The sequence below is a fragment of the Ramlibacter sp. AN1133 genome, from assembly GCF_037890035.1.
Taxonomy (GTDB): Bacteria; Pseudomonadota; Gammaproteobacteria; order Burkholderiales; family Burkholderiaceae_C; genus Ramlibacter.
The window spans coordinates 163,489-221,159 of the sequence record NZ_JBBKTQ010000010.1; the positions used below are offsets into that span (position 1 = coordinate 163,489).

The window sequence follows — 57,671 nt, forward strand, 5'->3', positions numbered from 1 at the left end:
CTCCGCCAGGCGTTGTGCCTGGTCCAGCACATCCTCCACTTCGGGGTGGAAGGCGGGCAGGTGCACGACGCCGATGCCGACGTCGACTTGCACGCGCACCGGCTCGCCGTCGCGCCCGGTCACCTCGATGGGGCGCCGCAGGCTGCGTGCCAGCCGCAGGCCGAGGCCGCGCAGCCAGCCGGGCGCGGGGATGGTCTCGACCAGCGCGACGAAGCAGCGGTCCCAGTAGCGGCCCACCGGGTTGACCACGCCCACCTGGCGCTGCAGCCGCGCCGCCACCGTCATCCACACCTCGTGCAGGCCGGCGGCGCCCACCTGCGTGGCGATGCGGTCGGCGTCGAACACCGTGACGGCCACCAGCGCGCCCTCGCGCCGGGTGCGGCGCCGGCGCTGCTGCGATTGCACCAGGCGGTGCACCAGCGCGGCGCTGCTGTGCACGCGCGTCACCGGGTCCACCGCGGGCACGCTGCCCGTCTCGCGCGTGCGCCACGCGTGCCGCTCGCGCCGCCACAGCATGCGGCCGGTGAGCGCGTTGCTCACCGTGGCGGCGAGCGCGACGCCGGCCTGCGCCAGCGGCGACCCGGCGCCCGGATGCATGGCGAGCGCGTACAGGCCCGCGAGGGCGGGCAGGGTGAGCATGCAGCCGGCGGCCATCGCCAGCGCCAGCCGGTCGCCGAGGATCCAGGCGCGGAACGTCAGCCAGCACGCGAGCGCGCTGCCCGCGAGCGACAGCGCCGCGGCCGCGGGCAGCTGCTGGTCTTCCGGCAGGCGCAGGATCGCGAGCGCCAGCAGCGGCAGCGCGAAGGCCGACAGGCGCAGCACGGCGGCCATCAGGCGGTCGCGTTCGCCGGCCGCGAGCCAGCCGTGGATCCAGAAGCTGGCGAGCGCCACGCACACGGGGCCGGCCAGCACCTGCAGCAACTGCAGGCGGGCGGGGCCCGGCTGGGCCGCGTGGCGCAGCACGCCGCTGAGCACGAGCACCAGCAGGAACACGCTCACGTGGTAGCCCACCACCCGCAGCTTGGCCACGCTGGGGCGGCCCGCCAGGTCGCCGGTGCGGGCGAGCGCCACCGCCCCGATCGCGCCCAGGGCCATGCACCACAGCATCAGCGTCAGCTTGTCCATCGCGGCTCCAGCCAGGAGGAGGGGCGATGTTCGCGCCGCGGCGCCGCCCGCGCCGTAGCAGAATGCGGCCTGAACCTTGTGACCTTTCCCCCATGACGCACCGGAGCGACCTGCTGCAAGCCTTCGACACCCTGCTGGCGCCGGAGCGCTTCAAGGACTACGGGCCCAACGGCCTGCAGGTGGAGGGGCGGGTGGAAGTGCGGCGCATGGTCTCCGGCGTTACGGCGAGCCGCGCGCTGATCGAGGCCGCCATCGCGCGCGAGGCCGACGCGATCTTCGTGCACCACGGCCTGTTCTGGCGCGGGCAGGACGGCCGCATCACCGGCTGGATGAAGCAGCGCCTCGCCCTGCTGCTGGCGTACGACATCAACCTGTTCGCCTACCATTTGCCGCTCGATGCGCACGCCGAGCTGGGCAACAACGCGCAGCTCGGACAGCAGCTCGGCCTGCGGGCCGACACGCGCTTCGGCGAGCAGGACCTGGGCTTCCTCGGCGAGCGCGCCGACGGCGCGGACTTCGCCGACAGCGAGGCCCTGGCGGTGAACGTGCGCAAGGCGCTGGGCCGGCCCGTGACCTGCGTGGCCGGCGCGAGCGGGCCGATCCGCCGCATCGGCTGGTGCACGGGTGGCGCGCAGTCGTACTTCGAGGCGGCGATCGCGGCCGGCGCGCAGGCCTTCCTCACCGGCGAGATCTCCGAGCCGCAGGCGCATTACGCGCGCGAATGCGGCGTGACCTTCATCGCCTGCGGCCACCACGCCACGGAGCGCTACGGCGCGCCGGCGGTGGCGGCGCACGTCGCGCAGCAGCTCGGGATCGAGCACGTGTTCGTCGACATCGAGAATCCGGCGTGAGCGCCGCACGGCCGCCCGAAGGCGCGGGCCCCCTCCGCTGGCGGAGGGGGGAGGCGCAGTCCACGAAGCGGCAAGCCTGGGGGAGGTTCCTGTGAAACCGGTTGCCATCACCATCGGCGATCCGGCGGGCATCGGGCCGGAGATCATCGCCAAGGCCTTCGCGGAGAGTCCCGGGCTCACCGCCGGCTGCTTCGTCGCCGGCGACCTCGCCTGCATGCGGCGCGGCGCCGCGGCCATCGCCCGCGGGCGGCCGCCGCTCGCCCTCGCCCTGATCGATTCCGTGGAGGAGGCGGCGCAGGTGCCGCCGCGCTGCATCCCCGTGCTGCAGGTCGGCGCTCCCGTCGAGCCGCTGCCGGCATGGGGCGAAATCAACGAGGCCGCCGGGCGCCTGGCGGCCCAGGCGGTGCTGTGGGCCGCGAGCGCGGCGCTGCGCGGCGAGGTGGCCGCCATCGTCACGGCGCCGCTGCACAAGGAAGCGCTCGCGGCCGCGGGCCTGCCCTACCCGGGCCACACCGAGCTGCTGCAGGCCGAGGCGGCGGCCCACGCGGGCGTGGCGCTGGACTGCATGCCCGTGCGCATGATGCTGGCCAACGACGAACTGCGCACCGTCCTCGTGAGCATCCACGTGGCGCTGCGCGAGGCGCTCGATGCCGTGACCTTCGCCAACGTGCGCGAGACGCTGCGCATCGCGGATGCCGCGCTCGCGTCCATGCTGGGGCGGCACCCCCGCATCGGCGTGGCCGGACTCAATCCGCATGCGGGCGAGGGCGGCCTGTTCGGCCGGGAGGAGATCGAGGTGATCGTCCCCGCGATCGTCGACGCGCGGGCGGCCGGCCTCGACGTGCACGGTCCGTTCGCGCCCGACACGGTGTTCATGCGCGCGCGCCGCGGCGAGTTCGACGTGGTGGTGGCGATGTACCACGACCAGGGGCTGATCCCGGTGAAGTACCTGGGGGTGGAGAAAGGCGTCAACGTGACGCTGGGCCTGCCGCTGGTGCGCACGAGCCCCGACCACGGCACGGCGTTCGATATCGCGGGCAGCGGCCGGGCGGACGCGTCGAGCCTGTGCGAGGCGATCCGGATGGCGAAGGAGCTGGCGGGAATTTCGTAGGCTGGTGGTGACGAAGGAACCCCAGCGAACGGCGAGCGAAGCGAAGCCGGGGTTCCCGGCGCGCGTTGCGCGCGGTCGCCGCCGGTCTACGCCCGCACTCTCAGGCTGTCGCGGATCTCCCGCAGCAGCAGCACGTCCTCCGGCGGCGGCGCCGGCTCCGCGGCGGGGGCGGGCCTGCCCTCGCCGGTATGCAGACGCCGCAGCCGGTTGATCTGCTTGACCATCAGGAAGATCACGAAGGCCAGGATCACGAAGTTCATGGCCACGGTGATGAAGTTGCCCCAGGCCAGCACCGGCACGCCCGCCTTCTTCAGCGCATCCAGCGTCATGGCGGTGCCGGCCGGCACGTCGCCGAGGACGATGAACATGTTGGAGAAATCCAGCTTGCCGAGGATGCGGCTGAGGAGGGGCATCACGACGTCGCCGACCAGCGAGTCGACGATCTTGCCGAAGGCGGCGCCGATGATCACGCCGACCGCCAGGTCGACCACGTTGCCCTTGATCGCGAACTCGCGGAATTCGTGCAGCAGCTTCATGCAGGCTCCTCTCGTTGGTCTTGGTGCCCGGGAGTATGCGTCAGCCCGCCTGCCGTCAGCCTGGTGCAAGTGTCGCGCCCCGGCGGACCCCTTGACACGCTCCGCTACAATCGCGGGTTGACCCTTAAACAGAGATCCTCGAGGACCCCATGAGCAACTCCACGGTGGACGCCAGCAAACGGACGTGGCTGATCGCGTCCGGCTGCGTCGGGGCGGTGGGCGCAGGTTTCACTGCGGTGCCCTTCGTCAGCAGCTTCCAGCCCTCCGAACGCGCCAAGGCTGCCGGCGCCCCCGTCGAAGTCGACATCTCGGCGCTCCAGCCGGGCCAGAAGATGACCGTGGAATGGCGCGGCAAGCCGGTGTGGATCCTGCGTCGCACCCCGGAGCAGATCGCCGGCCTGAAGAAGCTGGACGACCAGGTCGCCGACCCGAACTCGCAGCGCAACGCCTACCCGACGCCCGACTACGCGAAGAACGAAGGCCGCTCGATCAAGCCGGAGTACTTCGTCGCCGTGGGCATCTGCACGCACCTCGGCTGCTCGCCCACCGACAAGTTCCAGCCCGGCCCGCAGCCCTCGCTGCCGGACGACTGGCAGGGCGGCTTCCTGTGCCCCTGCCACGGCTCCACCTTCGACCTGGCCGGCCGCGTGTTCAAGAACAAGCCCGCGCCCGACAACCTCGAGGTGCCGCCGCACATGTACCTGTCGGACGCGCGCATCCTGATCGGCGAAGACAAGAAGAGTGCGTAGAGCCATGGCCGAATTCAAGGAAATCTCCCCCAACGCCAGCGTCGGCCAGAAGGTCAACAACTGGCTGTACAACCGCTTCCCGACCGCGTACGACGCGTACAAGGTCCACATGTCGGAGTACTACGCTCCGAAGAACTTCAACTTCTGGTACTTCTTCGGCTCGCTGGCGCTGCTGGTGCTGGTGATCCAGATCGTCACCGGCATCTTCCTCGTGATGCACTACAAGCCCGACGCGAACCTGGCGTTCGCCTCGGTGGAGTACATCATGCGCGACGTGCCGTGGGGCTGGCTGATCCGCTACATGCACTCCACGGGGGCCTCGGCGTTCTTCATCGTCGTGTACCTGCACATGTTCAAGGCGATGATCTACGGCAGCTACCGCAAGCCGCGCGAGCTGGTGTGGATCTTCGGCTGCTCGATCTTCCTGATGCTGATGGCCGAGGCCTTCTTCGGCTACCTGCTGCCCTGGGGCCAGATGTCCTACTGGGGCGCGCAGGTGATCGTGAACCTGTTCTCCGCCGTGCCCTTCGTCGGCCCCGACCTGGCGCTGATGATCCGCGGCGACTACGTGGTGAGCGACGCGACGCTGAACCGCTTCTTCAGCTTCCACGTGATCGCGATCCCGCTGGTGCTGCTGGGGCTGGTCGTGGCGCACCTGTTCTCGCTGCATGACGTGGGTTCCAACAACCCCGACGGCATCGACATCAAGGCCCCGGACTACCCGAAGGACGCGCAGGGCCACTCGGTGGACGGCATCCCCTTCCACCCGTACTACAGCGTGCACGACATGGTCGGCGTCGCCGTGTTCCTGATGGTGTTCAGCGCCATCATCTTCTTCGCGCCGGAACTGGGCGGCTATTTCCTGGAGTACAACAACTTCATCCCGGCCGACCCGCTGAAGACGCCGCTGCACATCGCGCCGGTCTGGTACTTCACGCCCTTCTATTCGATGCTGCGTGCCACCACCGACACGATGGTGAACGTGTTCTGCATCATCGTCGCCCTGGCCGCGATCTGGACCTTCCTCAAGAGCCGACTGTCCTTCATGGGCAAGGTGGTGGCCGTCGTGGCCGCCGTGATCGCGATCGTGCTGCTCAAGACCTTCGACGCGAAGTTCTGGGGCGTGGTCGTGATGGGCGGCGCCGTGATCATCCTGTTCTTCCTGCCCTGGCTGGACGCGAGCCCGGTGCGCTCGATCCGCTACCGCCCGCGCTGGAACTACTGGCTCTACGGCATCTTCGTGGTCCTGTTCGTGGTCCTCGGCTACCTCGGCATCCAGCCGCCGTCTCCCGTGGGCACCGCCATCGCGCAGTTCGGCACGGTCTACTACTTCGGCTTCTTCCTGCTGATGCCCTGGTGGAGCCGCATCGGCGAGTTCCGGCCTTTGCCCGAGCGCGTCACCTTCGCGCATTGAGAGGCCGAGCAGAGTCCCAACATGAAAAAACTGATCCTGACCCTGATGCTGGCGCTCGGCTGCATGGCCGGCGCGCAGGCCTCCGAAGGCGAGGTCGCCTGGGACAAGGCGCCCAGCCACACCAACGACCTGCCGGCGCTGCAGAACGGCGCCAAGCTGTTCGTCAACTACTGCCTGAACTGCCACTCGGCGGCCTTCATGCGGTTCAACCGCCTGCAGGACATCGGCCTCGCCGAGCAGCAGATCAAGGACAACCTGCTCTTCGTGACGGACAAGGTCGGCGACACCATGAAGTCGCCGCTGGACCCGAAGGAAGCCAAGGAATGGTTCGGCGCGGTGCCGCCGGACCTGACGCTGATCGCGCGTTCGCGCGCGGGCCACGGCGGCACGGGCGCGGACTACCTGTACACGTACATGCGCTCCTTCTACCGCGACGACACCCGGCCCACCGGCTGGAACAACCTGGTGTTCCCCAACGTCGGCATGCCGCACGTGCTGTGGGAACTGCAGGGCGACCGCGAGCCGCAGTTCGAGAAGACCGAGTCCCACGGCCACGAGGTCGAGGTGTTCAAGGGCTGGAAGCAGGTGACGCCGGGGCAGATGACCAGCCAGCAATACGACCAGGCGGTCGGTGACCTGGTGGGTTACCTGCAGTGGATGGCCGAGCCGGCGCAGAACCACCGCGTGCGCGTCGGTGCCTGGGTCATGCTGTTCCTGGCGGTGCTGCTGGTGGTGTTCTGGCGCCTCAATGCGGCGTTCTGGAAAGATATCAAGTAAGCGGACAGAACGCGGTGCGGCCGGGGGCCGCACGCGCGGACTTGTCGTAGAGTGGGCTGCTTCGCACCCACTCTTTTTGGTTTTTAGAGGACTTTCAAAATGATGGTGCTGTACTCGGGAACGACCTGCCCCTTCTCCCATCGCTGCCGCTTCGTGCTGTTCGAAAAGGGAATGGATTTCGAGATCCGTGACGTCGACCTGTACAACAAGCCGGAAGACATCAACGTGATGAACCCGTACGGCCAGGTGCCCATCCTGGTCGAGCGCGACCTCATCCTGTACGAGTCGAACATCATCAACGAGTACATCGACGAGCGCTTCCCGCATCCGCAGCTGATGCCCGGCGACCCGGTCGACCGCGCCCGCGTGCGCCTGTTCCTGCTCAATTTCGAGAAGGAACTGTTCGTGCACGTCTCCACGCTCGAGTCCCGCGCGGCCAAGAGCAACGAGAAGGCGCTGGAGAAGGCCCGTTCGCACATCCGCGACCGCCTCACGCAGCTCGCCCCGGTGTTCCTGAAGAACAAGTACATGCTGGGCGAGAACTTCTCGATGCTCGACGTGGCCATCGCGCCGCTGCTCTGGCGCCTGGACTACTACGGCATCGAGCTGTCGAAGAACGCGGCGCCGCTGCTCAAATATGCCGAGCGCATCTTCTCGCGCCCGGCGTACATCGAGGCGCTGACCCCCTCCGAAAAGGTGATGCGCAAGTAGCGCATACTTGGCCGGCTGCCGAAGTACTGCGCCCCTCGCATGAACGCACTGGAATCGACGTCCACCCGCCCGTACCTGATCCGGGCCCTTTACGAATGGTGCACCGACAACGGCTTCACGCCGTACGTGGCGGTGCTGGTCGACGACACGGTGCAGGTGCCGCGCGAGTACGTGAAGAACGGCGAGATCGTGCTGAACATCAGTTACGACGCCACCAGTTCGCTGAAACTGGGCAACGACTTCATCGAGTTCAAGGCCCGCTTCGCGGGCACCGCGCGCGAGATCATGGTGCCGGTGAACCGGGTGATCGCGATCTATGCGCGCGAGAACGGCCAGGGCATGGCCTTCCCGGTGCCGGTGCCAGGTGCGCCGGCCGAGGAGACCAAGCCCTCGCCGCTCACGAGCGTGCCGGCCGCCGCGGAAGGCGAAAGCAAGGTGGTGCAGCTGGTGCCCGAAGCCGGCGCGCCCACGCCCCCCGAGGAGCCGCCGCGTCCGCCAACCGGCCCGCGGCCGGCGCTGAAGCGGGTGAAATAGAAGGCGGACTTCCGGACGCAGAGGACGCGAAGGGTACGCAGAGGACGCAAAAGAAAACCTTTGAAGTTTTCTTGGTCTTTTTTGCGTCCTTTGCGTACCCTTCGCGTCCTCTGCGTCCGGATGTTTGGTATTTCGGCAGCCTAGAATCCCCCTCAGGCCGATTTAGCTCAGTCGGTAGAGCAACCGCCTTGTAAGCGGTAGGTCGTCCGTTCGATTCGGACAATCGGCACCATCCTCCGAGGCCGGTCTCCCGCGGCCGCTCCTTCGCTGCCACCTGCTTTTCCTGTAAGCAGGCATGTCCGTGCATGCGGGTCGTCACTTTGGGTTGTTGCACCGCACGACGTGGACGTGTAAGGTCGTCGTGCGCTGCCAATGACAATCGCCAAGACCCGTCTGGTGGGAACGCCGCGACAGCAGGACCGCGCCGCCGCCCTGATCGAAGCCGTCGCGAGCATGGACGGGGTCGTGCTCGAGCGCGACGACGCCTCCAGGCCGGCGGCCGCCGGCGCCGATCTCTACATCTTTGCCTGCGACCACCAGGACGGCAGCGATGGCACGCGCATCATCGAAGCCGTGCAAAGCCTGCGTCGCAGCGAACCGCTGGCCGCCATCCTGGTGGTCGGGAACGCGCCGAGCGAGCAGACGATCCTGCGGCTCCTGGCCTCCGGTGCCGACGACTACGTTGCCCTGGCGCACGATGCGGCGGAACTGCGCGCGCGCATCGCCTTCCTGCTCGGGCGCTTCTGTTCGGCGCGCCCCCTGGTGCGTGAACCGGGCGTGCTGTCAACGGTCGACTGCATCGGCTCGAGCGAACCCTTCCTGCGCCAGATCGGCATGCTGCCGACCTTTGCCGCCTGCGACTCCGGCGTGCTGATCACCGGCGAGACGGGCACCGGAAAGGAAGTGTGCGCGCAGGCGATCCACTACCTTTCGGCACGCGCCGCGCGTCCCTGGGTGGCGGTCAACTGCGGCGCGGTGCCCGCCGAGCTGATCGAGAGCGAACTCTTCGGCCATGTGCGCGGCTCGTTCACGAACGCGCACGTGGCCCGCCAGGGCCTGGTGCGCGAGGCGGAAGGCGGTACGCTGTTCCTCGACGACGTGGACTGCCTGCCGCTCATGGCCCAGCCCAAGCTGCTGCGCTTCCTGCAGGAAGGCGAGTACCGGCAGGTCGGCGCGAATGGCGTGCAGCACGCCGACGTGCGCGTGATTGCCGCCAGCAACCGGCACCTGCCGCAGATGGTGGCGCAGGGGACCTTCCGCCAGGACCTGTACTACCGCCTGAACGTGCTGTCGTTGCGCCTGCCGCCGCTGCGCGAACGGCGTGGCGACGTCGCCGCGCTGGCGCTGTTCTTCGTGCGCAAGCTGTCGCAGCGGATGAAGCGGGCCGAAGCCGGCCTGTCCCCCGGCGCGCTGCACAAGCTGCTCTCCTACGACTGGCCCGGCAATGTCCGTGAACTGAAGCACGTGATCGAACGCGCCCTCATCGTTTCCACGAGCCAGGTGCTGGGTGAAGCCGACATCGACCTGCCCGACGACACCGGTGCCGCCGCCGCCCAGGTCAGCCTGCGCACCGCCAAGGCGCAGGTCGTCGCCCAGTTCGAGCGCAGCTTCATCGAGCAACTGCTCACGGTGCATGGCGGCAACGTCACCCATGCCGCGCAGTCGGCGGGCAAGAACCGGCGCGCCTTCTTCGCGCTGATGCGCAAGTACCGCATCGAGGCGGCGCGCTTCCGGGAGTCGCAGCCGCAGGCTGGCTGAGCGCGACCCGCCTGGCGCCGGCCGCTTTCACACGGCGACCAGCTCCCCGTCCGCGCCCTGGCCGAAGCAGGCTATCCCCAGGTCCGCCAGCACACCGGCGTCGACGGCGGCTTCCTCCACCGACGGATAGACCACGCGCACCGTGCGCACCGGCCGGCCCCGGCCGTCCTGCCCCTGGGCTTGCAATTCGTGCAGCGATTGCAGCTCGCCCAGCGACAGGCCTGCGCTGGTGGCGAACTCCACCAGGGCCTTCTTCTCGTCGCGGGCGACGAAGTTCAGGTGCTCGTGCGGCGCAGCGAGCCAGCGGCGGTTCCAGTCGGCCGCCACGGCGCGGTGCCAGTCCGTTTCGCCCGCGGGCGCCGCCTTGGCCAGGCGCAGCTGGTCGTCCGTCACGGCAGCGGCCCAGTCCGGCTCGCTGACGGCATCCAGCGCGCGCGTGAGCAGCCAGCGGCCCTCCAGCTCGCTGCGAGCGTCCCAGGCGGCCAGGAAGGCAGCGGCGGCCGGCCCGTAGACGGCCTGCACTTCGGCGTCGTCGGTGAGCCACGCGTGGCGCAGCCGCGCGAGCGGCGGCGAAGGGATGAAGGAGGCGCTGTCATCCGGCTCGCGCGCGATCTCGGCCAATCCGGCCGGCAGCGAGGGCAGCAGCGCGGCGAGCAGCGCCTGCGCCTGCGCGAGCCACTTGCGCGCATCCGCCGAGGCACCCGCCGCATCGGCGCCGGTCGACGGCCGATCCCACTGGCAGCGCAGCACCAGCCGCTGCGCGTGGCGGGCGGCGATCACCGGCAGCAGCACGCCTTCCTTGCTGACCTCGACCGAAAGGAAGTGGTCGAGCCCCTTCAAGGAACCGGCCAGCGCCTGGGCCAGCGCGTCGGCGCCGCTGCCTTGGCGGCCGGCGGGTCCGCCGAGCGACCACGCGCCCAAGTCGCTGCCGCCGGCGGCGATCAGCGCGCCGCCCACCACCGGCAGCGGCGTGGCGACGGGGCATTCGACCAGCAGCCGCAACGCCTGCGGCAGCGGCGCGGCGGCAGGACGGACAGCATCAGGAGCGGCAGGTTTCATCGGCAGGACCCGGCAGGGCATCGGCAGGCATCAGCGACACATCGTAGACCGTCGGCCACGCATCGGCGGCCGATCACCGCCGCACCGGCGCGGTATGCGCGGAGAACACCAGCGAACCGTCGACCCCGTAATGGGCGACGTGGATCCCGCCGCGCGCGCGGCCCAGCAGCGGCGCGACGAGGGCATCGGCTTCCATCTGCGCCAGCGCGCGTTGCGCATCGGCCGGGGTGGAAAAGACGTAGACGATGCCGTTGAGGTCCTCGCTGGCCGGCGCGGTGGGCGAGCGGCGCAGGCCGCGGCGCGGCGCGGTGGTGCGCGCGTAGTCCTGCGCCTGGGCGATGCTGAAGGCGCCGGCGCCGGTCTTGTCCTCCACCGCATAGCGGCCGCGCGGCAGCGTGCCGTGGCCGGCCGCCACGTCCACCAGGTCGTCGGCGGTGCGGCGGCCGGAGGTGCCGAATTCCGGGAAGTCGAAGGTCGGGCTGACGGGCTCGCCGGCCGCATCCACCACGCGGGTGACGCTCGAGCCCTCGGCCGCCCACAGCCGCTGGCGGAACGCCGTGAACAGCTCCCCGCGCGTGCGGTTGTCGGGCGCGGCCTCGAGGATCTGGTGCAGCACCTCCATGCGCCGCCGCCCGCTGCGGATGGCGGCGACGAACTGCGCCACCTCCTCGCGCAGCGTGCTGCGGAAGGTGCTCAATGCGGCGTCGGTCATGCCGCCGGCCGTACTCGGCAACCCGCTCACCGCGCGCAGCGCCGACGGCGCGCGCTCCATGCGCTGCGCCACGTCCTCGACGAAGTCGCCCCACACCAGCAGCAGGCCGGCATCGGCCTCGTTCATCGCGCCGCTCTCCACCAGGCCGCGCAGGTGGTTGCGAAACGGCGTGCCGCGCAGCGCGGTGCGCGCATCGGCCAGCGCCGCGCCGCGCAGGCGGCCGGCGGTGACGTCGGCCTGCAGGCGCGCCAGGCGGTCCTGCTCGGCGCGCCAGACGATCTCGGCATCGGCGCGCAGGTCCTCGTGCGAGCGCCAGCCGGCGCGGCCCTGCGTGATCCTGCCGTCGGGGCCCACGGTCAGGTGCGGCAGGTCGACCGCCCCTTCCGGCGGGCGCTGGATCCGGAACACGCGGCCGTTGCGCTCGTGCAGCACGTAGCCGGCGTTGCGCAGCTCGCGCTGCACGCTCGCGGCGCCGGCACTGCGGCCTTCGAAGCGCTCCAGCGTCGCGCGCTGCGCGGCCGTCAGCTCCGCCGCCACCTCGCCCGGCGTGACGGTGGCGTAGAACTGCGGCGGCGTGGGCGTGTCCAGCCGCAGCGCGCGCAGGTCGATGCCCTCCGGCCGGGCCAGCGCCGTCTCCAGCTCGCGGATGCGGCGGTTCAGGTCGAACAGCGCCTCGTCGGCGCTCAGCCACTCCGCCTCGGCCAGCGCATCGCCGCTGCGCGCGCGCCCTTCCACCCGCGCCAGGATGCGGCGCTGGGCGTCGGCTTCCACGATCAGCGACTCGCGCGCGATGCGCACCCGCTCCGCAGCGGCCATGCCGCGCCAGGCTTCGTCGGTGACGCCGGCCACCTCCGCCATGCGGGCGCGCATCACCGGGTCGCCATGCCATTGCAGCAGGTGCTCGATCTCCTCGCGCACCGCGGACGGCGGCGAGCCGCGCCGCACGTAGACGTGCGGCTCGCCGCCTTCGAAGCTCACCACCGCATGGGCGCGCCGGTCGGTGGCGCGGCGCAGGAATTCGGCTTCGTCGACCTCGGTGATGCGGGAGGCAAAGCGGCTGGCATCGGCCTCGCCCACGTCGAGCGCGGCGCGCACCATGTGCATGCGGCGCATCACCGATTCCAGTGCCGCGGCATCGGCCGCGACCAGGCCGCGCACGCCGCGCAGCGCCGCCTGCGCGCCGTCGATGTCGCCGGCGCGCGCCAGGCGGTTGGCCGCGGCGATCGCCTCCAGCGTCTCGGTGCTCAGGCGGTCGGCGTTGGCGATGCCGGCCTGCTGCAGCAGGCGGCCGAGTTCCTGCGCTTCGCTCGCGCCCAGGCTGCCGACCACGCGCCGGATCGCCAGCCCGATCGCGCCGCCGATCAGGCCGCCGCCGGCGCCGAAGGCGGCGCCGCGCGCGATGGCCGCCAGCAGCGCGGCGAAGGCCGAGGCCACGCCGCGGTTCCAGGTGCTCTCGTCGATGGCGGTCTGGAACAGCTCGCCGCTGGCGCCGCCGATGGCACCGTCGATGATGCTTTCGGCCACCACCGCCCCGGCCCCGCCGGTGGCCGCGCGCACCGAGTTGCCGCTGGCCATCCGCACCGCCTGCGCGGCCGGCCGGCCCAGCGCCGCGCCGTGCACGATGCGCGCCGCCAGCGCCGCGCTCGCCACCGCCACCGCGCCTTCCACCGCGCCGGTGGAAACATCGGTGAGCACGTCGGCGGTGGAGGACTCGCCGCGGATCGCATAGCCGGTGACGCCGGCCGCCGCCGCGCCGGCAAAGCCGGCCAGCGCCCCGATCGCCACCGGCCCCAGCGTGCCGCCGCTGGCCACCGTGACCACGATGGCGCCGGCCACCGCCGCGGCCATCATCGCCGCGCTGGAGGCGAACGAGCGGTTGCCGGGCGCGAACACGTCGATCGCGTTCATCGCGCGGTAGTACAGGTCGGCCAGCTGCGCCAGTTCGGCCTGGCTGACGCCGCCCTCGCGGATGCGCTCGTACAGCAACCGGAACTCGGCGACCGCCTGGTCGACGGTGGTGCCTTCCCAGGCCCAGGCGTCCCGGATCCGCGAGCCCTCGGTGCGCAGCGAACCCACGCGGTCCTCCAGCCGGTAGTGCATGAAGTCCGCTTCCGAGGTGGGCGTCTGCGGCGCGCCCGCGCCGGCCAGGGCGATCTCGCCGAAGGCGGCATTGCGCAGCGCCTCGTCCATCGCCGGATCGTCGATGGCGTCGACGGCGGATTGCAGCGCTTCGTAGCGGTCGGCGCAGCGCAGGTCCTCGGGCGTGAAGCTTTCGTCGGGATGCTCGGTGCGCCGCCGCGACACCACCAGGCCGCGCCGCAGTTCGGCCTGGGCCGCCGGATCGTTGTTGACCAGCTGGATGTACGCGCGCGGATCGGCGATCACGAACGTGACGCGCCCGCCCCGGACCGTCAGTTGCAGCGCGTCCTGGCGCAGCAGCGCATCGGCCTCGCCGGCCAGCGCACGGCGCAGCTCGCCGGCCTGCACCATCTCCACCGCCGTCCCGCGCGCCAGCCGGGCGATCAGCGCGGTCATGCGCGGATGCGCGGCCAGCCGCGTGCGCCTGTCCTCGGGCATGCGCGCGAGCGCGGTCCACACCGCCACCCGGTCCTCGGCGGCCCAGCGCTGCTCGATGTCGTAGGCCGTGAGCAGCGCCTGCATGTCGCGGCCCACGTCGGTGTCCGCCAGTTCGGGGTTGTCCTCGTAGATCGCCGCGCACAGCACCTCCAGCTGCGCCGGCGCCGGGTGGATGCCGAGGACCTGCGTGATCTTGGACTGGTACCAGACGGAGTTGGTGACCTCCAGCCGGTTGGCCGCCGGAATGCTGCGCATCCACGCCAGCAGCTCGGCGAACGTCCCCACGCGGTTGACCGTCAGCGCGGCGATGCGATGGGCCGGCACGCCGAGCGCGCCCAGCGTTTCGGCGCCGCTTTCCGGCGAGGCGAAGTACAGCGCCTGCACCAGCCCGGCGTCGTGCAGCTGCCGCTCCAGCGCCGTGACTTCCGCATTGCGTGCGGCCAGGTCTTCGGGAGAGAGGCTGGCCGGCGGCAGGTCCACGCGCGCCCGCGCCCGGGTGATGAGCGCGCCCGCGCGGCCGGCGGCGTGCCTGAGCATGGTGGGCGAGATGTCGCCACGGCCGTCGGCGGCAGCGCGCAGGGCACGCTGGAGCGCGACCGCGTCGTCGGTTTCGGCCACGATGCTGCGCAGCGTGTCGGCCGCGCTGCCCAGGTCGGGCCAGCTGCGGCCGTTGAGCATCGGCAGCAGCAGCGCGCGCTGGGCCGCGTTCAGGTCGGCGACGGCCAGGTAGGCATCGCGCGGGCGTTCCTCGCGTTCGGCCAGTTCGATGCGCGAGAAGGCGTAGCGCACGCGCATCGTGGCGATGGCATCGCCCGGTGCGGCGGCGCTGGTCACGGGCCGGGCGGCGCGCGCGCGTTCGGCCTTGGTCAGCAGCAGCTGGGTCGCGCGGTACTGTTCGTCGGCACTGAGCGCGGCGGCCAGCGCCGCGGTCACCTCGGGCCAGGTGGCGCGCGCGGGGGCCGGCGCCGCGGCTGCCGGCCCCGGTGCTGCCGACGCTTCGGTGGACGCAGGAGGTGCGGCCGGGCCCGCGGCGGGCAGCGGCAAGGATGCGCCGGCCACGTCTTCCTCGACCATGCGCAGCACGTCGGCGTCGGGCCAGCGATCGAGGGCGTCGAAGATGCCGCGCTCGTCGTCCCAGACGGTGCCGGTGTGGGTCTGGATCAACTCCGCCAGCGTGAGCTGCGCGCCCAGGTAGGCGCGGGCCGCGCCCCAGGTACTGCCGGTCAGCTTGTCGCGCAGGTCGCGGAAGAAGTTGGCGCCGTAGTCGGCGCGCAGGCGCGCCATGCGCTCGGGCGGCGTGGCGTTCTCGCGCAGGATGGCGAGCACCAGGTTGGGGTCGAAGGGGAGCAGCACGCTCGGGAACAGCGCGCGGCGCAGCTCCGCGGCGCCGCGCGGCGGATCGTCGTACAGCCAGCCACCGTCGCTGCTGCCGGCCAGGTGCAGTGGCGTGCCCAGGGGCTGGCGCGCGGCGGCCTCGGCCTCGGCTTCCAGCGCCGCGCGGCCGCTGGGCCGGACGCCGCCCGCACCGCGGCGCGCCTGCGCGACGTGCGCCAGTTCATGCACCAGCACGGAAGCGGGCGGCTGCGGATCGCGGAACTGCAGCGTGTCCAGGTTGGCGGCGGCGCGCGCGCTGCTGCGGCCGCCGGGGGCCGCCACGCCGAAGTCCATGCGCACGCCGCGCGTCAGGCCGGCGCCGAACATCCGTTCCAGTTGCGAGGACGGCGGCTGTGCGGCCGGCAAGCCGGTGGCGACACCGGGCGTGCCGGTGGCGGCGAAGCCGTGCTGCGCCGCCTGGTTGCCGGCGCTGGCTGGCGCCGCGGTCGATGCATGCCGAAGAGCGGAAGCAGGGCCCGCCGGCCGCGACGCCCGCGCGGCGGCCGCGCGCGGCGCAGCGCCGGCCGATTGCTTGCCGCCTTCAGCCATGGAGGCCTCCGCGCCCGCGATCGCGTGGCTGCGTGCCTAGGCTGGCAGGCTTCCAGGCCCCGGCGCAGGCCCGTTTCTCTGCCGCCCAGGCTCCTAGCCGACAGATCGGTTGCATCAGGCCCATGAGATCGTTCCGCGCGGCCCCGGATCTACAGCGACCGCTGCTCGCGCGGCGAGCGGAACTCGAGGCCGGTGACGGGCAGGCCCGTGAGCTGCTCGATGATCCGCATGTAGAGCCGGGTCTTGAACTCGTGGAACACCTCGAACTGGGTGCCGACGGTATGCGTGGCGTCGATGACCTTCACCGAGCGCGGGTCCACGATCATCATGTCCGGCTGCAGGTCGCCGATGGAGCGCGAGAACATGGCGACGTAGTCGTCGGCCGCGCGCCGCAGCATGGCCGGAGCCTGGGCCGCTTCGGCCTTGGCCTGCAGGCGGGCCGACGCGTCCCAGGGATCGCCCGCGATCGTCGCGTCGGAGAGCTCGGCGGCCGGCATCCGGAGCGCATTGCGCAGGCGGATCAGCCGGTCGACCAGCTCGTTGCGCAGGGTGGAGTTTTCCGGCCGGTCGATGAAATCGCGGGTGGCCTCGTCGAGGCTGGGTGGGTCGGCGGCGCGCTCCGGAATGGCCTCCGCGTAGCCCCGTATGTTCATCTTGTGGCCGCTGACCAGCCGGCCGGGGATCTCGCCGCGGTTGATCGAGCGCCTGAAGTGCTCCTTGACCAGGGCCTCGTGGACGTTCGGGTCGCCGCCCGCCTTCAGGTTCGCCTGGTCGATGGTCAGGTCTGTGTTGCCGGCAGCCCGGCGAACCACGGTGGCGCCCTGTTTCGTCACGCCGCCTTCCGGCGCGAAGACCTCGCCCTTGGGCATCGAGCGGGTGCGCGTCGGCGTCGGGGGCGGCGCCGGCACCGGCGCCGACGGGACGTAGATGCGTTTCGGCGTGCGTGTCTCGGGCGGGCCGGCGCGCTCGCTCAGGAAGATCGGCGGCTCACCCGGCACCTCCGCGACCAGGGTGTGCTGCCCGGCGGCGTCGACCACGTCGGTGACGACGGCGTTCTTCGCCTCCAGCGCCTGCGCCACGACCTCGGTGGCGCCCGGCGCATAGGAGTATTGCGTCTCGCCTGCCGGGGTGAGTTCCGCGGCGGCCGGGACGCCGAAGGATTCGGCGAGCAGCTCCGAGCTGGTCGCGGCGCTCTGCAACGCCGGATCCTGCAGCGTCTCGCGCAGTTTCGCGGCGTCGAACAGCGGATCGGCCTTGACCTGCGCCAGCACCTGGGCCAGCGAGCTCTCGAGTGCCGCGGCCTGCGCCTGCAACTGCTGCTGGAGCGCCGGATCCGCGGCCTGTTCCGCGCGCATCTGCTCGTAGATCCGGGCGGCCAGGCGGGTCTTCGCCGTCTCCACCGACGCCAGCCGCTCGCCGAACTTCCCGTGCAGCATCTCGAGGACGGCGAGGCCGGAATGCGGCTTGGGCCTCACCGCCGGCGGGCGGTGCGTCGCCACCAGGGCGCCGTACATGATCAGGCCGTCGACCGACAGGTCGCCGATCTCCTTGGCGCTCGGCCAGCGCTGCTGCGAGATCGCGAAGTGGAGCACGCCGTGCACCTGCAGCAGGGCGAAGGAGCTGACGTGGGTTGCCACGCCGGCGTACTCCTCGAGCCCGCGCGAGACCATCGCCGAGCGAACCGCCGCTCCGCTGACCCGCAACATGCCGAACAGGCCGACGTTCATCGCCAGGTCGAAGAGGAAGGAGTCCTTGGACGGCTGGCCGAGTGCGGCATTCATCACCCGGCTCGTGCCGGTGAAGACCAGCGACTCGAGCGCGACCTGGGCGGACACGTTGAGCAGCGACGCGCCTTCCCCCGCCGAGACCAGCCCGCCCGCCGCGGAAGCCGCCATCGACGCGACCTTGAGGACGGTGAACTGGATCAGGATCTGCAGGACCAGGCCGGGCAGCAGGTTGGCGCTGGCGATGAACCCCGGCAGGTTGTGGAAGAACTGCTCGATGTCCGGGTCTTCGCGGTTGCGCCTGGCCAGCGCGGCGAGCGTCTCGACGTCCTCCGCGAGGGCCGCCGTCTTCATCGCCTCGCAGCGGGTGCGAAGACGGCCCAGGCTGGCGTAGGTGGCCATGACATGGGGCGCGACGTGCCCGATCGGCGAGACGCCGAGCGACACCTCCTCGTGCCCGCGGATCGCCCGGTCCCAGAGCCGGATGCCTTCCAGGCTGTAGGCGATCAGCTGGGCGTCACGGCGGCGGCGCTGGTCGCGCGCCTCGTCGTCCGCCGGCGTGCCGCTCGGCGGATCGCCCGCCTCCTGGCGCAGCGCCGCCATCTTCGCCTGGGTCCACCGGACCCAGGCCACCATGCCGGCCACGCTCTGCCCAAGGTAAGTGAAATGCCGTCCGTGTTCGGGAACGCTGCCCAGGTAGAGCTGCACGAGGGCGTCGGGCAGGGCTGCGGACCGGGCCTCGGCGATCGACAGCAGCCTCGGCCCCTCCGGCATGAGTGCCTGGTCCAGTGCCGTGATCCAGTCATGGCGGACGCCGCCGATGATCTGGAGGTAGTGCAGGGTGAGCGGATCGCCGTCCGCGGCCGCCCCCGGCGCCGGCAGCATGCGATCGAACTTGCCCATGGCCTCGCCGAACCGGCTGACGATGGCCGACGCGGCACCCAGCTGGCGCGCGTCGTCTTCCAGGTCGATCTCCTGGCCCTGCTTCAGCGCGAACCGCGCCTCGAGGTCCGTCTCCGCCTGCACGAGAGCCGGCCCGATCTCGATGTCGGCCTCGTAGCGCTCGCGCAGCCGCGCCAGCATCAGCCGCACGCGGGCAAGGCCTGGGCCGACGTCCGCGACGTCCAGGGGTTTCAGCACCTCGGGCTGAGCCATGAGGTCGACCTCCTGCCCCGCCTGCGCCAGCGTCTGCTGCGCCGCCTCATGGCCGCGCGCGCGCGCGAGGGCGTCCTCGACCCGCACCAGCGCCCGCAGCCGCTGCCAGCCCCACTGCAGTGGATCGGAAATGGCGGCCAGGAGGGTGCGGCCCGCTTCGTTGCCGGCGAGTTCGTCCAGCTTTTCCAGGCGGATTTCGTGGACGATCCGGGTCGACATGACCCGGCGTTCCGCGGCCCCGACGTCGGGGTTCGCCGCGAGCAGGTTGAACACATCGGTGACCAGGACGATCTCGCCGGCGTCGATCAGTCCCAGCAGCCTGTCGCCGAACTCCGCCGAGTGGTCGAGGCGCTCGTACCACTTCCCGCTGATCGCCATGTACTCGTCGTACAGCTGCCCGGCGCGCGTGCGCACCGGCGGGTCCGGGGAGGCCATGACCTGGACACCGGCCGCCTGCAACCGCGGCGCGCTGCCGGTCGCCACCGCGTGGTCCGCGTCCCGCTCGGCCTCGGCCGTCCCGGCGGCCGGCGGCGCATTCGAGGCGGCACGGCGCTGCTGGATGCCGTGGGCGACTTCGTGGGACAGCAGCCGCCGGCCGGCGGCGGTGCCCGGTTCGAAGGCCCCCCTGGCGAAGAACAGGTCGCGGCCGACGGCAAACGCCTGGGTGCCGAGTGCCGCGGTCGCGGCGACCGCCCCCGGACCGGTGTGCACCCTCAGGTCGTCGACGGGGCCGAAGCCGGGCGGCAGCTGTGCGCGGGCGGCCCCCTCCAGCGGCGCCCCGGGATCGGAGCGCGCCGCGGCGATGCTGCGCTGGACGGCCTGGTTCCCGAGCCGCGACAGCCCCGGCTTCGGAGTGGCGCCCGCCTCGTGCACGGCCTGCGGCGCGGCCGCCCCCGCACTCGCCGCGCCGGCCGGCACCGGCACGTGGTAACGCGCCGGCGCGGGGGCGGTCCAGCGCCTCACCGGGCGGCCTCCATCAGCGCGCCTCCAGCAGCGGCGCGTACTCGCGCAATTGCGCGCGGTCCAGCGCCCGCCCGCGCTTGGCCTGCTGGCGGGCCACGGCCTGCAACAGGTGGCGCATGGACAGCGGCGCCGCATCGGCTGCCGCCGCATAGGCCGCATCGAGCACCACGTTACGGATGTCGCCGCCGGCCAGCGCGAACTGGCGCGCCAGGAAGGCGAAGTCGATGTCGGCGGCCTGCGGCAGCGCCGCGGGCAGCATGCCGCGCCACAAGCGCTCGCGGCCTCCGGCATCGGGCAGCGGGAAGTCGATCACGAACTGCATGCGGCGCGAGAACGCCTCGTCGAGGTTGCTGGCCAGGTTGGTGGCGACGATGACAACGCCGTCGTGGTCCTCCATCTTCTGCAGCAGGTAGGCGATCTCCACGTTGGCGTGGCGGTCGTGCGCGTCCTTCACCTCGGAGCGCTTGCCCAGCAGCGCGTCGGCCTCGTCGATGAACAGGATGGCGTTGGCGCGCCGCGCGGCATCGAAGGCTCGGTCCAGGTTCTTCTCGGTCTCGCCGATGTACTTGGACACCACGGCGGCCAGCTCCAGCCGGTGCAGGTCCATGCCCACGGACAGCGCGATCAGGCCCGCGGCCATGGTCTTGCCGGTGCCGGAGACGCCGGCCAGCATCACGTTGATGGCGCGCCCGCCGTTCAGCCGCCGCGCCAGCCCCCAGTCGTCGAGCACTCGGGGGCGCAGCTCGATCGCGCGCAGCACCTCGCGCAGCCGCGCGGCCACCGGCGCCGGCAGCACGAGATCGTCCCAGCGCAGCGTGGAATCGACGGCGCGCGTGACGCCGCCCGTGTCTTCGGTGGACAAGGCGCGCGCCGCCGCCAGGCAGGCAGCCGGCAACTCGTTCGCGGCGCCGTCGCGCAGCAGCTCCAGGGCGCGGCGCGCGGCACGGCGGATGCGCACCGGCCCGAGCACGAAGCGATCGGCCAGCGCCTGCCCATCGAGCGGCGCACCGGATTCGAAATCCGCGAGTTCGCTGTGCCACACCGCGGCGCGCTCGGCGCCGTTCAACTCCGGCACGGCGAGCTCGAACACGCCGTCGGCCGCGTCGTCGTCATCCTCCGACAGCGCCGCTTCGCGCAGGCCCAGGGCGGCCACCGCCTCGCGCCAGCGCCCGGGGCCGGTCGCATACAGGCAGGGCAGTGCCGCGCCCAGGCGGCGCAGCGCGGCCAGCAGCGGCTCGTTCAGGCGGCCGTCGGCTTCGGCCAGCGCATCCAGCGGCGTCACCAGCACCGCCTGCCCGGTCACGCGCGCCTGCAACTGCAGTGCGCTCACCGCCTCGGCCGGCGCGGCCAGCGTGCGCAGCGCGCGCAGGTCGAGCTGCAACAGGTGGCAGCCGGCCTGCTCCAGCACGCGGTGGGCGACGTACTGCGCGTCGTCGGCCGTGGCGGCGCTCACCACCGCCACCAGCGCGCGCCGCGCGGCGAGGCTGGCGTCGATGGCGAAGGCCAGCCGCATCGCGCGCGGGCGCAGGCTGCTAGGCACGCCCGGATCGTCGACGCCGCAGCCGCCACCATCGCTGCGCCAGGCGGAGAACACCGCCGGCGGCAGGCGCGCGTCGGACCAGGCCAGTCCCAGCAGCCAGTCGGCAAGCGGCGGCGCCAGGCGCCAGCCGCACTGCGCGCGCGGCAGGTCGCCGGCGCCTGCCGGCAACAGCAGGCCGGCGGCGGCCAGCAGCGCATCGGGCGCGAAGGCGGCCCGCAAGGCCAGGCGCTGGTCTGCGGCCACTGCGTCGCCGGCGCTGCGGTCCGGGGCCAGCAGGCGCATCGCCAGTTCCGCGGTCAGGTGGCGGCGCGCGAGGTCGTTGTTCAGGTAGGCGTAGATCGTTTCGTAGCGCGCCTGCAGCTCGGGGGCGAGCGCCAGCAGCAGCACGTCCTGTTCGAGCGGCGCCAGCCCCAGCACCTCGCACAGCGCCTGCCAGCGCGGCGCCACCGCCGCCAGTTGCGGTGCGCCGCCGGCCAGGTCGGCAGCGAGGTCCGCACCGGTCCATGCGGCCGCTGGCGATTCGGCGGATGACGCGGCGCGGCGGCTCGCCAGCAGCGCATCGACCTGCGCATCGGACACATAGAGGCCGCGCAGTTCGTCCAGCGACAGCTCGTAGCGGGCCCGCAGGCGCAGGGTCTCGCGTTCGAGCAGCCGGTCCAGCCGCGCCAGCGCGGGCGCGAAGCCGGCCTCGGCGGCCGGCAGTTCGGCGCGGCGCGGTGCGTTCATGCCTCGTCTCCCAGCACGATGCGGCAGCCCGGCAGGTCCAGCGTGCCGCGCGTGATGCCGGCCAGACGCAGCAGGGCGTCGAGCGGCGCGGGGCGCAGGCGCACCGTGGCCGTGGTCGTGGCAAACGTGGCCGGCGCGTCGAGGCTGCCGAGGACGACCACCGCGCGCATCGACAAGGCCTGCGCGCGCAGGTAGCCGGCGGACGAACCCGCGAGTCCCGGCAGGCGGTCGGCCAGTGCAGTGAGCAGCATGCCTGCCGCCGCGCGCAGGCTGCGCTGGCCGGTTGCCTGCAGCGCGCGGCGCAAGGCACGTCGGCCCGCCCGATCGGTGCGCAGTTGCCGGCGCCGCGCCGGGTCGAGTGCCAGCAGGCGCAGCAGGAGGGGGTCGTCCAGCAGCGCGGTGCCGGCCGGACGCAGTGCCCGCGCGGCGACCAGGAAGGCAAGCAGGCGCGCGTCGTGGGCGGCTTCTTCCGCGCCTGCCTGCGCGCCCAGCACCGCCTGCCAGCGCCGCGGCCAGGCCAGCCAGGCCGCCACGCGCAACAGCAGCAACAGGCCGCCATGGGGCGTGACGCAGCTCAGGGCGACGGCGTCGGTGTCCGGCCCTGCCGCGGGCGCACCGGCGGCAGCAGCCGCCGCTGACTGCAGGCGCACGAGCGCCTGGGCCACGGTGCGTTGCGCGTCGTCGCTGGCCTGCCAGCAGGGCCCGACCTGCGCCACCGCGCAGGCCTGCTGCCACCAGTCGGCCCAGTCCGTCGGTTCCAGGGGGGAAGGGGGGAGCCGCAGCGCGCGCGCCGCGGCCAGCAGCCGGCGCAGCGCGGCGAACGCCCGCAGCGCCTGCGCGGGCGCAACGCCCCTGTCCCCGCGTTCCACGGCGACCACGGCAAGCAGTTCGGCCACCGGGTCGTCGGCCAGGCCCTGCACCTGCTCCCACAGCAAGGCCAGCGTCGGGGCGGCACCGGCTTCGCACAGCGCCCAGGCCTCGTGCACGCGGCGCGCATCGGCGGGGCCCAGGATCGCCAGCACCTGGGCCACAGTGGTCGCGGTCAGGCGCGCGAGCGCCTGCGGCGCCAGCGCGCCGGCCTCGACGAACGAGGTGCGCAAGGCCGCCGACACCGGCAGCGGCCGCAGCCCGTCGAATTCGTCGAACCACCACTGGCGCGCGGCGCTGCCCTCGGCCAGCGCGATCCAGAACTGCGCCAGGTAGTCGGCACGATCGTCGAAGCGACGCACGCGGCCGGTCGCCAGCGCGCGGCCATAGGCGCCGACGAAGGCGCGGGCGACTTCGGCGGCCAGCAGGTCGTCGTCGATCGCCCGGGCCGGGCAGGCGAGCGCGCATTCGACGGCCAGGGTGTCGATGAAGCACAGCGAGTTGTCACGCCCGTGATCGACCGGCGCCAGCGCGCGCGCGATGCCGGCCGGCACCGCGGCGGCCAGCCGCTGCTTCAGGTCGGCGGCGCGCACCGGCGCGGCGGTGGCGCGCAACTCGATCTGCAGGCGGTCGATGTCGAGCATGGGGACTCGCTGCGTCGGGCGGCCTACTTCCCGCGCTTGGGCCGGCCCGTGCCGCCCTGCGCCGGCGGCGGGGACGCGGGTGGCTGCGGCGAAGACTGCGCGCTGCGCACCTGCGCCAGCTCGGCGCGCAAGCCCTCGACCTCGCCGCGGAGCGCCTTCACCGCTTCGATGAGCCAGGGAATGAGGCCTTCGTACTCCACCGCCATCCCCTGGCCGGAGCGCGCCACCAGCTGCGGCAGTACCTGCGCCACCTCCTGCGCGATGACGCCGAAATGCTGGGCCCGGCCCGCCTCGCCTGACCGGTCGCCGGGTGCGCCGGGACGCCAGCGGAAGCTCACGCCCCGCAGGCGCGCGACGGTGGCGAGCGGATCGGCGAGCGGCCGGATGTCCTCCTTCAGCGTCTCGTCGGAGGTGGTGTGCTCGGAGGAGCGCCAGATGCCGCGGCACTCCAGGTCCATGAAGCGGCCGTCGCCGCGGTTGTACAGGTGCACCGCATCGACCGCGGCGTTCAGGCTCCCGATCTGCACGTCGCGCCCGCCCGGCTGGCGCCCACCGGTGGAGGCATCACCACCCAGGTACGCCATCTCGCCGCCGGCGCCGTCGACGCGCAGGAAGTTGCCTGCCACGTGCAGCGCTTCCAGCGGCGCCGTGCCCACGCCCAGGTGGCCGTTGACGATGACGTCGCCCACCACGTGCAGCTTGGCGCCCGGCGTGCCGGTGCCGATGCCCACGCGGCCGCCGGCGCGCGCCAGCTCGGTCACCTCGGTGGCGGCATCGCCGCCGCGGATGCGGAAGTGCGAGCGCCAGGCGGACTCGCGCGCCTCGGCATTGCTGTACACCTCGAAGCGCGGCGTGCCGCCGTTGTCGTCCAGCTCGATGGTCATCACCTTGCGGGCCGGATCGGGGAACACCCAGGCGCTGCCGTCGGCGCTGTGGTGCGCGTTGTAGGTGATCGAGCTCCAGTTGGTGTCGCCGCTCAGGTACAGCCGGCGCTGGCGGATGCCGTCCGGGCTGTCCACGTGCAGGCGGTTGGTGGGCACGGCGGTGCCGATGCCCACGCGCCCGCCGGCCTGCAGGAACAGGCGGGCATCGGCCACGTCGGTCTGCGCGAAGTTCAGGTGCTTGCCGGCGCCATCGCGCAGCAGGTTCACGTGCCAGCGCCTTGTGCCCTCGCGGTCCTCGAAGCTGGCGAGCTCGTCCCAGCGCTCGCGGGCCTCGGCGTCGCTCGTCTTCGGCGCCTGCGCGCGCACCGACAGCGGATTGCGCGGATCGGCCGTGCCGATGCCCACGCGCTGGGTGGCGGTGATGTTGACCACCGCGCTCCAGTCGCTGCCCACGCGGTTGGCGATGCGGAAACCGTCCGGGGGCGTCACGCCGGCCTGCAGCAGCCAGGGGGTGGTTTCATTGAAGCGGATCGAAGGCTGCGCGCCCGACACGCGGATCGCGCCGTCCTCGCTGCCCCAGTCGCCCTTGACCTCGAGCGCCGCCTTGGGATCGCCGGTGTTCACGCCGACCTGCCCTTCGGCAGCGCCGGCGGCATTGCCGCTGCGCACCACCAGCCGCGGCGCCAGGGAAGGCTCCTTCTCGCCCTTTTCGGCATCGGGCGGCGACTCGGGGCCGACCACCAGCTTGTGCGCGTCCTGGCCCTTGGCGCCGATGGCGATGCGCAGCTCGCGCGGCGCCTTGGGGTCGCCCTCCAGCGGCTCGGCCGCGGCCTCGCAGCAGGTCTTGCCGGCGGGGACGATGACATCGCCCTGGCGCGCGAGGTACATCGGCACCTGCTGGTCCTGCCCGTCGGCATCGCGCAGCTGCAGCCGCGAGCCGGCCAGCTTCACGTCGCCCAGCGCGCGCAGGTTGCCTTCGACCCACGCCAGGTCCTTGCGCGCGTCGGCGGCCAGCGGGCCGTTGAGGAGGCAGGTGAAGCGGTGGCGGGCCATCGGCGAATCGAAGCGCGAGGCGAGCACGATGTTGCCGTCGGCACCCAGCACGCGCTCGGCGATCACGCCGACGTAGCGGCGCAGCGCGCGCGTGCAGTCCGCGAGCCGGTCGGCCGCCACCCGGTCGCGGTCGGCGAAGTAGCCCAGGTCGTCCTCGCGCGCCACCCAGCGCACGTAGCCTACCGGCACCAGCCAGCGCGCGCGGACGGGAAAGGTCTGCTGCGGCACCGACTCGTCGGGCAGCGGCTGCATGGCCGGATCGAAATGGCGCAGCGCCTGGTCGGGTGCGACGCTGTCGGTGCCGACCAGCACGTTGCCGCGCCGCGCCGCTCCGGCGGCAAAGTCGCCGACCACGAACTCGAAGCGCTCCAGCACCCGCGCGTTCTGGTCGGCCGGCTCGCAGTTCTCGAAGCCGCGCGCCGGCGGCTTCGCCGTCTCCTCGCGGTAGTTGAGCCACACGCGCACCGCGCGACCGGCCGGCGGCTTGCCCTGTGCATCGGGCTCGTCGGCCAGCGGCGAATAGGCGAAGGCGGCGAACAGCGTCTCCGGCAGCCGCGTGGGCCGGGTGACGACGATCGCGCGGCCATGGCCGTCCCAGGCCACGCCGGGCGTGAGGATCACCTCGCGCCGGCCCTGCGGGCCCGGTGCTGGCCGCTCGGTCAGGGTGAGCCCCGCGGCGATGCCCCAGCTGTGCGCGCCGAGCGCATGGCGGGCGTCGGCCGCCCGCAGGTAATCGACGATCGCGGCCAGATCGTCGGCGGCGAGGTACTGGCCCTCGAAGAATCGCGGCCGCTGGTCCTGGGCGCCCATCAGAGCCTCCTGTCGTTCACCGCGGCTTCACTGCTGCCGGCGCAGCGCATCGATCTGGCTGCGGTGTTCGGCCAGCTGCTGCTTCATCGAGGCCAGTTCGGCCTGCAGGTCGGCGTTCGGCACCGACACGCCGGGCGTGCCCGCCATGCCGCGGCCGGCCAGCGTGGCGAAGATGTCCACCAGGCTGCCGTCGGAGGCGGCCGTCGCCAGTTGCGCCCAGCCGGGCGCTTCCGGCGCGGCGCCGGCGCGCAGCAGGTCGAAGCGGCCCATCAGGTCGAGCACCAGGTTGTCGGCTTCGAAGGCGCTGTCCAGGTCGTCGATGCGGGTGCGGGCCTTGATCTCCTCGCCGAACGCCGCCGGAGTTGCTGCGGCCACGGGAGCCTCCGCCGTGGGAGCCGGCGCCGGGGCCGTGCGCGGCGCGCCGGACCTGGCCTTGGCCTTGCCCTGGCCGCTGAAGGCGAGTCCGAGCACGATGATCAGCACCAGCAGGCCGTTGTTGCGCTTGCCCTCGCCGCAGCACATCCTGGCGATGTCTTCCTGCATCCCCTGCCACGGCAGCCAGGACAGCCAGTAGCCCACCGTCTGCCAGTTGATGAGGAGCTTGCGTTCGCGCCAGTTGCAGATGTCGGTCACCTTGCAGTCGCCCGGCTCCACCGTCAGCACCGCCAGCGGCACGCAGTTCAGCGGCGCCGGCTGCGGGCACGCCGGCAGGAGCGCCGAGCACAGGCACTCCGCCACCAGGTTCATCCAGGCGCGGTCGAGCGCGGCCAGCCGGCTGCTGACCTCGATCATGTTGAGCTTCTTGCGCGCGGCGTTTTCCGCGTTCAGCTTGTCGAACGCGCTGGCCGGGGTCGCCAGCACGCGCGCTTCGTCGACCAGCCGGGTGATCTCGGCCAGCGCCTTGCAGCGGTGGATCGCGAAGTCGGCGGCGAACTCGCGCAACGCCTCCGCGTAGTCGAGATAGGCTTCGAGCGCGTTGTCGGCGTCGTACTTGAGCCCCTCGCGCCAGGTCGCGCGCATCTCGAGCGCGCGCACCACGCAGCACAGCAGCCGCTCCAGCAGGGGCCCGAAGCGGCTGCGATTGGCGAACAGCCACGCGAACATCAGGTCCTGCCGGCTGTTCATCGACAGCCTGTTGTCGCGCAGGTCCATGCCCGCCAGCTCCCGGACCGGCGGCAGTCGGTAGGCGATGAAGCGGTGGCCTTCGCACACCTGCGTGGGCTCGCACTGCGGATCGCTGCGGCGCTTGCGCGACGACGCGGAGGAAGAGGCCTGGCCCGCCTGGCCGCCGCAGCAGCCGGCCGCGCCGGTGCTGCCGCGCGCGCTGCTGCCGCCTGCGCCGCAACTGCAGCCGGCCGCGCTGCCCCCGCAGCCGCATCCGCCGCCGCAAGCGCACGTGTCGCCGGCGCCCGTCATCGCGGTGATGCCGCGCGTGGGCCGCTCGTCGTAGCAGACGGCCAGCACCCATTCCTCGGTGCCGCCGCGGCATTCGCGCGGCAGGGCCTGGTAGGGCGGATCGCAGACCGGCTCGGCCTGCGGCCGGCAGTCGGAGATCAGCGTGCACAGGTCGACGGCCTGGTCGTTGCACAGCACGATGTCGTCGCCGCAGGGCGACAGCGCGTAGCCGCTGCGCACGATCACCCCGCCCGAGGCGCAGGGATCGCAGACCACCTCCAGCCCGCAGGCCACCCCCCAGCCCTGGAGGTAGCGGTTGTGGAGCCGGTTCTTGTCGATCACGTAGCGTTGCAGGCGGTTCAGGTCCTCGTCGCTCAGGAGCTGGCCGGGGAAGAAGCGTGGCCGGCACAGGCACTGCAGGCCGCCGCAGGCGGCGCAGGCGGGACGCTCGTCGGCGCAGGGATCGGTGCGGCGCGCGGCCGGCGCTTGCGGTTCGCGCTCGCCAAAGAGGCCGGTGAAGACGGGGCGGCGGTCGCTCAGGGTCGATTGGGGCATGCGGATCTCCGGCAGGTGCAGGCAGGCAGGTAGTGCGCGGGCAGGGGGGTGGTCACACCGAGAGCGCGTCGCGCATGGCCGCGAACAGCACCTCGCACAGCTTCAGGCGGCGGTTCAGGTCGTCCACGTCGGCATACGGTCCGTTCTGGCCGCGGTCCTTCACGATGGCGGCGGCGAGCGTCGCGCTGATGCCGGGCACGGTGGCGAGCTCGGCCACCTTCGCCTTGTTCAGGTCGGTGCGCTTGCCGGTGGGGCCCACGCCCAGGTCGGGCAGGTCGCGGTTGATCCAGGTCCAGCTCGTGAACACGCCACCCTGGATGCCGTGGTCGAAGCCGTGCGGGCGATCGCCCGAGGGCAGCTCGGCGCGCGCGTACTCCACGTCCACCGCGCGGCAGCGTTCGTCGATGACGAAGTCGCCGTGCAGTTCCACGCGCAGGCTGGCCGCGTCGACCAGCAGCTTGCGGGCCGCCTGCGAGGGCACGAAGGCCCAGACGTCCGAATACGAGGTGGGCACCGGCTTGAGGATCCCGGGGCCCGCCCGTTCCGCCGGCAGCACGATGCCGCTGAGGGGGCATTCGCACACGCGGCCCAATTCGTCGGTCATGAGCCCGCGCACCTGGTCGACCAGCGTGGGGTATCGCTGCCGGCGCGTCTCGGGGACCAGCACGCGCAGCACCTGCGGCGACAGGAACTGCGAGCCGTGGTCGGCGAAGAACACCGGCGCGGTGAAGCGCACCCACAGTGCGGGCATGCGGCTGCCGGCCAGGTCGATCTCGTCCAGTTGCGCGGTGGCCTGGTTGTGGCGCCAGCCGATCTCGCGCAGTTGCACCAGGTCCTTTTCCAGGCCGACGCCGTCCTTGCCGTCGATGCCGTCGATGCCCTTGGGAATCACCAGGACCAGCTTCTTGTTGCGGTTGGGCGCGGGCTGGTCCACCAGCGTGGCCGACCCCGCCGCGGGCGGAGCGACGAAGCTCACCGCCACCGCATCGATGCCGAAGCCGTCGACGCCGCTGGTGCCGTTGGCCCCCTTGGGAATCACCAGCACCAGCTTCTTGTTGCGGCTGGGCGCGGGCTGGTCGACCAGCGTGGCCGAACCCGCCGCCGGCGGATCGACGAAGCTCGCCGCCACCGCGTCGATGCCGAAGCCGTCGAGACCGTCTTCGCCGCCGGGGATGCCCAGCGTCAGTTCGCGCGTGACCGTATCGAGGTTCGCGGTGCCCGCGCTGCCGGCCGGCAGCCAGTTGACGATCACGCGGTCGATGCCCGGGCCGGTGGGGCCGGCAGGGCCGCCGGGGCCGGCCGGTCCCGGCACGCCGCCCTTGAGCTGCAGGCACTGCAGCCAGGATTGCAGCGTGGCGGTGCTGGCCAGCAGCCGGCGGCCGCTGCGGTTGTCGATGCGCGCGCGGCCCTGTGCCAGGTCGTCGACGGCGACCGGCAGGTCGAGCAAGGGCATGCCGGGCCGGTAGTTGGCGATGGTCGCCAGGTGCAGACAATCGGGTTCGCTGCAGCCGGGGCAGGCTTCGAGCTGCTTGCACAGGTGGTCGGCGCAATCGCCTTCGGCCAGCGCGCCCGTGTGCACATGGGCGGCGCGGCCTTCATCGGCCAGCACCACGGCCAGGTTGGGCCCGTTGCCGGCCAGCCGGGCGGCGGCCACGTCGACCTGCAGGGTGCTGCCGGACACGCGCAGCAGCGCCGCCTGCACGTAGAACACGCCGCCCGCATCGAGCAGCGCGTGCAGCCAGGTGCTGCCGTCGGCGGCGGACAGCAGGCCGATGGCCAGCGGCGGATGGTCGAAATCCACCTGCGCGGCCACGCTGCCGGCGGTGGGGTCGATCAGGTAGGCGCGCTGGTCGTCGGCGCTGGCGGCGGCCAGCAGGCCTTTCGCGGGGCTGCCCACGACACCCGCTGCGAGCGCATTCGGCGTGGTGGTGGCGGCCAGCACGGTGGGCGCGATCGCACTGGCCGCGGGCGTGGCGGGCAGCACGTAGCGGCGGATCTGCCGCTGGCCGGCCGCCGGCGGGCCGAGCGCATGGGCGGCGCCGTTGGCCGGCTCCACGCGCAGCTCGCCCAGGCCGGTGGCGAGCAGGTGGGCGGCCGGTGCGGTGCCGTCGGCGATGCCGCGCGTGGCATCGGTGGCCCAGAAGTACAGCTTGCCGTTGGCGCCGTTGTAGGCATACAGCCGGTCGTTGCTGGCGGCCAGCGTGACGGCGGCGGTGGCCGGCGCGTCGGGCACGTTCCAGTTGGCGGCGTTGCCGCTGCGGGGCGTGACCTCGGTCAGGTCGTCGCCGCGGAACACGCGCAGGCGGCCGGTGGTGGCGCTGCCTTCCGGCGCCTGCGCGACGAACACCCACTTGCCGTTGGCCGACACCGCCAGCGCGCGCGCCGGCGCCTGCAGGCCCGCCAGCTTGAGCGCGCGCCGCTGCGGGTCGAGCAGCAGCACGCGGCTGGCGTCGCCCGGGTCGACCAGCGCGACCCGCCCGCCCTCGGCGCTGGCCACGAAGCCGGTGGCCGCGTGGCGGTTGCTGGCGCTGAGCGCGCCCCGTGCGGCGGCCGCCAGCAGTTGCGCGTCCGGCAGCGGGGGATCCACCTGCAGGTGGAAGGCGAAGGACTCGAGGATGTGGTTGGGGGCGCACTGCGTGTCGTCGCAGCCGCACTCGTCGTACAGCAGTGGCACTTCGTCGGTCGGGCATTCGCGGTAGGCCAGGCACAGCGCCAGCGTGTGCAGGCGGCCGTCATGGGTGCCGCGCAGCAGCTCGCGGTGGCGGCCGAGGTCGACGATCTCCGGCGCGGTGACCAGGATCTCGTGCCCGCAGCAGTCCAGCGCCGAGCCCGGCTCCACCACCAGGAAGCGGCTGCGGCAATCGGGCGATTCGTGCTGGTGCGCCTTGAGCCCGCAGACCACGCCGGCGCCGTGCAGCCGCAGGTTGTGGTGGCGCTGCTTGTCGCCGTGATAGCGCGACTCGGTCTGGAACTCGCCGGCGCCCATCATCTTGCCGGTGAAGTAGTGGTTGCGGACAAAGGCATCGAGCCCGCATTGCGGGCAGGCGCCGTCCAGCGCGCCCGGCGCGCCGTGCCCTGCGCCACCCGGTGCAGCCTGTTCGCCGCGGCATCCTGTGCAGCCCATGATGGTTCCTTCCTCGTTCCTGTCCGTTCCTCACGCCAGCCGCGTGGTCAGGCCCACGCTGGCCCGTCCCACGGTGGGGAGCGCCTCGCGCCGCCCGCCGGCGCCCGTGAGCACCGTGCCCTGGCCCAGCCGCGCCTCCTCCAGCCGCACGCCACTGGGCGTGCGTGCGATCACGCTGTCCAGCCCCACCATGGCCTGGATGCCCACGCGCATGCGCGGCTCCACCCAGCGCAGGTCGACCTCCACCTGCGCCGGCACCTCGCGCGCCAGCAGCGACTGCAGGGCGCGTTTCTCGGCCGCGGCCTCGCGCACCCGCGCCGGCACGAACACGCTGATGCGGTGCGCGGCCACCAGCAGCGGATCGCGCTGCGGGTCGGGCGTTGCCATCAGCCGCGAGGCGCCGACCCGCGCATTGCCGCTGGGGGGAAGCTCCGCGCCCGACAACTGAGCGCGGTCGACGATGCGGCGGCCCCACAGCACGCTGTCGTCGCCCAGGCGGCCGCGGCCGGCGACCAGCCAGCGCCGCAGCTTGAAGTGCTCCAGCAGCAGCGCGGGCGGCGCTGCCGGCGTGCAGGGCGGGGGCAGCGCGCAGTTCAGCGGCAGCGGCGCGCAACGGCGACGGCCGCGGTCGTCGGGGCAGGCGGCCAGCGCGTGGTCGAAACCGAGCAGCAGCAACAACTGGCGCTGCAGCCCCTCGGGCGTGCCGCGCAGCGGATAGAGCGCCGAGGCCTGCGCCAGCAGCCGCCGCCGCAGCGGCAGCGGCCAGTCGCGCGCCAGCGTCACGCCGATCCAGTCGGCCAGCCAGCCGAGGAAATCCGGCGTGGTGTCGCGCGCATCGAGCGGCGCCGAGGCCGAACGCGGATCGAACTGCTCAGTCAGGCGGTCGAGCCGGCGCTCGATCGAGCGCAGCGTGGTGTCGTACAGCGCGGTGAACCGGTCGGTGAAGTCGGCGGCCGCGGGATCGGCGCCGAACACCGCGGGCAGGTAGCGGCGCAGCGGGATGCGCGGATATTCGACCACCACCGATTCCAGCTGCGGCGTACTGCGGCCGTCGGAGCTGAACTCCAGCGCCAGCCACAGCCAGCGGCCCGGCGGGCTGGTGACGAGCGCGTCCCAGCGGCCGCCGGCAAAGGCACTGGCCTCGACCGGCGCGCTCCACTCCGGTCCCGGGGGCGGCAGTTCGTCGTCGCGCAGTTCCACCTGCGCGGTATAGGTGCGCAGGACGATGCGACAGCCGGCGGGCAGGTGGCCGCACAGCTCGACGCGATGCCAGGTGCAGCCGTCGATCGCGGCGTCGAGTGCGCCGCTGCGGTACGCGCCGCGGCGGCGGTAGCTCTCGGCCACGCGCGCGGGCGGCGGCAGGCGGCGGCCGCGCGGGTCGAAGTGCTGCACGCTCGCGGCCTCCGATTCGCTGCCCGCACAGTGCAGTGCGAGTGCGCCGCCCATGTCCACCTGCACGCGCGGCGCCTGCCAGTGGCCGGGCGCGTCCTCGGGCAGCACTTCGGCGACGGGCTGGGCCGAGAAGGGCTCGGCCCAGCGCAGCGCCTGCGGCTGCAGTGCGACCGGGGGCTGGCCGGGCGCGGTGGGCAGGGGCTGCCATTGCCAGACGCCGGCGGCATCGAGCACCAGGTCCTGCGCCTGCGCGGCCAGGGCCAGCAATGCGCTGCAGCCGTCGAAGGCGAGCGCCCAGGCCGGCGCGTCCAGGCGCAACGTGCGCAGCCAGCGGCGGCCTGCATCGAAGAGGTCGATGCAGGCGCCGGTGGCATCGGCCACCGCCAGCCGGCCGCGCGCATCGAAGGCCAGGGCCACCGGCCGCCAGGGCCCGCGCCCCTGGCGCGCGACGGCCGGCAACTGCAGCGTGCCGCGCGGCACCGGGCCGTGCAGCGCGAAGCGCAGCACCCGCGCATGGCCGCTGTCGGCGATCAGCAGTTCGTCGCCGCACACCGCCAGCGCCTGCGCCTGCGCAAGCTCCGTGGGCGGCACGCGGCGCTGATCGGCCGCAGTGCCCGGAATGCCGGCCGCGGCCGGGTCCAGGCAGCTGCCAGCCTGCGGCGGCGCCACGGTGTGCGTGAAGCAGGGCAGCCGCACGAACGCGCAGCGGCAGGGATCGAAGCGCAGCACGGCGCCGGTGGCGGGGTCGAGCAGCAGCACCTGCCCGTCCGCGGTCAACGCCACGTTGCGCGGCGGCACGCGGCCGCCGAAGCTGCCCGATGGCTCGGTGAGCCGGCGCGCGGCCTCGGGCGCGGGGGCGAGCACCAGCTGGCGCGATGCCGCGTCGATGCGCAGGGCGTCCAGTTGCGCGGCCTGCCAGCCGCGGGCAGGCGCCGGGCCGATCCACCCGGCCAGCAGCCACGAGGTGGGATCGTGCGGCGGCGCCGGCACCGGCAGCAGACGCAGCGGCGCGTTCATGGGCCCGCTCCGCTGCCGCCCGCGTCCAGCTCGCCGGCTTCCTCGCGCGTGAAGGGCGTGACGTCGATCGCGGTCAGTTCGACCAGCGCATGGGGCGCGAAGGCGGCGATGTCGACGTCGCGGCATTCGGGCCGCGCGTCGCCTTCGACCGTGAGCACCAGGCGCGGCACGCTGTCCACGCCGGTGGCACTGAACACGCGCTGCACCAGCTTGGAGTAGCGGATGGCGCCGCCGAAGGGCCAGCCATCGCCGCCGTCGCCGCCGGTGAGCGGATGCAGCCAGCGGCCGACCGCTGCCGCCACCGCATCGCGCAGTGCCGAAGGATCGGCGCCGTCGTCGGCCACCACGTCGATGGCCACCGCCACGCGGACGTAGCGCGGGCCGGTGACCGCGACCTCGGTGGTCAGCAGGCGCACGCGATCGAGGCTGGCGCAGACGTTGCGCAGCAGCGCCTCGCCGGGCACCGGCGCGGGACCTGGGGCATCCGGCACCACGATGACCGTCAGCGCGCCGGGCACCTGCACGCCCGGATAGGCCGGGTGCACCAGCGGCAGCGCCCGGGCACGCGCCACCTCGCCCGCGGCCATCGCAAAGTGCTCGAAGTCCTCCGCCGTGACGGCGCGCGTGCGGGCGCGCAAGGCGCGGCGGGCGCGCTTGCGCGCCTCGTCCAGCCGCTCCTCGTCGCGGCCGCCGCTGGCGGCGAACAGGTTGCCCGTCTTGCCGCCGTCGATGCCGGCCAGCGGCGTGAGCAGCGTCTTGATCGCGCCGGCCGCCACGTTGCCGCGCACCCCGCCGCCGAAGCGGTAACTGCGCGCGACCACGTTGGCATCGGGATTGGCGGCGTTGGCCACCGGGATGGCGCCGTTCTCGCCGTCGCCCGCGCTGAGTTCGCCGCTGGTGGCGTTGAGCGCCAGCGTCTCGTCCTCGCGGCCGGCGCCGAGCAGGTCGTCCTCCACCTGCCAGGGCCGGAAGCCGGTGCCGTCGTCGATCTCCACCAGCAGGGCCTCGCGCAGCACCGGCGTGTTGGCGAACTGCCAGCGCTGGTTGCGCCGGCCGGTCGACCCGCCCAGCACCTCGTCGACCACCGTCTCGGCCTGCTCCGCGTCCACCGTGTTGGTACGCAGGGCCAGCAGCCGCGGCGCCCGCGCGTACTGGGTGCGCGCCAGCCGCGCGCGCAGCCAGAACAACGGCGGCCGCGGTGCACCGGTGGCGGGGTCGGCTCCGGGCTCCCAGGTGCCGACGAAGGCGCGCGCCAGCTTCAGCTGCTCGCCCAGCCGCAGCACCACGCGGCCGCTGCGGGTGAAGGCGAGCGTGTCGTCGAAGCGCACGTCCAGCGCCACCCAGCGCGCGCCGTCGAAGCCTTCCCAGGTGATCTGCGCCGGCGCCAGCGCGCGGCTGGCAGGCCCGCAAGGGGTGCTGCGCGCCTCGCCGCCGTGGGGCGCGGTCCAGAACGTGAGGTCGAGGGTGAGCGCGGGGAATTGATCCGGGGTGGGCCAGGTGGCCGGCATCGCCCAGCCCAGCGTGAGCGCGGCGTCGTCGCGCGGGTCGTCGCCGAAGGGCGTGAAGCCGGCGCTGGCGGCGCTGTTCTCGGGGGTGGCGTCGCGGTATTGCGCGCCGTCGTAGGCCTGCACGCTGCGCAGCTCGGTGGCCGCCACCGTCAACGCGCGCAGGGTCTCGAACACCACCGGCTTGCCGTCGGCGCCGGTGGCGCTGACCTGCGTGCGCGGCGGCACGATGGCGCTGGCGGCGGTGCCGGCGGCCAGCGCGAAGCCCACCTGCGCCAGCGCCGGCTGCGCGGCCTGCAGCTCCACGCCGAGCAATTCGAGGAACTTGACGTAGTGGAGTTCGGGCACCCGCTGCATCCGGTACAGCATCATTTCCGACAGCCAGGCGAACACCTGCGTCAGCGTCACGCCCGGGTCGCTGTCGTTCAGGTCGTTCCAGGCCGGATTCCATTCCGGCGTGTAGCGGGCGACCCGCGTGCGGATCTCGTCGACGATGTCGGCGTAACGCCGGTCGTCGAGTTGGGGCAACGCGTCGCGCAGCGGCATCTCAGCGCCCCTCGCTGATGTGGAAGGGATAGACCAGGTTGCCGACCGCGTTGGTGGCGCGCACCCGGTAGTTGATGCGCACCAGCAGCAGGTTCGGCGCGCCGTCGCTGCTGTCGGCGTGCACGTCGAGCAGGTCGATGCGCGGCTCGTAGCGGTTCAGCGCCTGCCGCACGTGATGGGCGACCAGCGCCAGCGTGCGTGCATCGTTCGGCTCGAACACCAGCTCGTGGATGCCGCAGCCGTAGTCCGGCATCATCACGCGCTCCCCGGGTGCGGTGGACAGCACGAGCAGGATCGCCTCCTCGATCTTGCGCTCGTGCCGCGAGCTTGCGATGCGCCCGTCGGGCGCCACCTGCAGCGGGAAGCGCCAGCCGGCGCCGAGGAAGGCGCGCGGGTCGGAGGGAGGGGAGGTGGTGCTCATGAGGGGCGCTCGTGGTGGGGGGCCTGGCGGGGATCAGTTCAGGGTGATGCGGCTGCCGTCGTTGCGCACGTAGCTGACGCGCTGTGCCTCGAGCTCGCCATCGAGCACGATGCGGGCACTCCCTCCGGGGCGCAGGCGGATGCTGCCGTCGTCGGCCAGCAGCACAGAGGACACCGGCGCGCCGTTGGCATCGCACTTGACGATCTCCACCTCCTGCCGGCCACTGCTCGCGCGCACCTCCAGCCAGCCGGCGGCAGCGAGCGCGGCGTTCTTCAGCACGAAGCGCGCGCTTTCGCATTCCTGCGCCGACTCCGGCTGCATGGCCACGGCGAAGCGCTGCGTGTCGGCCAGCGCGCTGAAGGTGACCCAGCCGGTGGGCGCGCCCAGCGCGCGCTGGCGCTGTCCCTGGTGCTCCAGCAGTGCGAACGGGCGCAGCCGGTAGCGCGGGTTGCCGCCCTGCGACTTGGCGAAGCGCGCGGCGCCGGCCTGGTCCTTCAGGCCGATGGCGATCCAGGTGCCCTGCCAGGGCGGGTCGGCCTCGGCCTGGAAGGCAAGCGGCAGCGGCTGCAGCGCGTCCAGCGCATCGAGCGTGCCGGGCGCGGGCTCCCAGCGGCCCGGCTTCTCGTTCCACAGTTCCTCGCCACCGCCGGCTTCGCGGTACACGAAGGCGCCGACGCTGCGCGCCATGTCCTGCGTCACGGCTTGCCCATCGAGCGTGAAGGCCGGCAGCCGCAATTCGATCGGCTGCTCCAGCGGCCAGGGGCCGGCCGCCGGTTCGAGTTGCAGTGCAGGCAGGGTGAGCATGTGCGCCTCAGAGCAGGTTGCCCACGCCAGGGGTGTAGAGCGGGCTGATGATCGCGGTGGCCTTGACCACGCCGGCGAAGTTGGCGATCGGCGCGTTGCAGTTGAAGATGCCGGCCGACAGGTTGAAGATGCCCGCGGTGACGCTGGCGGTGCTGCAGGTGAGGCTGGCGGCGCCACCCGCCGTGACGCTCGCCGCGCCCCCGGCCGTCACACTGACCGCGCCGCCGCTGGTGACGCTGACCGCGCCGCCGCTCGTCACGCTGACGCTGCCGGCGGTGTTGACGCTCACCGGCGCGCTGGTGGAAAGACTCACGCCGCTGGCCGAGATGTCGACGCTGGTGCCCGCCACCGACACGCTGATCGAGGGCTGCGGCTGCTGGTTCAGGACGATCGTGACGGCGCCGGCCTTGATCTCGATCTTGGCGCCGCCGGGCGCGTCGTCGAGCACGATCTCGTTCTGCGACGACTTGATCTGCACCTTGCCGGTGGCCTGCTCCTCGTCCATCAGCAGCTTGCGGCCGCTGGTCGCCACCAGCTCCACCTTCTTCTGGCCGGACTTGTCGTCCATGACCAGCTTGTGGCCGCCGTCGGTCTTCAGCACCACGCGGCGGTCGCCCTCCTTGTCCTCGAAGCGCAGCTGGTGCCCGCCGGGGGTGACGATCACGCGGTTGTGCGCCTGCGTCTCGGGCGAGGTGTGCTCGCCGTTCCACAGGAAGCCCACCACGTACGGGCGCGAGAAGTGGCCGTCGCCGAAGCAGACCAGCACTTCGTCGCCCTCCTCGGGCATGAACAGCGCGCCGCGGCTCTTGCCGGACATCGGCGAGGCGATGTAGGCCCAGGGCGACAGCAGCCCTTCCTGCATGTCGCGGTACTCCACCTGCACGCGGCCCTGGCCCGCATCGACCTTCTTGACGAAAGCCGTGACCATCCCCTGCGTAATGCTCATCCCGCACTCCCCCTGCGCGCTTCGCGTCGCGCGACGAACTTGGTCCGGTAGCCCTGGTCGTTGATCGTGTGCGTGGTCTTGGTGACGAAGTACAGGCCCGAGAAACGCTCGCCGAAGCCTTCGACCTGCACCCGCTGGCCGGCGCGCAGGTCGGGCAGGCCGACGGTGTTGCCGGTGGCCTCGACCATCTGGCGCAGCCGCTCGGACAGCAGGTCCGCGGCGCGGCGGCGCGCCTGCTGGGCGTCGAACTGCGGCTCGTTGACGACGATCTCCTCGCGCTCGCGGCAGCGGTCCGGCACCACGCCGGGCGGGCCGCTGAACATCACCTGCGCCAGGTCGCGGTTGACGGTGACGAGCGAATCGTCCCAGCGCACGCTCGGGGCCAGGCGCTCGTTGGTTTCACGGTTGCGGCTGCGGATCTGCGCCGAGGCGACCTGGTTGGCCATCGACAGCTTGGGGGCGAAGTCGATCAGGCCCTCGCCCCAGCGCAGCTCGTACAGCGCCTCGGCCACCCCGGCGCTGCGGCCGGCGGGCGGGCCGAAGCGCAGCACCTCCTGCACGCCGGAGCCGCTGCGCTCCTGGTCCACGTAGACCACGTAGCCGTGGCGGCGCGCCTGCTGCAGCAGGAAATCGATGTCGTACTGGTTGTCCTGCGCCAGGTAGGTGAGCGCGGGTTCGCGCCCCATGGCGGCGCTGTCGATGCGGATCGGGAGCGGGAAGCGGCATCCTTCGATGCGCCGCTCGCCGATGTCCTGCGCGATGCGACTGATCTTGGTCTGCCCCTCCGCCACCCGGCTGTTGGGCCAGTGGTCGCGGTGCTTCTTCGCGCGCAGGCGGTGCAGCACATTGAGCAGCCGCACGTTCAGGGTGGCCGCGCCGCCGGCCGGGAAGTTCGGCTCCAGGCTGGTGCTGCTGCCCTTGCACAGCGTGTGCAGGGTGCTGCCGTAGCCGACCTTCAGCTCGAAGTCGGCGCCGCCGGGCAGGAACAGCTTCTGCACGTCGCTGTCGCCGGCCACGCTGCGCTCGGCGCCGGTGTACTTGAAGGCGAAGGCGTCGTCGTCCCAGTTGCCCACCGTGAGGTCGAAGTTGTCGATCTCGTCGATCGAGTCGTTGTAGGTGACCTGGGTGACGTCGCGCAGCACGGTGGGCGCGAGGCTGCGCCCCGAGACCAGGATCTCGAAGCGCGGGACATAGAAGTCCTCGAAGCGGACGGCGGCCTGGGGAAGGGTCTGGGCGGGCATGGCGGGACTCGGGGCCGGGCCTAGGCGATCTTCGGCACGCGCAACACCGCGCCCGGCGTGAGCCGGCGCGGGTCGTCGATGCCGTTGGCGTCCGCCACGTGGCGCCACTCGGACACGTGGTCGTAATAGCGATGCGCCACGGTGGCGAGCTGGTCGCCCTGGCGCAGCACGTGCACATGGCTGCGGTCGGGCGAGTTGCGGTTCAACTCGGGGATCTGGTCGCTCAGCTTGCGGTACTCGCGCAGCAGCACGGTGAGGGTGGCGCGCAGCGGCACGCCGTCGGGGGAGAACAGCGTGAACTTCTGCTTGATGCTTTCCAGCAGGCAGGGGAATCCGTTGCGCCGCTGGCCGCCGATGGCGGCGCCGATGGCGCCCAGGGCCGTCTCGGCCGCCGCCGCCCCGACCGGGCCCGCCACCGCGCCCGCGGCCGAGGCCACCGCGCCCGCCACGGCACCCGCTGCAGCGCCCGCCGCGGCCCCGGCGGCGCCGGCCGCACCGCCGACGGAGCTGCCCGGGAAGCTCGCCGCCCACATGAAGGTCAGAGGCGGCGGCGCGTGGCGCTCGGGTTCGATCTTGATCAGCTGGTAGATCTTGTCGGTCAGCGTGGTCACGCTGACTGCCCCCGCGCCCATGCCCTGGTCGGTGGTGTCGAAGAACAGGTCGAGCGAGAGCTTCTCCGCCTGCCCGCGCACGTATTGCTGCACCGGCGCGTCCAGCCCGGGCAGCGTGATTTCACCCAGCGTGGCCTGCTTGTCGAGCGTGAATTCGGTCGGGTTGTACTGGACCGGGATGGTCTCGGTGCCGCTGCGCCGGTGCACGAGGAAATAGGCTTTGCGAACCTGCATCAGGGGCCTCCATCGTCGTCGCAGCATTCGCAACCGGCACCGCCGGACAGCCGCGTGTCGCGCCGCCGGGCCTGGGTGGCCTCGTGCTGCGCGGCCAGGGCCGCCTGCACCGCTTCGACGATGCGTTCGAGCAGCGCCGGCGTCAGCAGGGACTCGCCGTCCACCACCCGCATCGACACCGCGGCTTCGCGGATGCGTACATCGGCCATGGTCGCTGCGTCCTTTCGCTACAAGTTGCCAGCCGCGCTGATCGCGCCGCCCGCGGCACCGGCCAGGCCGCCGGCCGCGCCCACCGCCGCCGAGGCGATGCCGCTGGCGGCCCCCACGAAGGGCACCTGGAAGATCCCCTCGTGCGCGATCTCCAGGCTCTCGATGGCCACGCTGCTTTGGGCGGCATTCAGCGTGGGCCCGGTCCACTTGACCGGCAGCCCGCGGCTGAAGAACCAGATCGAGTTGGGGACATGCAACTCGTTCATCAGCACGACCAGCCCGTCGCGCCGCTTGCCGCGCCCGATCACGAAGCCGTAGTGCCAGTCCCACAGCGCGCTGGACGTGCCCACGCCCTTCTTCAGGGTGATCGGGGACCACTGCACGCGGCTCGGGAACTTGAGCAGGTGGCCGTTGTTGCCGCCTTCCTTGTAGTCCTCCGTATTGAGCTGCATCTCGAGCCCCGAGCATTCGGAAAAGCCGCCCAGCAGCACGTCGTTGATGGCCGACAGCGCGATGCTGCCCACGGCCGCCAGCGGGCTGGAGCTGTCGATCAGGCTGACGATGAAGTTGTGGTTGAGGACCGGGTCGGCCCGCAGGGCGGCCGCGGCCTCGGAGTTGCCGGTGGCGCGCAGCAGGTCGGGCAGGAGGGCCATGCGTTCTTCCTTCCTAGGCCGATTCCAGCCCGGACTCGACGATCGCCAGGCCGTTGGCATCGCGGCCGATGCGCAGCAGCACGAATTCGAAGGGCGTCGCCGGCGCGATGCCGATTTCCATCAGCAGCTCGCCGCGGTCGCGGGACGAGGGCGGGTTGTTGCCGTCGTCGCAGCGCACGCAATAGGCCTCGTTGGGCGCCGCGCCGGGCAGCACGCCGCGCGCCCACAGCCCCTGCAGGAAGCCGCCGGCGACCAGCGCCAGCTTGGCGCGCGTGCGCCAGTCGTTGGGCTCGAACACCGCCCAGGGCAGCGCCGCCGCGAGCGCGCGCCGCACCGCGCACATCACGCGCCGCGTGCTGAGGAAGCGCCAGGACGGGTCCGACGACAGCGTGCGCGCGCCCATGGGCCGCAGGCCGCGTCCGGGCAGCGCGCGGATCACGTTCACGTGCAGCGAATTGAGCAGGCCGTGGCGCGCCTCGTCGATCGCCAGCGTCACGTCCTGCGCACCCACCAGCGGCTCGTTGGCCGGCGACACGTGCACGCCGCGCTTGAGTTCCAGGGCGGCGATCAGCCCCGCCACGTGGCCGCTGGGCGGTACCGCGCGCGTGGTGCCCGGCGCGCGCTGCGGATCGAGCACCTTCAGCCACGGCGCGTACAGCGCGGCGAACGAGGAATCGAAGCGGCCGCGCCAGGCGCGCAGGCGCGCATCGACGGCGGTGGCCTCGGTGCAGGCGGCATGCGGCGCATCCAGCAGCGCGATGCGGTCGCCACACTGCTCGGCGAGCGTGACCAGCGCCGCCTGCACGCGCTCGATGGCGCCCTCGTCGAAGCGGGGCGGATCGTCACCCACCGCAGGCGCGCGGCGCGGCGCCGGCAGCACCGGCTGCGGCAGGCAGGGATCGGGCACGCAGGCCGGCGGCGGGGCCAGTTGCAGCGGGGGGCGCGGCTGGATGTGGATGTCGGGCACCGCGAGCAGCGCGCATTCGTCGATGGCGGCGAGCGCGCGCAGGCCGCGGCGGGCGGCGATGCGCGCGGCATCGCCATCCAGCGGCGAGCCGGGCAGGCCGATGAAGTCTTCCACCGCGAGCGCGGCCAAGCCGTCGGCGCCGCCTTCGAGCACCAGCAGCCCGGGCCCGGCGTCGAGCAACACGGTGGGCAATACCAGCCCGGTGCCGACGGCGCGCAGCTCGCGCAGCACGATGGGCGGCGGCGGCACCGGCGGGCGCGACTGCGCGCTGCGCATGAACTGCAGCGCGGCGTCGGAGCGGCCGGTCACCTGCGCTTCGGATTCCTGCGCGGGCGCGCGGCGGTCGACGATCTGCCAGGGCTGGCACAACACGGCGGGGCCGTAGCGCGGATGTTCGGGGGACAGCTCCAGGTCTTCGGCCACCAGCACGCGGCGGCCGGATTGCAGCACCTCGAACGCATACGCGATCGTTTCCAGGGTGGCCGGGGCCGCGCTGTCGAAGGGGAGCGCGCGGTCGAGGGCCAGCACGCCGGCGGCCGCATCCACGCCGTCGACGTACGCGTGCTGCGCCGGCAAGCCGGCCTGGCGCAATTCGGCCAGCGCATGCACCGCATAGCCGGCGGTGCGCTCCACGCGCCAGCGCAGCGCGTCTCCGGGCAGCGGTTGCGCGCGGCACTGGCTGCGGCGCTGCACGTGCACGCGCACTTCCAGGTCGTTGCCCCACACGCCGGCGCTCGAGGCTTCGATCCGCCACGCCGGGACGCCGCCGGCGGACAGCACCCGCGAGGCCGCCGTGCCGGCCTCGGAGGCCACCCGCACCGCCCACAGCCGCCGCCCGCCGTTGTCGAAGAAGGCGCGCGCGGCCAGCGCCAGGTAGCCGCCGTCGAAGGCATCGCCGAACCAGGCCTGGAACTGGCGGAACGAGGCCAGCGGCACCGGCAGGTGCAGCGGTCCGCGCCGCGCCATGCCGACGAAGCCGGCCACGTCGCTGCGCAGTGCCAGCACGCCGCCGGCGTCGGCGTCGGCGCGCTCCGAATACACGCCCGGGGTGTCGAAGATGCGCATTGGAAGTGCCGGTGGACGCGCCTACATCTCGATCGTCAGTCCCTCGTGCACCAGCTCGACGGACTCCATCGCCACGTCGTTGCCGGCGGCCTTCAGCGCGGGCCCCTCGATCTTGTTGATCCAGGCCGCCTCGGCATGCCAGCGCAGCACCGGCTGGTGCGCCTCGTTCATCAGGACGACCGTCACATTGCGCCGGTCCTGGATGCCGTTGACGATGTTCATGTACCACTGCCACAGCGCCCGGTCGGCGGTGTAGCCGCGCTTGAGCGTGATGTTGGTGTACTTGCGCAGCCCGGTGAGCTTGCGCACGTTCGACTGCAGGTCGCTGCCCTCGCGGTAGTCGACGGCGTCGCCCTCGGCGCTCAGGCCGCCCACCTCGGAGAAGGCGCCGCGCGGCACCTTGTCGATCTCCAGCACGAAGTTGTAGCCGCGGTAGGGGTCGATGCGATCGTCGTTGGCCATGGTGGCGTCCTCGCTGGATCTTCAGTTCACTCGTCGGCGTGCGCGGTCCACAGGCCGATGCGCACGATCACGAATTCGGCCGGCTTGACCGGTGCCACGCCGACCAGGCAGATCAGGCGGCCCTGGTCGATGTCGGTCTGCGTCATCGTCGTGCGGTCGCACTTGACGAAGTAGGCTTCCTCGGGCTTGGTGCCTTCGAGCGCGCCGTTGCGCCACAGCAGCGTGAGGAAGCTGCTGATGGAGCGGCGCACGCGCGCCCACAGCGGCTCGGCGTTCGGCTCGAACACCACCCACTGCAGGCCGCGGTCGATCGAGGCCTCGATGAAGATCATCAGCCGGCGCACGTTGACGTACTTCCAGTCGCTGTCGCTGGTGATGCAGCGGCCGCCGTAGACGCGGATGCCGCGGTTGTTGCTGCGGAAGTCCCGGATCACGTTGATGTTGACCGGGTAGGGATTGAGGATGTCGTGCTGCTCCTTGTTCAACAGGCGCTGCAATCCCGTGATGCCGCGCACCACCTCGTTGGCCGGCGCCTTGTGTACGCCGCGTTCGATGTCGGTGCGTGCGTACACGCCCAGCATGTGGCCCGAAGGCGGGATCGGATAGTCCGGCACCGGGCCGGCGCCGGCCGGATACGGGTCGGGGATCAGCAGCCAGGGGTGGTAGAGCGCCGCGTACTTGGTGTCGAACTGCTGGCGCTGGGCCTGGATGTCCGCCATCGCGTCCTTCGGCGGCGGATTGCCGTCCAGCACCGCGAAGCGGTAGCGCATCAGCTCGCAGTGCACGATCAGGGCGTTCTGCATCTTGGGGCTGACGCGCCCCGGCGCGGCGACGATGCTGATCTCCTCCAGGTTGCGCAGCGCCTGCAGGCCGGTGCGCAGCTCGGGGTCGGGGCTGTCCAGGCCGATGTACAGGTCGTCGTCGAGCACGCCGAGCTGGTCGTCGCCGCCGCGCAGGGCGAAGCGGGTGGGCCGGCGGCGGCCATCGGGCAGCGTTTCCAGGTCGAAGCGCGGGCCCACGCGCGGCGCGGCGCGGGCGGCATCGCGCTGCGCCGGCGCCAGGTCGAGCGCCACGTCGCGCACGCGCACGAACTCGGAGCCGCCTTCGCTGCGGCGGTCGCTCAGGCGCAGCGGCTGGCCCTCGTCGTCGGCCACGGCGGCTGCGTCGTGCAGGTCCCAGGTGGTGCCCACCACCTGGTGCAGGTAGCGGCTGTGGCGCGGGTCGAGCGTGAGGCCGCCGAACACCTCGGAGGCGACGACCGCGCTGTCGCGCGAGGGATTGGCACGATCGGGCTGGCGCAGCAGGTAGACCTCGAGGTCGAACTCGCGCGAGCGCAGCTCGTGGCCCGGCGACAGCACGACCGCCGTGTCGAGCGTGAGCAGGAAGCCGTTGCTGCGGTCGATGCCCACCACCTTGAAGGCGTTGCCGGTGTAGGCCTGCGTGGCGGCGTCCCAGCGCTGCAGCACGGTGCCCACCTCGACGCCGTTGGCGGACTCCAGCCGGATGTGCGTGGCGTCGGGCGCGCCGACCCCGGCGGGGCTGCGCACGCGGCTCGCCACCGCCGCCCGCAGCGGCTCGCGCACGGCCACGCGCAGCCGGTCGCCCCAGATGCCGGCGTCGAGCGCGCGCACTTCGAACAGCGGCACGGTGGACGCGACCGCCGCGCCTGCCGCATGCGGTCGCCCCGCCGCCGGCGCCAGCGTCACGCGCCGCGGCGCCAGCGCGGTGGCCGCGCCGGTGATGCGCAGCACCGCCGGACTGCTGCCGCGCGGCCACAGGCGCAGCAGCGTGTTGGCGGCCATGCCGGCCACCGGGCCGGCCAGCACCAGCGCGGTGGCGCCACGGCCCGCCGGCAGCGCCAGCCCCTGCAGGCCGCTGGCGGCGCGGGCGAAGGCGGTGATCAGCGTGGCCTGCTTGCCGTCCGCCTGGTCGTGGGCGAGCGGCGTGGAAAGCACCAGCAGCCCGGGATCGGGCGCGGCCGAGCCGGGGTTGGGCACGCTGGCCACCTGCACGTATTCCATCTGGGCGTCGGCGGCGATGCCGATGCGCAGCCAGGCGCCGGGGGCGATGCCGCTGCGGTCGGCCACGCGCAGCGCGGTGCTGCCGGCCAGCGCTTCGGCCGCCAGCGTGGTGGCCGCGCCGGCCGTCTCGGTCACCGCCTCGACCAACGTGCCTTGCGCAAACTCGCGCACCAGCGGTGCCGACAACGCCACCCGCGCCAGCGCGCTGATGCGGCGGGCCTCGCGCGTGGCGCCGGCGCCGACGGCGACGATATCGTCGGCCGTGCCGTAGTTGCCCAGCGCCGCCGCCGGCAGGTGGATCACCGATTCGCCGGTCGCGGCGTCGAAGCCGGCCTCCAGCGTGGTGGCATTGGTGGCCGCCCCGCTCACCCGGCGCACCGGCGCGGTGTTGGCGTGCGAGAACTGCAGCGGCGAATTCAGCGTGAGCGTGGTGGCGTTGACGTTGCTCACCACCGCCAGCTCGGCGCCGGCCGGGGCCGCGGTGGACAGCTCGATCACCGAGCCGGCGACGATAGACCCCACGGCCGCGACGCCGATCGTGCGCGCCCCCGCTTCCGCAGCCGCCGACAGCGTGGTGACCGAGTCGAAGGCCGCACCCAGCCGCTCCACCGCGGTGGCCGCCCCGCCGCCATGTGCGAACGCGAGGGGGCGGTCCAGCACCACGTGGTTTTCGCCGGCGGGCAGCGCATCGAGGCGGGCGAACTCCACGTCGCCGCCGCTGCCAAGCTGCAGCCAGGTGCGCGGCGTGGTGACCGCCATGCCGGTCACGTCGACGAGGTAGGCCGATGTCGGCGCGGCGCTGGTGAGCGGGCGCAGCAGCGCGCTGGCGGCCGGTGCCGGTGCGCTGCTGTCGAAGATGAAGGCCGAGGCCGCCTCGGCCTTGTCGGCGGCCAGCACGCGCGTGACGAACACGCGCTTGCCGCCGTTGGTGAAGAAGCCCTCGACGGCCGTCGGCAGGAAGCGGTGCTCGCCGTACAGGTCGCGGTTCAGCCCTTCGCCGAACACGCGCCGGTATTCGCCGGCACTCGTCACGAGCATCGGCACGTTGAGGGGGCCGCGCTCGGCCACGCCGACCAGGCCTGCCGTGCTCGTGCTCACGCCTTCGATGGGTTTGGCACCGGTGTCGACTTCCTCGACATAGACCGCAGGCGCGAGGTATTCGGGCATGGACGTTCTCCTCAGGGCGTGAACAGGACCGGCAGCACGTTGTCCGCCGTGGGGTCCAGGGCAAGATCGATCGCGGGCAGCGCGGCCTGCCCGTCGTGGGCCGCCACCACGCGCAGCCGCGCGACGCGCGCCAGCGGCGGCAGCGCGAAGCGGCCGTCGGTGTCGGCCTGCAGCCCGTGGGCGAAGGTGTCGGCGACGCTGTCGTAACCGGGCAGGCAGCGCGCCAGGCACAGCTCGGTGCGGCTGCCGGTGTCGATGCGCAGCGCCAGCTCGGTGGGCGCGGCCGCCAGCGGGCCGGCCGCGAACAGCACGCGGTCGCCGCGCTGCGCCTCGCGTGCCAGCGCCGGCAGCGCGGAAGTGGCGGTCTCGCTCAAGGCCTGCACCGGTGCCAGCGCCGCATGGGGAAAGGCCAGCGGTGTCGTGATCGGCACGCGCGCCGGCAGTCGGGCGTCGGCGGGCGCGGTGAAGGCGGCGGTGGTCACCAGCTCGCGCTCGGCGCCGCTGGCTTCGATTTGCAGCACGTCGCCGCCGCCCGCGGCGAGGCCGCTCCAGGGGTGCAGCAGCAAGGCGCGCGTGCCCGCCGCCGCGGCGCCGCGCAGGCGGCGCTGTGGGCCCGCCGCGGCCAGCGTGCAGGCCTGCAAGGCCGCACCGGCCGCGTGGTCGAAGGCGAGCGCCGCGCCGAGCGCCAGCAGGTCGGGCCCATGCGGCGGACTGCTGGCAGCGTGGACCTCGGCGTCGGTCCACCACAGGCCGACCACGCCCAGCCTGAACTGCGCCGGCACCACCGGCACCGGCAGCGCGCCGGCGGCCGGCTGGCGCAGCGCCTGGCCGGCCACGGCGATGACACCGGCACGATGCAGGCGCTGCTCGGGCAGCTCGATCGGCACGCCCGTCAGGCGCCACGGCGGCACCCGCAGCGCGCGGGCGGCCGCCAGCGGCGGCGTGATCGCCACCTGCGCGGCCGACGGCGCCGCGGCGAGCGCGCGCACGATCGCGAACTCCTCGTCGTCGGCACCGGCGGCGCGTTCGACCAGCACGCCGCGGCCGGGGCGGAACTGGCTGCGCGGCGGCACCGGGTCCGGCGGCGCCACGTCCAATGCATCCGCGCCTGGCGCGGCGGCGGTGGTCAGGCGCCGGCGCGCCGCGTCGATGGCGGCGTCCAGCACGCGCGGCAGGTAGCCGGGAGCGCTGACCTCGGCGTTCAGTGCGCCGTCGGTGAGCAAGGCGCCGGCCACCGCGCGCGGACGCCCGACCAGCCCGCACAGGCCGTCGTCGGCGACGCGCGGCTGCACGCACGGCGTGCGGGTCACGAGGCGCAGGTTGCGCGGGGGCTCGCCGCTGACTTCGTCGACGACGCGGGTGCGCAGCAGCGCCCAGGTCTCGATCTGCGGTGCGCGCGGATCGTCGAGCGCCACGGTGCGCGGCTGGCCCTCGACGTCGACGTGCAGCCGCGCCATCTCAGGCCTCCCCGCCCACGAGCTGCGCCACGCGCGGATGGACCGATTCGACCAGGGACTCGCGCTGCGGCAGCACGGCCGGCTCGATGTTGGCGAGCGTCACCTCGTAGGACACGCAAAGCTGGAACGACGAGGACAGCGCCTCCCAGACGCGCGCGGTCTCGTCCAGCGACAGCGCCTCCAGCCGCACGAAGACCTGAGCGCGCGTGCCGGCCAGGTCGCCGGCGAGGTCGCTGCCGCTCAGGATGGGCGTCGAATAGAACGCCTGCAGCACCGCCCCCAGGATGCGCTGTTCCAGTTCCGGCTGGTCCTTGGCCAGCGGCGTCATCAGGTAGTGCAGCCGCAGCGGCAAGGGTGGCGGCACGATTTCGATCTGCCCCGAGGGCAGCGTCCGCCGGCGGGGCGGGTCGTTCAGCCGCGTGTCGTCACGCGAGACCCGATACAGCCACAGGGACAGGCCCGACTTGCCCGTCAGCTCCTGCGGCGTGCTCAGGTACACATCGCCGGCGGCCGCACCGCCGCCGAAGAACGCGCCGAGATCCGCCGGGTCGGCGGCAAACCGGTTCAGGAGGAAGCCGGCGAGCGACTGGCTGGTCGACAGGATGCGGGTGTACATGGCTAGGGCCGTCCTGTCGCGAGGCGGTAGCGCACGCGGCCATCGAGCGCGGGCAGCCGCCGCAGGGTGCCGGCCTGCACCAGTCGTTCCAGCGTGTGCTCGACCTGCGACAGCGACCACGTCTCGCTGGCCGGCAGCCACCACTCGAGGATTCCGTCGGCCGTGTCGCAGGCATCCGGGTGCGTGGCCAGGTACGCGAGCAGCGCGCTGCGCAGCGCTTCGGGGGCAGCGTCGGCGGCATCGGGGGAATCGCTGGCCACGGACATGCGCGCTCAGTCCGCAAGGACGGTGCCAGCACCGCTCCCGTGGCCAAGTGCTTGATCCGGCACGGGGCGCCGCCAGGGGCGGTCGGCGCGGGTGGGACAAAACTATCAGCGCGGGAGCTTGCGCAGGTGGCTGCAGCGCACCGGCTGGCGGCTGCGCCTTTGCACGCGTTGCGCCCGTGAGCGGGAGGCAGCAAGCCGCAGCGGCCCGGCGGTGCCTGGACAAACTGGTCCGGCCCTTGCAGGCGTTTGTCCTGCCACTCCGTCGGGGTCCAACCCGGCGAAACGTGCGGGCGCCGGCACCGGCTCCCCTCTCTTTTCGTGCGCTTTTCCACTGAACCGGACAACCGGCTCTTGACGAGGGACAAGCGGGCGGCTGGTTACGCCTTGTGGCTTCCGAGCTTCAGCCGGATGGAGGTAACCTGCCATCCGTCGCTGTTGAGTTTGCTTTGAAGAACAGGCAACAACTGCCGGAGCTTCGCAGCAGCGGCGCTGCTGTCCACCAGCAGGCACCAGGTGGTCCCTTCGATGGGGCCGGGGCGCAAGGAGGCGCGCAGCGGTGCAGGAATGCACGGCTCGATCGCCTTGAGACGTTCGCCGGATTCGCGCGCCAGTTGCGCGAGCCGGGCCAGCGTAGGCGCTTCCTCGGCGGCCTGGAGCACGGGCACCGGGTGGTGGCGGCGGTTCATGGAGAAGTAGGAGAGGGGCGTAGAAGTGCATTTCATTATCACGGATGCGTGGCTCGCGAAGAGCCGCGCCGTTCACCTGAGCGGCACCAAGATGGTCGTGGCGTTCGTCGCGCTGTCGCTCGCGCTGATGCTGATGGCCGCCGGCCTGTACCACTGGGTGTTCCTCAAGGGCGCGCGCGAGCGCTGGCCCGTGGTCGGCACGCTGGTGCGGCTGGTGGTGGCCGACGAATTCGAGCAGCGGGACCGCTTCATGCGGGAGAACCTCGATGCGATGGCCAGGCGCCTGGGCGAGATGCAGGCCCGCATGCTGCAGGTGGAGGCGCTGAGCGAGCGCGTCTCGGGGCTGGCGGGCGTGAACCCCCACGACCTGAAGCTGGCGGCCGCCCGCGGCGGCGCGCTGGTCGAAGGCCGCCCGCTCACGCTGGAGGAACTGCAGGCGACGCTGAACGACCTGGAGCAGCTCACGGGCGAGCGCACGGACCTGCTGACGGTGATGGAGTCGCGCCTGATCGACCAGCGCCTGAAGAAGGCCATGGTGCCCACGCAGCAGCCCTTGCCGGGGCACGACATCGGCTCGCGCTTCGGCTGGCGCATCGATCCGTTCACGGGGCGGCAGGCGCTGCACACGGGCCTGGACTTCCAGGCGGAGACCGGCACGCCGATCGTGGCGGCTGCGGGCGGCGTGGTGGTCGCGGCCGAAATCCATCCGCAGTACGGCAACATGGTCGAAGTGGACCATGGCAACGACCTGGTCACGCGCTACGCGCACGCCTCCAGGCTGCTGGTGAAGAAGGGCGACCTGGTCAAGCGCGGGCAGCGCCTGGCGCTGGTGGGCACGACCGGCCGCTCCACCGGGCCGCACCTGCATTTCGAGGTGCTGGTGCAGGGCGTGCCGCAGGATCCGCACAGGTTCCTCGCGGCGGGCCAGGGCGCCGGGAACGTCGCGCGGCGCTAGACGGTCTCGATCCCGCGGGGCCGCAGGCAGCGCAAGCGCCTGCGGCCCCGTTTCCTTGCCTCAGCTGAGCTCGAAGCGGATCATCCGGGCGATCGCGCGCCCGTTCGTGAGCGCCGACGCATGGCTCCAGGCAGCCATGCGCTCGTTGCCGATGCGCAGCATGCCGGAGTGGTTCGACAGATCCGCATCCTGCTCGGGCTTGTTCCTGGCGAAGCCGAGTCCCTTGCGGACCGCCTCCACGTTCTCCGGCTTGCCCGTCAGGAAGGTCCACCCGCTCTCGATGTGGTTCTGCTTCATGTAGGCCCGCAAGGCGGCAGGGTCGTCGTCGAGCGGCGTGAGCGACAGTGAGTAGAAATGGATGTCGTTCGCGAAGCTGCCCAGCAGCCTCTGGGCTTCCAGGATGTTCTGCGTCACGGGCGTGCAGATGTTGCTGCACACCGTGTACATCACGTTGAACACGACCTTGCGGTCGCGCAGGACGTCGTCGTAGAACCGCACCTCCTTGCCCTCGTGCGTCAGCAGGGGCACGTTGGGGAAACGGCGCGCGCGCATCAGCTCGCGCGGGTCGTTGCGTGCCGTGGGCGTGGCACGCGTGGCAGCCATCACGCCCGCACTGCCCAGGACGGCGGCGGCGCCGGCCAGCAGGCTTCGCTTCTGAATGTTCGTCATAAGTGTTCCGTGAAAGTTGGATTCGTGTCTCAGGCGCCTGCCGTGCTCAGGGCCGGGTCTTGCTGTCGCCGACGTCGTCCACCCGGAACAGCAGCATCATCGCGTGGTCCTCGTGCACGACGTTGTGGCAGTGCATCGGGAAGACGCCGACATAGTCGGTGGCCTTGACCACGAATTCGACCGAGTCCCGGTCGCCCAGGCGCACGATGTCCTTGCGCGAATATTCCTGGTTGGCGCTCGGGATCGCATTGCCGTTGCGCTTGGTGATGCGTCCCTCGAAGCCGTGGCCGTGGATCGGGTGGGCCCAGCCGCGGCCGCCGTTGAACACCCATGTTTCGGTGGTGCCGCGCTTCATGGCGAAGCGCACCACGTCGCAGCTCAGGGGATAGCCGTTGACCACCCACTGGCCGTTCTGCTCGTCGAAGTCGAAGGTGCGGGTGATGACCGACGTCCCCAGCGGCGGCAGCGTGATCGGCGCGAAGCTGGTGATCGTCGCCGGGTCCGCGCTGGCGTCCGCCGCGGCCGCGCCGATGCGGAATTCCACCAGCACGTTCTTCGGGTCGCCCGGCGCGTTGAGGCCCGTGTTGTCCGTGTTCCACGAGCTGGTGCGGCTGCCGCTCCAGCTGCCGCTCCAGCTGCCGCTGGACGAACTGCCGCTCCAGGAACTGCCGTCCCACGAGCTGGTCTCCGGGCCGACCCCGTCGGTCTGGATCAGCCGGTTTTCCAGCCACAGGCGCGTGGCCCCGGGGGCCGCGCCGCCGGTGGCCGTGATGGCGGCGAAGTCCACGATGATGTCGGCGCGTTCCGCCACGGACAGCAGCACGCTCGTGGTCTGCAGCGGCTTGGGCAGCAGGTTGCCGTCGTTCATGATCCGCCAGAAGGGGATCGACTGCGACGTGTTGTCGGGGTTGGTCAGGTACAGCTGGTAGAAGCGCGAGGGGCCCTGGTCCAGCAGGCGGAAGCGGTAGCGGCGCTTGGAGACGTTGAAGTAGGGCTGGATCTTGCCGTTGACCATGTACTTGTCGCCCAGGTGCCCGTCGATGTCCAGGGTATCGAACGCCGCCTGGCCCGTCTTCGGGTCGATGCGCACGTCCGTGAAGATCATCGGGATGTCGTACTGCGGGTAGCTGGGGAGCCGGAAGCCGGTGGTCTCGTTGCCGGTGTCGTACTCGTTGAACAGCAGGTGGAAGCCGGCGAGCCCCTTGTAGACGTTTTCCGCCGTGTGGCCTTCGCGATGGTCGTGGTACCACAGGGTGCCGAGCGTCTCGCGCACGTCGCCGTCGGGGGTGGAGGCGTTGGTGAAGCCGGCCCGCTTCATGTTGTAGTAGTAGTCGTAGTACTGGCCCGGGAAGTAGAAGCGGCCCTGCGTGCTCGGTGACTCGGAGATGGATCCGCGGCTCGGATCGCAAGGGCCGCCGTCGCTGTCGGGCGCCGAGTGGAAGTTGTGCAGGTGGGTCGAGATCTGGTTCTTGCCGAAGCCGCCGCTGGCCGCACCGGTGGGCAGGTTGTTGAATCGGCGCACGAGGATCGCGGTGTTCGCGCCCGCCTGGTAGCGGCTGACGATGGTCGGCATGGGCGTCGTCGGCTTGTCCACGCTCAGGTCGGCCCCACCGAGGTTGGCGCCCCAGAAGTTGACCTGCGGCTGCAGCTGCGGGTGGATGGAGACCGCCGGCACCGCGCCGAAGCGCTGGATGTAGAAACGCTGCGGTTCGGCGAGGTTGCGCAGCTGGTGCGGTTCGCCGCGGCCTTCGTAGGGAATGCCGGTCGCCGGGTTGATCGTGCGGTTGGGGGCGGTGGTCGGCGGCTGCGCGAAGCCCGGGTCGGTCAAGGGACGTTCCTGCAGCACCGGCATGATGGGCATCGCCTCCAGGAAAGGCGTCGTCGCCGGACTCGCCGGCGGCGCGTTCCATCCCGACCCGGGAGCGAGTGCCGCGTCGGCAGCGCTGCCCACGGCGGCGGAGCCCAGGGCGAGGCCTGCTTTCAGCGCGGTCCGGCGGCTGGGGCTCTGCAATGGTTGTTTGCGTTTTTGCATGAAGTCTCCTGACAGCTGGCGTTGTGGAAAGAAAGTGCGGAAAAGTCGGCGGCACGCGGCGCATCGCTCCGCGCCTGCCGGCGGTGTCCGCTCACCGCATCGATCGGGCGGTCACGCGGGTTGCGCAACGAGGGCGTCCGGGGCCGGCGCCCCAGGCGGGCGGGTCCTCCGGGATGGAAAGAGGGGCCGCACCGCAAGCCGGCGCGGCGCCGTGCGGCGCGGGGGCGGCGGCGATGCAATGGCGCGGCGAAGGCCTGCCGGCGCGGGCGGGCCAAAGTGGCGCAGACGATGGCCAGTCGGATGCGCTCGCGTGGCAGCGCCGACGACCCGTGGTGTCCCCTCCATGAGCATTCCCCTCGACAGCTTTTGGGAAGGGAAATGCACGGAACGTGCCGGCCAGAGGGGCACCAAGGTGCCGCACGAAAGTGCTGTAGCTACAAGCACTTATGGCGGGCGCTTGAGGCGCGTAACGAAATTGGGGTGGGGTTTATTCCATCGAAATGGGTAACTTTCCTCGGATTTGGTGGTAAAAAGTCTTATTGGCCTTCGCGCCGGGACCGGTCCCGTGGATCGCGCGCGGCCGCCCCTTCATCCAGATGCGGGGCCAGCGGGGGCGCCGGACGCGGCCGTGGTACGCGCCGCGGCCTTTCTCACGGCGGCCGTGGCCGGGCCAGCTAAAATCCAGGGCTTTGGCCGCCGTGCCGCCTCTCGTTCGGGCGCGCGGCGCCTCCACCCGCTGAACAAAAGGACTGCGCCGTCCGGCGCGCCGCAAAGGCGAGCCGTGACCTCCACCGCGCCCATGGCCACCAATTTCCTGACCAAGATCTTCGGCTCCCGCAACGACCGCCTGCTCAAGCAGTACCGGCGCACCGTGGAGCAAATCAATGCGCTGGAGTCGAAGTTCGAACAGCTGTCGGACGAGCAGCTGCGCGGCAAGACCCAGGAATTCCGCGACCGCGTGGCCCAGGGCGAGTCCCTCGACGACCTGCTGCCCGAAGCCTTCGCCGTCGTGCGCGAGGGCTCCAAGCGCATCATGAAGATGCGCCACTTCGACGTCCAGCTGATGGGCGGCATCGCGCTGCACCAGGGCAAGATCGCCGAGATGCGCACCGGCGAGGGCAAGACGCTGACGGCGACGCTGCCGGTGTACCTCAACGCCCTCTCGGGCAAGGGCGTGCACGTGGTGACGGTCAACGACTACCTGGCCAATCGCGACGCCCAGTGGATGGGCAAGCTGTACAACTTCCTCGGCCTGTCGGTGGGCGTGAACCTGCCGCAGATGCCCAAGGACGAAAAGCAGGCCGCCTACGGCTCGGACATCACGTACGGCACCAACAACGAGTACGGCTTCGACTACCTGCGCGACAACATGGTCTACGAGACCGCCGACCGCGTGCAGCGCCACCTGAACTATGCGATCGTCGACGAGGTGGACTCGATCCTGATCGACGAGGCGCGCACGCCGCTGATCATCAGCGGCCAGGCCGAGGACCACACCGAGCTGTACATCACGATGAACAAGGTCGTGCCCCTGCTGACCAAGCAGGAAGGCGAGGCCGACCCGCGTACCGGCGAGGGCGTGACGAAGCCGGGCGACTTCACGGTGGACGAGAAGACGCACCAGGTGTTCCTGACCGAGCAGGGCCACGAGCGGGCCGAGAAGGTGCTCTCCAACCTGGGCCTGATCGCCGAGGGTGCGACGCTGTACGACCCGGCCAACATCGCGCTGATGCACCACCTGAATGCGGCGCTGCGGGCCAACCACCTATACCACCGCGACCAGCACTACGTGGTGCAGAACGGCGAGATCATCATCGTCGACGAGTTCACCGGCCGCCTGATGCAGGGCCGCCGCTGGAGCGACGGCCTGCACCAGGCCGTGGAAGCCAAGGAAGGCGTGGAGATCCAGGCCGAGAACCAGACGCTCGCCTCGATCACCTTCCAGAACTTCTTCCGCCTCTACGGCAAGCTGGCCGGCATGACCGGCACGGCCGACACGGAAGCGTACGAATTCCAGGAGATCTACGGCCTCGAAACCGTGGTCATCCCGCCGAACAAGCCGAGCTGCCGCGACGACCAGCTCGATCGCGTCTACAAGACCACGAAGGAAAAGTACGACGCGGCCATCGAGGACATCCGCGAGTGCTACGAGCGCGGCCAGCCGGTGCTGGTGGGAACGAGCTCGATCGAGAACTCGGAAATCATCTCCAACCTGCTGCAGCAGCACAACCTGCCGCACCAGGTGCTCAACGCCAAGCAGCACGCGCGCGAGGCCGAGATCGTGGCGCAGGCCGGCCGGCCGAAGATGATCACGATCGCCACCAACATGGCGGGCCGCGGCACCGACATCGTGCTGGGCGGCAACGTGGAGAAGGCGGTCGAGGCGCTGGAGGCCGACGAGGCGGCCGATCCTTCCACCAAGGAGCAGCGCATCGCCGAGATGCGCGCGCAGTGGCAGAAGGACCACGAGATGGTGGTGGGCCTGGGCGGCCTGCGCATCATCGCCACCGAGCGGCACGAATCCCGCCGCATCGACAACCAGCTGCGCGGCCGCTCGGGCCGCCAGGGCGACCCCGGCTCCTCGCGCTTCTACCTGTCGCTGGACGATCCGCTGATGCGCATCTTCGCCGGCGACCGCGTGCGCGCGATCATGGAGCGCCTGAAGATGCCCGAGGGCGAGGCGATCGAGGCCGGCATCGTCACCCGCTCCATCGAGAGCGCGCAGCGCAAGGTCGAGGGGCGCAACTTCGACGTGCGCAAGCAGCTGTTGGAGTACGACGACGTCGCCAACGACCAGCGCAAGGTGATCTACCAGCAGCGCAACGACATCCTCGACGCGAAGGACCTGTCGGCCCAGATCGCGTCGCTGCGCGAAGGCTGCTTCACGGACCTGGTGCACCAGTTCGTGCCGCCGGAATCGGTGGAGGAGCAGTGGGACCTCGCCGGCCTCGAGAAGGTGCTGGCCGACGAGTGGGGCATCGTGGTGCCGCTGCGGCAGGAGGTCGAGGCCGCCACCGCCATCACCGACGAGGACATCGTCGAGCGCGTCGTCGCCGAGGCGCACAAGGCCTTCAAGGCCAAGGTGGACCTGGTCGGCGAGGAGAACTTCACCCAGTTCGAGCGCATGGTGCTGCTGCAAAGCATCGACAGCCACTGGCGCGAGCACCTCGCCGCGCTGGACTACCTGCGCCAGGGCATCCACCTGCGCGGCTACGCCCAGAAGCAGCCGAAGCAGGAGTACAAGCGCGAGGCCTTCGAGCTGTTCGGGCAGATGCTCGACGCGGTGAAGAACCAGGTCACGCGCGTGCTGACGACGGTGAAGGTCCAGTCCAGCGAGCAGATCGAGGAAGCGGCCGAGGAGCTCGAGCAGCGCGCCGAGCGCGTCGCCAACGTCACCTACACCGCGCCGACCGAGACCGGCGAGGTGGAAAGCACGCTCGACACCGCCACGGCGCAGGCCGCCCAGCGCCGCCCGATGGCGGGCGCCGTGGCCGGCGCCATTCCGCGCGTGGGCCGCAACGACCCGTGCCCCTGCGGCAGCGGCAAGAAGTACAAGCACTGCCACGGGCAGCTGAGCTGACGGCGGGGCCTTGTCTTCATAGAAGGCTGGCGCGACCGCGGCAGGTGACCCGTCAAACCCAAGCGCTTGCGCGCATCGCTGGGGTTTCGCTGCGCTCCACCGCCAGCCTACGCGGGGGTGAGTACCCTCGTTATCACCCGTTGTGGTGAGATCGTCACAGGTAGTCACACGCCCCTGTCAGAATTGACAGGGGGGCTTGGCTGCTAGTCCTGCACGTGACGCTTCGGCTGGCGCGCCAGCCAGCGGCTGTAGCTGTTGTCCGGGTCGGGCCCGTTGGGCGCGTCGACGGCGAACAGCGCCCCCAGCAGCGCTCCGCCTTCGCCGATCGGGAAGGCGTTGACCAGGGCCGGCGGCTGCGTGGACGAGAGCGCCTGGCGCAGTTCCATGTCCGCCAGGCGCAGGCCCTTGCGGATGTCTTCCAGGCCCGCGGCGGGCACGCCCGCCACCTCGGCCAGTTCGGCCAGCGCATGCAGGCCCGGCGGCGTCTCGAGCTGCAGCCAGCCGATCTTGCCGGCCGCGTCCATGCCCAGCACCCCGAACGGCGCGCCGATCACCACGTGCTCCACCCAGTTCTTGGCGCAGAAGGCGGTCAGCCAGCTGTCCACGCCGGGGGCGCGCAGCAGTGCGCTCTGCTCCTGCGTGAGGGTGGTGCGCCAGGTCTGGGCATGGCGCGCGTGGGAGGTGAACAGCAGGTGCTCCACCGCCTCGATCAGGCGGCGCGAGATGTCCTGCGTCTGCTTGGGAATGAACTGGTCGATCAGGCCGCGGTTGAAGGCGCGCACGGCCACCTGCTCGTCGGCCTGCCCCGTGAGCAGCACGCGGGCGCCGGGCCAGTCGCCCAGTTCCGACAGCACCTGCAGGCCGTCCATGC

The 57,671-nt window shown here is 72.1% G+C and carries 39 protein-coding genes and 1 tRNA gene (2 of these 40 only partly in view); 11 read left to right on the forward strand and 29 right to left on the reverse strand.

All coding sequences use genetic code 11. The features are described 5' to 3' along the window. Window positions 1–1,125 carry the 5' portion of a diguanylate cyclase domain-containing protein gene (locus tag WG923_RS16370; protein ID WP_340352037.1) on the reverse strand. 141 nt of this gene lie to the left of the window's left edge, so 1,125 of the gene's 1,266 nt are visible here — the first part of the coding sequence; the start codon lies at window positions 1,123–1,125; its stop codon lies beyond the left edge, outside the window. A gap of 92 nt (window positions 1,126–1,217) precedes the next feature. Between WG923_RS16370 and WG923_RS16375 the strand changes: the two genes are divergently transcribed. Further along, window positions 1,218–1,976 (forward strand): Nif3-like dinuclear metal center hexameric protein, encoded by a 759-nt coding sequence (locus WG923_RS16375; protein WP_340352038.1) that lies wholly within the window; start codon window positions 1,218–1,220, stop codon window positions 1,974–1,976. Between the two features lie 91 nt (window positions 1,977–2,067). Continuing rightward, the gene (gene pdxA / locus WG923_RS16380) at window positions 2,068–3,087 is read left to right on the forward strand and encodes a 4-hydroxythreonine-4-phosphate dehydrogenase PdxA (RefSeq protein ID WP_340352039.1); all 1,020 of its coding nucleotides are present in this window, start codon (window positions 2,068–2,070) and stop codon (window positions 3,085–3,087) included. An 86-nt stretch (window positions 3,088–3,173) separates the two neighbouring features. Here pdxA and mscL read toward each other — a convergent pair whose 3' ends face one another. Next, complete coding sequence (gene mscL, locus WG923_RS16385) at window positions 3,174–3,623, reverse strand: large conductance mechanosensitive channel protein MscL (protein WP_340352040.1); 450 nt, start codon at window positions 3,621–3,623, stop codon at window positions 3,174–3,176. A 149-nt stretch (window positions 3,624–3,772) separates the two neighbouring features. Between mscL and petA the strand changes: the two genes are divergently transcribed. The 7 genes from petA to WG923_RS16420 all read left to right on the forward strand — a co-directional run bounded on the left by petA (window position 3,773) and on the right by WG923_RS16420 (window position 9,566). Further along, on the forward strand, window positions 3,773–4,372 hold the full coding sequence (petA, locus tag WG923_RS16390) for a ubiquinol-cytochrome c reductase iron-sulfur subunit (protein WP_340352041.1): 600 nt from the start codon (window positions 3,773–3,775) through the stop codon (window positions 4,370–4,372). A 4-nt stretch (window positions 4,373–4,376) separates the two neighbouring features. Continuing rightward, window positions 4,377–5,786, forward strand: a complete 1,410-nt coding sequence (locus WG923_RS16395) for a cytochrome b (protein WP_340352042.1) — start codon at window positions 4,377–4,379, stop codon at window positions 5,784–5,786. A gap of 21 nt (window positions 5,787–5,807) precedes the next feature. Then, the gene (locus WG923_RS16400) at window positions 5,808–6,563 is read left to right on the forward strand and encodes a cytochrome c1 (RefSeq protein ID WP_340352043.1); all 756 of its coding nucleotides are present in this window, start codon (window positions 5,808–5,810) and stop codon (window positions 6,561–6,563) included. Between the two features lie 99 nt (window positions 6,564–6,662). Next, window positions 6,663–7,274, forward strand: coding sequence for a glutathione S-transferase N-terminal domain-containing protein (locus WG923_RS16405; protein ID WP_061500777.1), 612 nt, complete (start codon window positions 6,663–6,665; stop codon window positions 7,272–7,274). Between the two features lie 39 nt (window positions 7,275–7,313). Next, the gene (locus tag WG923_RS16410; protein WP_340352044.1) at window positions 7,314–7,808 is read left to right on the forward strand and encodes a ClpXP protease specificity-enhancing factor; all 495 of its coding nucleotides are present in this window, start codon (window positions 7,314–7,316) and stop codon (window positions 7,806–7,808) included. A 156-nt stretch (window positions 7,809–7,964) separates the two neighbouring features. Further along, window positions 7,965–8,040 (forward strand) — tRNA-Thr (locus WG923_RS16415). Window positions 8,041–8,180: 140 nt separating this feature from the next. Next, window positions 8,181–9,566 carry a sigma-54 dependent transcriptional regulator gene (locus WG923_RS16420; protein ID WP_340352045.1) on the forward strand — a complete coding sequence of 462 codons (1,386 nt, stop codon included), beginning with the start codon at window positions 8,181–8,183 and terminating at the stop codon, window positions 9,564–9,566. A 27-nt stretch (window positions 9,567–9,593) separates the two neighbouring features. Here the strand turns inward: WG923_RS16420 and WG923_RS16425 are convergent, their stop codons facing one another. The 24 genes from WG923_RS16425 to WG923_RS16540 all read right to left on the reverse strand — a co-directional run bounded on the left by WG923_RS16425 (window position 9,594) and on the right by WG923_RS16540 (window position 49,564). After that, on the reverse strand, window positions 9,594–10,625 hold the full coding sequence (locus WG923_RS16425) for a hypothetical protein (protein ID WP_340352046.1): 1,032 nt from the start codon (window positions 10,623–10,625) through the stop codon (window positions 9,594–9,596). Between the two features lie 73 nt (window positions 10,626–10,698). Further along, window positions 10,699–15,837 (reverse strand): hypothetical protein, encoded by a 5,139-nt coding sequence (locus tag WG923_RS16430; RefSeq protein WP_340352047.1) that lies wholly within the window; start codon window positions 15,835–15,837, stop codon window positions 10,699–10,701. 149 nt (window positions 15,838–15,986) lie between these two features. Next, window positions 15,987–19,679 (reverse strand): eCIS core domain-containing protein, encoded by a 3,693-nt coding sequence (locus tag WG923_RS16435; protein WP_340352048.1) that lies wholly within the window; start codon window positions 19,677–19,679, stop codon window positions 15,987–15,989. 13 nt (window positions 19,680–19,692) lie between these two features. Then, entirely contained in the window at window positions 19,693–21,945 is a 2,253-nt protein-coding gene (locus WG923_RS16440; protein WP_340352049.1) for an AAA family ATPase, read from the reverse strand. Beyond that, complete coding sequence (locus WG923_RS16445; RefSeq protein ID WP_340352050.1) at window positions 21,942–23,456, reverse strand: hypothetical protein; 1,515 nt, start codon at window positions 23,454–23,456, stop codon at window positions 21,942–21,944. Before WG923_RS16445 ends, WG923_RS16440 begins: the two co-directional genes overlap by 4 nt. A 23-nt stretch (window positions 23,457–23,479) precedes the next feature. Then, window positions 23,480–26,203 (reverse strand): tail fiber domain-containing protein, encoded by a 2,724-nt coding sequence (locus WG923_RS16450; protein WP_340352051.1) that lies wholly within the window; start codon window positions 26,201–26,203, stop codon window positions 23,480–23,482. Between the two features lie 27 nt (window positions 26,204–26,230). Beyond that, complete coding sequence (locus tag WG923_RS16455; protein WP_340352052.1) at window positions 26,231–28,153, reverse strand: hypothetical protein; 1,923 nt, start codon at window positions 28,151–28,153, stop codon at window positions 26,231–26,233. A gap of 52 nt (window positions 28,154–28,205) precedes the next feature. Next, on the reverse strand, window positions 28,206–31,277 hold the full coding sequence (locus WG923_RS16460; protein WP_340352053.1) for a helix-hairpin-helix domain-containing protein: 3,072 nt from the start codon (window positions 31,275–31,277) through the stop codon (window positions 28,206–28,208). Between the two features lie 30 nt (window positions 31,278–31,307). After that, the gene (locus WG923_RS16465; RefSeq protein ID WP_340352054.1) at window positions 31,308–33,686 is read right to left on the reverse strand and encodes a phage tail protein; all 2,379 of its coding nucleotides are present in this window, start codon (window positions 33,684–33,686) and stop codon (window positions 31,308–31,310) included. Continuing rightward, window positions 33,683–35,737 (reverse strand): putative baseplate assembly protein, encoded by a 2,055-nt coding sequence (locus WG923_RS16470; RefSeq protein WP_340352055.1) that lies wholly within the window; start codon window positions 35,735–35,737, stop codon window positions 33,683–33,685. Before WG923_RS16470 ends, WG923_RS16465 begins: the two co-directional genes overlap by 4 nt. A 1-nt stretch (window position 35,738) precedes the next feature. After that, entirely contained in the window at window positions 35,739–36,158 is a 420-nt protein-coding gene (locus tag WG923_RS16475; protein WP_340352056.1) for a GPW/gp25 family protein, read from the reverse strand. Between the two features lie 33 nt (window positions 36,159–36,191). Further along, window positions 36,192–36,962: a hypothetical protein gene (locus WG923_RS16480; protein WP_340352057.1), complete on the reverse strand. Its 771-nt coding sequence runs from the start codon at window positions 36,960–36,962 to the stop codon at window positions 36,192–36,194. Window positions 36,963–36,969: 7 nt separating this feature from the next. After that, entirely contained in the window at window positions 36,970–37,908 is a 939-nt protein-coding gene (locus WG923_RS16485; protein WP_340352058.1) for a phage baseplate assembly protein V, read from the reverse strand. Beyond that, a complete protein-coding gene (locus tag WG923_RS16490; RefSeq protein WP_340352059.1) occupies window positions 37,905–39,149 on the reverse strand; it encodes a phage late control D family protein in 1,245 nt (414 codons plus the stop codon). The genes WG923_RS16485 and WG923_RS16490 overlap by 4 nt, the downstream gene beginning before the upstream one ends. 20 nt (window positions 39,150–39,169) lie before the next feature. Continuing rightward, window positions 39,170–39,994, reverse strand: coding sequence for a CIS tube protein (locus tag WG923_RS16495; protein WP_340352060.1), 825 nt, complete (start codon window positions 39,992–39,994; stop codon window positions 39,170–39,172). Continuing rightward, a complete protein-coding gene (locus WG923_RS16500) occupies window positions 39,994–40,203 on the reverse strand; it encodes a hypothetical protein (protein WP_340352061.1) in 210 nt (69 codons plus the stop codon). Before WG923_RS16500 ends, WG923_RS16495 begins: the two co-directional genes overlap by 1 nt. An 18-nt stretch (window positions 40,204–40,221) precedes the next feature. Next, window positions 40,222–40,857: a phage tail protein gene (locus WG923_RS16505; RefSeq protein WP_340352062.1), complete on the reverse strand. Its 636-nt coding sequence runs from the start codon at window positions 40,855–40,857 to the stop codon at window positions 40,222–40,224. Between the two features lie 13 nt (window positions 40,858–40,870). Next, complete coding sequence (locus WG923_RS16510; protein ID WP_340352063.1) at window positions 40,871–42,889, reverse strand: phage tail sheath subtilisin-like domain-containing protein; 2,019 nt, start codon at window positions 42,887–42,889, stop codon at window positions 40,871–40,873. A gap of 21 nt (window positions 42,890–42,910) precedes the next feature. After that, window positions 42,911–43,351: a phage tail protein gene (locus WG923_RS16515; RefSeq protein ID WP_340352064.1), complete on the reverse strand. Its 441-nt coding sequence runs from the start codon at window positions 43,349–43,351 to the stop codon at window positions 42,911–42,913. 26 nt (window positions 43,352–43,377) lie between these two features. After that, window positions 43,378–46,539 (reverse strand): phage tail sheath C-terminal domain-containing protein, encoded by a 3,162-nt coding sequence (locus WG923_RS16520; protein ID WP_340352065.1) that lies wholly within the window; start codon window positions 46,537–46,539, stop codon window positions 43,378–43,380. An 11-nt stretch (window positions 46,540–46,550) separates the two neighbouring features. Continuing rightward, window positions 46,551–47,996, reverse strand: a complete 1,446-nt coding sequence (locus WG923_RS16525; RefSeq protein WP_340352066.1) for a hypothetical protein — start codon at window positions 47,994–47,996, stop codon at window positions 46,551–46,553. A gap of 1 nt (window position 47,997) precedes the next feature. Then, entirely contained in the window at window positions 47,998–48,612 is a 615-nt protein-coding gene (locus tag WG923_RS16530) for a DUF4255 domain-containing protein (RefSeq protein ID WP_340352067.1), read from the reverse strand. A gap of 2 nt (window positions 48,613–48,614) precedes the next feature. Continuing rightward, window positions 48,615–48,878: a hypothetical protein gene (locus WG923_RS16535; RefSeq protein ID WP_340352068.1), complete on the reverse strand. Its 264-nt coding sequence runs from the start codon at window positions 48,876–48,878 to the stop codon at window positions 48,615–48,617. A 377-nt stretch (window positions 48,879–49,255) separates the two neighbouring features. Next, window positions 49,256–49,564, reverse strand: a complete 309-nt coding sequence (locus WG923_RS16540) for a DciA family protein (RefSeq protein ID WP_340352069.1) — start codon at window positions 49,562–49,564, stop codon at window positions 49,256–49,258. Window positions 49,565–49,589: 25 nt separating this feature from the next. Here WG923_RS16540 and WG923_RS16545 point away from each other — a divergent pair, with 25 nt between their 5' ends. Further along, window positions 49,590–50,519, forward strand: a complete 930-nt coding sequence (locus WG923_RS16545; RefSeq protein ID WP_340352070.1) for a M23 family metallopeptidase — start codon at window positions 49,590–49,592, stop codon at window positions 50,517–50,519. A gap of 60 nt (window positions 50,520–50,579) precedes the next feature. On the opposite strand, the gene WG923_RS16550 is transcribed toward WG923_RS16545, so the two are convergent. Together WG923_RS16550 and WG923_RS16555 are read right to left on the reverse strand one after the other, a co-directional pair. After that, the gene (locus WG923_RS16550; protein WP_340352071.1) at window positions 50,580–51,188 is read right to left on the reverse strand and encodes an SCO family protein; all 609 of its coding nucleotides are present in this window, start codon (window positions 51,186–51,188) and stop codon (window positions 50,580–50,582) included. 46 nt (window positions 51,189–51,234) lie between these two features. After that, on the reverse strand, window positions 51,235–53,220 hold the full coding sequence (locus tag WG923_RS16555; protein WP_340352072.1) for a multicopper oxidase family protein: 1,986 nt from the start codon (window positions 53,218–53,220) through the stop codon (window positions 51,235–51,237). Window positions 53,221–54,019: 799 nt separating this feature from the next. Here WG923_RS16555 and secA point away from each other — a divergent pair. Continuing rightward, window positions 54,020–56,800, forward strand: coding sequence for a preprotein translocase subunit SecA (gene secA / locus WG923_RS16560; RefSeq protein ID WP_340352082.1), 2,781 nt, complete (start codon window positions 54,020–54,022; stop codon window positions 56,798–56,800). 203 nt (window positions 56,801–57,003) lie between these two features. Here secA and WG923_RS16565 read toward each other — a convergent pair whose 3' ends face one another. Then, a protein-coding gene (locus tag WG923_RS16565; RefSeq protein WP_340352073.1) for a response regulator crosses the window boundary here: on the reverse strand, window positions 57,004–57,671 show its 3' portion. 310 nt of this gene lie beyond the right edge of the window; only the last 668 of its 978 coding nucleotides appear in the window; its start codon lies off the right edge, out of view; the stop codon is at window positions 57,004–57,006.

What these genes read in the sequence shown, in the direction of transcription:
- mscL (WP_340352040.1), bottom strand. Translation starts at nt 3,623, where the DNA reads ATGAAGCTGCTGCACGAATTCCGCGAGTTCGCGATCAAGGGCAACGTG.
- WG923_RS16375 (WP_340352038.1), top strand. Translation starts at nt 1,218, where the DNA reads ATGACGCACCGGAGCGACCTGCTGCAAGCCTTCGACACCCTGCTGGCG.
- WG923_RS16550 (WP_340352071.1), bottom strand. Translation starts at nt 51,188, where the DNA reads ATGACGAACATTCAGAAGCGAAGCCTGCTGGCCGGCGCCGCCGCCGTC.
- WG923_RS16495 (WP_340352060.1), bottom strand. Translation starts at nt 39,994, where the DNA reads ATGCAGGTTCGCAAAGCCTATTTCCTCGTGCACCGGCGCAGCGGCACC.
- WG923_RS16425 (WP_340352046.1), bottom strand. Translation starts at nt 10,625, where the DNA reads ATGAAACCTGCCGCTCCTGATGCTGTCCGTCCTGCCGCCGCGCCGCTG.
- WG923_RS16525 (WP_340352066.1), bottom strand. Translation starts at nt 47,996, where the DNA reads ATGGCGCGGCTGCACGTCGACGTCGAGGGCCAGCCGCGCACCGTGGCG.
- WG923_RS16400 (WP_340352043.1), top strand. Translation starts at nt 5,808, where the DNA reads ATGAAAAAACTGATCCTGACCCTGATGCTGGCGCTCGGCTGCATGGCC.
- WG923_RS16520 (WP_340352065.1), bottom strand. Translation starts at nt 46,539, where the DNA reads ATGCCCGAATACCTCGCGCCTGCGGTCTATGTCGAGGAAGTCGACACC.
- WG923_RS16555 (WP_340352072.1), bottom strand. Translation starts at nt 53,220, where the DNA reads ATGCAAAAACGCAAACAACCATTGCAGAGCCCCAGCCGCCGGACCGCG.
- WG923_RS16480 (WP_340352057.1), bottom strand. Translation starts at nt 36,962, where the DNA reads ATGCTCACCCTGCCTGCACTGCAACTCGAACCGGCGGCCGGCCCCTGG.
- WG923_RS16510 (WP_340352063.1), bottom strand. Translation starts at nt 42,889, where the DNA reads ATGCGCATCTTCGACACCCCGGGCGTGTATTCGGAGCGCGCCGACGCC.
- WG923_RS16405 (WP_061500777.1), top strand. Translation starts at nt 6,663, where the DNA reads ATGATGGTGCTGTACTCGGGAACGACCTGCCCCTTCTCCCATCGCTGC.
- WG923_RS16475 (WP_340352056.1), bottom strand. Translation starts at nt 36,158, where the DNA reads ATGAGCACCACCTCCCCTCCCTCCGACCCGCGCGCCTTCCTCGGCGCC.
- WG923_RS16535 (WP_340352068.1), bottom strand. Translation starts at nt 48,878, where the DNA reads ATGTCCGTGGCCAGCGATTCCCCCGATGCCGCCGACGCTGCCCCCGAA.
- WG923_RS16455 (WP_340352052.1), bottom strand. Translation starts at nt 28,153, where the DNA reads ATGCCCCAATCGACCCTGAGCGACCGCCGCCCCGTCTTCACCGGCCTC.
- WG923_RS16500 (WP_340352061.1), bottom strand. Translation starts at nt 40,203, where the DNA reads ATGGCCGATGTACGCATCCGCGAAGCCGCGGTGTCGATGCGGGTGGTG.
- WG923_RS16430 (WP_340352047.1), bottom strand. Translation starts at nt 15,837, where the DNA reads ATGGCTGAAGGCGGCAAGCAATCGGCCGGCGCTGCGCCGCGCGCGGCC.
- secA (WP_340352082.1), top strand. Translation starts at nt 54,020, where the DNA reads ATGGCCACCAATTTCCTGACCAAGATCTTCGGCTCCCGCAACGACCGC.
- WG923_RS16450 (WP_340352051.1), bottom strand. Translation starts at nt 26,203, where the DNA reads ATGGGCGCCCAGGACCAGCGGCCGCGATTCTTCGAGGGCCAGTACCTC.
- WG923_RS16540 (WP_340352069.1), bottom strand. Translation starts at nt 49,564, where the DNA reads ATGAACCGCCGCCACCACCCGGTGCCCGTGCTCCAGGCCGCCGAGGAA.
- WG923_RS16490 (WP_340352059.1), bottom strand. Translation starts at nt 39,149, where the DNA reads ATGCCCGCCCAGACCCTTCCCCAGGCCGCCGTCCGCTTCGAGGACTTC.
- WG923_RS16465 (WP_340352054.1), bottom strand. Translation starts at nt 33,686, where the DNA reads ATGAACGCGCCGCTGCGTCTGCTGCCGGTGCCGGCGCCGCCGCACGAT.
- WG923_RS16410 (WP_340352044.1), top strand. Translation starts at nt 7,314, where the DNA reads ATGAACGCACTGGAATCGACGTCCACCCGCCCGTACCTGATCCGGGCC.
- WG923_RS16445 (WP_340352050.1), bottom strand. Translation starts at nt 23,456, where the DNA reads ATGCTCGACATCGACCGCCTGCAGATCGAGTTGCGCGCCACCGCCGCG.
- WG923_RS16460 (WP_340352053.1), bottom strand. Translation starts at nt 31,277, where the DNA reads ATGGGCTGCACAGGATGCCGCGGCGAACAGGCTGCACCGGGTGGCGCA.
- WG923_RS16470 (WP_340352055.1), bottom strand. Translation starts at nt 35,737, where the DNA reads ATGCCGCTGCGCGACGCGTTGCCCCAACTCGACGACCGGCGTTACGCC.
- WG923_RS16505 (WP_340352062.1), bottom strand. Translation starts at nt 40,857, where the DNA reads ATGGCCCTCCTGCCCGACCTGCTGCGCGCCACCGGCAACTCCGAGGCC.
- WG923_RS16530 (WP_340352067.1), bottom strand. Translation starts at nt 48,612, where the DNA reads ATGTACACCCGCATCCTGTCGACCAGCCAGTCGCTCGCCGGCTTCCTC.
- WG923_RS16515 (WP_340352064.1), bottom strand. Translation starts at nt 43,351, where the DNA reads ATGGCCAACGACGATCGCATCGACCCCTACCGCGGCTACAACTTCGTG.
- WG923_RS16395 (WP_340352042.1), top strand. Translation starts at nt 4,377, where the DNA reads ATGGCCGAATTCAAGGAAATCTCCCCCAACGCCAGCGTCGGCCAGAAG.
- WG923_RS16485 (WP_340352058.1), bottom strand. Translation starts at nt 37,908, where the DNA reads ATGAGCATTACGCAGGGGATGGTCACGGCTTTCGTCAAGAAGGTCGAT.
- petA (WP_340352041.1), top strand. Translation starts at nt 3,773, where the DNA reads ATGAGCAACTCCACGGTGGACGCCAGCAAACGGACGTGGCTGATCGCG.
- WG923_RS16440 (WP_340352049.1), bottom strand. Translation starts at nt 21,945, where the DNA reads ATGAACGCACCGCGCCGCGCCGAACTGCCGGCCGCCGAGGCCGGCTTC.
- WG923_RS16420 (WP_340352045.1), top strand. Translation starts at nt 8,181, where the DNA reads ATGACAATCGCCAAGACCCGTCTGGTGGGAACGCCGCGACAGCAGGAC.